At 66.8% G+C, this 57671-nt stretch carries 36 protein-coding genes and 7 pseudogenes (2 of these 43 running past the window's edge); 24 read left to right on the forward strand and 19 right to left on the reverse strand.

Annotation, left to right across the window (positions count from 1 at the left end):
- A protein-coding gene (locus tag OG948_RS00500; protein ID WP_406292835.1) for a LuxR C-terminal-related transcriptional regulator crosses the window boundary here: on the reverse strand, positions 1–386 show its start. 628 nt of this gene lie to the left of the window's left edge; 386 of the gene's 1014 nt are visible here — the first part of the coding sequence; the start codon lies at positions 384–386; the stop codon falls past the left edge of the window.
- Positions 387–751: 365 nt separating this feature from the next.
- Between OG948_RS00500 and OG948_RS00505 the strand changes: the two genes are divergently transcribed.
- Positions 752–1189 (forward strand): nuclear transport factor 2 family protein, encoded by a 438-nt coding sequence (locus tag OG948_RS00505; RefSeq protein WP_406292836.1) that lies wholly within the window; start codon positions 752–754, stop codon positions 1187–1189.
- 22 nt (positions 1190–1211) lie between these two features.
- Complete coding sequence (locus tag OG948_RS00510; RefSeq protein ID WP_406292837.1) at positions 1212–2342, forward strand: branched-chain amino acid aminotransferase; 1131 nt, start codon at positions 1212–1214, stop codon at positions 2340–2342.
- 123 nt (positions 2343–2465) lie between these two features.
- Here OG948_RS00510 and OG948_RS00515 read toward each other — a convergent pair whose 3' ends face one another.
- The 4 genes from OG948_RS00515 to OG948_RS00530 form a co-directional block, all read right to left on the reverse strand.
- Positions 2466–3710 carry a MalY/PatB family protein gene (locus OG948_RS00515; RefSeq protein ID WP_406292839.1) on the reverse strand — a complete coding sequence of 415 codons (1245 nt, stop codon included), beginning with the start codon at positions 3708–3710 and terminating at the stop codon, positions 2466–2468.
- Between the two features lie 3 nt (positions 3711–3713).
- Positions 3714–4970 carry an MFS transporter gene (locus tag OG948_RS00520; RefSeq protein WP_406292840.1) on the reverse strand — a complete coding sequence of 419 codons (1257 nt, stop codon included), beginning with the start codon at positions 4968–4970 and terminating at the stop codon, positions 3714–3716.
- Positions 4967–6115, reverse strand: coding sequence for an acetyl-CoA carboxylase biotin carboxylase subunit family protein (locus OG948_RS00525; RefSeq protein WP_406292842.1), 1149 nt, complete (start codon positions 6113–6115; stop codon positions 4967–4969). Before OG948_RS00525 ends, OG948_RS00520 begins: the two co-directional genes overlap by 4 nt.
- Positions 6116–6217: 102 nt before the next feature.
- The gene (locus tag OG948_RS00530; RefSeq protein WP_406292844.1) at positions 6218–6991 is read right to left on the reverse strand and encodes a class I SAM-dependent methyltransferase; all 774 of its coding nucleotides are present in this window, start codon (positions 6989–6991) and stop codon (positions 6218–6220) included.
- A gap of 578 nt (positions 6992–7569) precedes the next feature.
- Here OG948_RS00530 and OG948_RS00535 point away from each other — a divergent pair.
- The 3 genes and pseudogenes from OG948_RS00535 to OG948_RS00545 form a co-directional block, all read left to right on the forward strand.
- Entirely contained in the window at positions 7570–8781 is a 1212-nt protein-coding gene (locus OG948_RS00535) for a pyridoxal phosphate-dependent aminotransferase (RefSeq protein WP_406292846.1), read from the forward strand.
- A gap of 298 nt (positions 8782–9079) precedes the next feature.
- Positions 9080–9418, forward strand: coding sequence for a transposase (locus OG948_RS00540; protein WP_406292848.1), 339 nt, complete (start codon positions 9080–9082; stop codon positions 9416–9418).
- Between the two features lie 26 nt (positions 9419–9444).
- Positions 9445–10403 (forward strand): annotated as a pseudogene (locus OG948_RS00545) (ISAzo13 family transposase); the annotation flags it as partial.
- 17 nt (positions 10404–10420) lie between these two features.
- Here OG948_RS00545 and OG948_RS00550 read toward each other — a convergent pair.
- The 5 genes and pseudogenes from OG948_RS00550 to OG948_RS00570 all read right to left on the reverse strand — a co-directional run.
- Positions 10421–11299 carry a transposase gene (locus OG948_RS00550; protein ID WP_406292850.1) on the reverse strand — a complete coding sequence of 293 codons (879 nt, stop codon included), beginning with the start codon at positions 11297–11299 and terminating at the stop codon, positions 10421–10423.
- Positions 11300–11304: 5 nt separating this feature from the next.
- Complete coding sequence (locus OG948_RS00555; protein ID WP_406300395.1) at positions 11305–11481, reverse strand: hypothetical protein; 177 nt, start codon at positions 11479–11481, stop codon at positions 11305–11307.
- A gap of 26 nt (positions 11482–11507) precedes the next feature.
- Positions 11508–11780: pseudogene (locus OG948_RS00560) on the reverse strand (transposase domain-containing protein); the annotation flags it as partial.
- 66 nt (positions 11781–11846) lie between these two features.
- A pseudogene (locus OG948_RS00565) lies at positions 11847–12805 on the reverse strand (ISAzo13 family transposase); the annotation flags it as partial.
- Positions 12806–13246: 441 nt separating this feature from the next.
- Positions 13247–13569 (reverse strand): annotated as a pseudogene (locus OG948_RS00570) (IS5/IS1182 family transposase); the annotation flags it as partial.
- An 871-nt stretch (positions 13570–14440) separates the two neighbouring features.
- On the opposite strand from OG948_RS00570, the gene OG948_RS00575 reads away from it, so the two are divergent.
- Genes OG948_RS00575 through OG948_RS00590 form a run of 4 tightly spaced genes read left to right on the forward strand, consistent with a single transcriptional unit; the run spans position 14441 to position 17857 of the window.
- On the forward strand, positions 14441–15856 hold the full coding sequence (locus OG948_RS00575; protein ID WP_406292852.1) for a PLP-dependent aminotransferase family protein: 1416 nt from the start codon (positions 14441–14443) through the stop codon (positions 15854–15856).
- A complete protein-coding gene (locus OG948_RS00580) occupies positions 15853–16818 on the forward strand; it encodes a chlorinating enzyme (protein ID WP_406292854.1) in 966 nt (321 codons plus the stop codon). The genes OG948_RS00575 and OG948_RS00580 overlap by 4 nt, the downstream gene beginning before the upstream one ends.
- Positions 16815–17078, forward strand: coding sequence for a phosphopantetheine-binding protein (locus OG948_RS00585; protein WP_406292856.1), 264 nt, complete (start codon positions 16815–16817; stop codon positions 17076–17078). Before OG948_RS00580 ends, OG948_RS00585 begins: the two co-directional genes overlap by 4 nt.
- Positions 17079–17080: 2 nt before the next feature.
- Positions 17081–17857, forward strand: a complete 777-nt coding sequence (locus OG948_RS00590; protein ID WP_406292857.1) for a thioesterase II family protein — start codon at positions 17081–17083, stop codon at positions 17855–17857.
- Positions 17858–17876: 19 nt separating this feature from the next.
- Here the strand turns inward: OG948_RS00590 and OG948_RS00595 are convergent.
- Positions 17877–18880, reverse strand: a pseudogene (locus tag OG948_RS00595) (IS5 family transposase).
- Between the two features lie 30 nt (positions 18881–18910).
- Between OG948_RS00595 and OG948_RS00600 the strand changes: the two are divergent.
- From OG948_RS00600 to OG948_RS00655, 12 genes are all read left to right on the forward strand, one after another.
- Positions 18911–20536, forward strand: coding sequence for an amino acid adenylation domain-containing protein (locus OG948_RS00600; protein WP_406292859.1), 1626 nt, complete (start codon positions 18911–18913; stop codon positions 20534–20536).
- Positions 20537–20606: 70 nt separating this feature from the next.
- Positions 20607–21800 carry an MFS transporter gene (locus tag OG948_RS00605; protein ID WP_406300157.1) on the forward strand — a complete coding sequence of 398 codons (1194 nt, stop codon included), beginning with the start codon at positions 20607–20609 and terminating at the stop codon, positions 21798–21800.
- 30 nt (positions 21801–21830) lie between these two features.
- The gene (locus OG948_RS00610; RefSeq protein ID WP_406292861.1) at positions 21831–23156 is read left to right on the forward strand and encodes a cation:proton antiporter; all 1326 of its coding nucleotides are present in this window, start codon (positions 21831–21833) and stop codon (positions 23154–23156) included.
- Positions 23157–23167: 11 nt separating this feature from the next.
- Entirely contained in the window at positions 23168–24211 is a 1044-nt protein-coding gene (locus tag OG948_RS00615; protein ID WP_406292862.1) for a D-alanine--D-alanine ligase family protein, read from the forward strand.
- Between the two features lie 52 nt (positions 24212–24263).
- The gene (locus OG948_RS00620; RefSeq protein ID WP_406292864.1) at positions 24264–25511 is read left to right on the forward strand and encodes an acetyl-CoA carboxylase biotin carboxylase subunit family protein; all 1248 of its coding nucleotides are present in this window, start codon (positions 24264–24266) and stop codon (positions 25509–25511) included.
- A 607-nt stretch (positions 25512–26118) separates the two neighbouring features.
- Positions 26119–26862: a TylF/MycF family methyltransferase gene (locus OG948_RS00625; protein ID WP_406292866.1), complete on the forward strand. Its 744-nt coding sequence runs from the start codon at positions 26119–26121 to the stop codon at positions 26860–26862.
- Between the two features lie 85 nt (positions 26863–26947).
- Entirely contained in the window at positions 26948–31741 is a 4794-nt protein-coding gene (locus tag OG948_RS00630) for a MupA/Atu3671 family FMN-dependent luciferase-like monooxygenase (protein WP_406292868.1), read from the forward strand.
- Positions 31738–34842 carry a type I polyketide synthase gene (locus OG948_RS00635; protein WP_406292870.1) on the forward strand — a complete coding sequence of 1035 codons (3105 nt, stop codon included), beginning with the start codon at positions 31738–31740 and terminating at the stop codon, positions 34840–34842. Before OG948_RS00630 ends, OG948_RS00635 begins: the two co-directional genes overlap by 4 nt.
- Positions 34843–34852: 10 nt before the next feature.
- Positions 34853–35671, forward strand: a complete 819-nt coding sequence (locus OG948_RS00640) for a hypothetical protein (protein WP_406292872.1) — start codon at positions 34853–34855, stop codon at positions 35669–35671.
- 7 nt (positions 35672–35678) lie between these two features.
- Positions 35679–37508: a non-ribosomal peptide synthetase gene (locus tag OG948_RS00645; RefSeq protein WP_406292874.1), complete on the forward strand. Its 1830-nt coding sequence runs from the start codon at positions 35679–35681 to the stop codon at positions 37506–37508.
- The gene (locus OG948_RS00650) at positions 37505–38257 is read left to right on the forward strand and encodes a thioesterase II family protein (RefSeq protein WP_406292875.1); all 753 of its coding nucleotides are present in this window, start codon (positions 37505–37507) and stop codon (positions 38255–38257) included. Before OG948_RS00645 ends, OG948_RS00650 begins: the two co-directional genes overlap by 4 nt.
- Positions 38254–39429 (forward strand): MFS transporter, encoded by a 1176-nt coding sequence (locus tag OG948_RS00655; protein WP_406292877.1) that lies wholly within the window; start codon positions 38254–38256, stop codon positions 39427–39429. Before OG948_RS00650 ends, OG948_RS00655 begins: the two co-directional genes overlap by 4 nt.
- 827 nt (positions 39430–40256) lie before the next feature.
- Here the strand turns inward: OG948_RS00655 and OG948_RS00660 are convergent.
- Positions 40257–41353: pseudogene (locus OG948_RS00660) on the reverse strand (integrase core domain-containing protein).
- 510 nt (positions 41354–41863) lie between these two features.
- On the opposite strand from OG948_RS00660, the gene OG948_RS00665 reads away from it, so the two are divergent.
- Positions 41864–42445, forward strand: coding sequence for a DUF6262 family protein (locus OG948_RS00665; protein ID WP_406292878.1), 582 nt, complete (start codon positions 41864–41866; stop codon positions 42443–42445).
- Here the strand turns inward: OG948_RS00665 and OG948_RS00670 are convergent, their stop codons facing one another.
- The 7 genes and pseudogenes from OG948_RS00670 to OG948_RS00700 all read right to left on the reverse strand — a co-directional run.
- Complete coding sequence (locus OG948_RS00670; protein ID WP_406292880.1) at positions 42446–43141, reverse strand: IMP cyclohydrolase; 696 nt, start codon at positions 43139–43141, stop codon at positions 42446–42448.
- 345 nt (positions 43142–43486) lie between these two features.
- Positions 43487–44023 (reverse strand): GNAT family N-acetyltransferase, encoded by a 537-nt coding sequence (locus tag OG948_RS00675; protein ID WP_406292881.1) that lies wholly within the window; start codon positions 44021–44023, stop codon positions 43487–43489.
- Positions 44020–51195, reverse strand: coding sequence for a UvrD-helicase domain-containing protein (locus tag OG948_RS00680; protein ID WP_406292883.1), 7176 nt, complete (start codon positions 51193–51195; stop codon positions 44020–44022). Before OG948_RS00680 ends, OG948_RS00675 begins: the two co-directional genes overlap by 4 nt.
- 50 nt (positions 51196–51245) lie before the next feature.
- Complete coding sequence (locus OG948_RS00685; RefSeq protein ID WP_406292885.1) at positions 51246–51578, reverse strand: hypothetical protein; 333 nt, start codon at positions 51576–51578, stop codon at positions 51246–51248.
- Between the two features lie 818 nt (positions 51579–52396).
- On the reverse strand, positions 52397–53140 hold the full coding sequence (locus OG948_RS00690; RefSeq protein ID WP_406292887.1) for an MgtC/SapB family protein: 744 nt from the start codon (positions 53138–53140) through the stop codon (positions 52397–52399).
- Between the two features lie 265 nt (positions 53141–53405).
- Positions 53406–54764: a hypothetical protein gene (locus tag OG948_RS00695; RefSeq protein ID WP_406292889.1), complete on the reverse strand. Its 1359-nt coding sequence runs from the start codon at positions 54762–54764 to the stop codon at positions 53406–53408.
- A gap of 384 nt (positions 54765–55148) precedes the next feature.
- Positions 55149–55412, reverse strand: a pseudogene (locus OG948_RS00700) (transposase); the annotation flags it as partial.
- Positions 55413–56258: 846 nt separating this feature from the next.
- Here OG948_RS00700 and OG948_RS00705 point away from each other — a divergent pair.
- Together OG948_RS00705 and OG948_RS00710 are read left to right on the forward strand one after the other, a co-directional pair.
- A complete protein-coding gene (locus OG948_RS00705; RefSeq protein ID WP_406292890.1) occupies positions 56259–56564 on the forward strand; it encodes a helicase associated domain-containing protein in 306 nt (101 codons plus the stop codon).
- A 976-nt stretch (positions 56565–57540) separates the two neighbouring features.
- A protein-coding gene (locus tag OG948_RS00710) for a hypothetical protein (RefSeq protein WP_406292892.1) crosses the window boundary here: on the forward strand, positions 57541–57671 show its 5' portion. 76 nt of this gene lie beyond the right edge of the window; 131 of the gene's 207 nt are visible here — the first part of the coding sequence; the start codon lies at positions 57541–57543; its stop codon lies off the right edge, out of view.

Consider the following 57671-nt stretch of genomic DNA (forward strand, 5'->3'; position numbering starts at 1 on the left):
ATGACCTTTTCCCCTTGTAGCAGAGCTTGCGGAGCCTCTTGGGTCTCGCGGGTCCGGATGTACGTTGATTCGGCAGCTGCGTATGTCGCTCTGGTGGTGGCAATTGCGGACCGCAACATGGCCAGATCAAGTTCCATCTGATGCGTAGCAATGGTTTCGGCCGTAGCCGGTGCCACGGGTACCCACATCATCGGATCATCCGAAGAGCGTTGCAATAAACCGATGGCGCGTAGGCATGCCGGCGGCTCCCGGTCGGTGACGGCCCCAGACGAGACGGCTCGCCCGTAGAGCTCCAGGGCGCCTGGACAGGGGGCCGACCCGCCACATGACGTTTCGTCTTCTTTTGACATTTTTTGAGACTTCATGAACGTGCATTTCACGATCACGAAGCCTACCTTTTGCGAGGGAGGATCAACATAGCGTCACCATGGAATTTGGGCGGCTGGGATTGCCGCAGCAACGACCAGGAGGTCTTGTGAGTCGATCATCGTTTAAGGCCCGATTTCAGATGATTGCACCAATAGCTGTATTTCGTGTGTGTGCTGCTTGTCAGTGGATACCTGCCGAGGAAGGGGACTCCGGCTGGGGATGCAGAGTGACCCGTCCTGCTCAAGCCCGGCGGGCGGACACTCATCCCGCAGGTGCACTCGAACGCTGACCGGTGAGTCAGAAATACGCTGAACTTTGTGCGCGCGACCGTGTTGGTCCCCGCCGGCCAGGCAACGGCGTTCCTTTTCAATCAGGTCGGCTCATGAACTTTGGGAACACAAAGGAAGAAGGGGCGAATTTACACATGTCAGTTGAAGGAAGATCTACCACCCGTGATGGGCTTGAGACTCCATTGGTAAACAGCGTGATCTCCTATTACCGATTCGTGGATTCCGGAAGAACAGAAATGTTACTCGATCTGTTCGCCGAAGACGCAGTGTACCGTCGACCGGGCTACGAACCATTCTCAGGTAAGGCCGCCCTAAAGACCTTCTACTCAAGTGAGCGAATCATCGAAAGCGGCACTCACTCCATACGGGAAATGGTCACCGAAGGCTTGAACGTGGCCGTTTCCGGCGATTTTGTCGGAATATTGAAGGACGGATGCGAAATCCGCCTCGAATTCGCTGATTTCTTCACGGCGGACAAGGCAGGCTTGTTCAGCGAGCGCATCACCTTCTTCTTCGCAGCCCTGGTGTGACGAAATTTCGAGAGGCTAATCAATGTCATTCATTGGAGGCATCGACTTCCGGCCACTCCAGTCTAGAATTTCTGCGCAGGAGCGGGCCGCGCGGTGCGCTTCTCCAGCTTTCGGACACGTCTTCACGGAACACATGGTGTCCATGAGTTGGTCCCGTGAACTGGGCTGGAACAAGCCTGAGTTGGTACCGTATGGTCCGCTGGAGCTGGACCCGGCAACGGTCGGGCTGCACTACGGGCAGGTCGTCTTCGAAGGCCTCAAGGCGTTCCGCACGGACGACGACCGCATCTTCGTGTTTCGCCCCGAAGCCCATGCCCGCCGTTTCCGTCGCTCGGCGCAGCGCCTGATGATACCCGAGTTCCCGGACGAATTGTTCGTTCGGGCAGTCGACGCCCTCGTTTACGAAGATCGGGCCTGGATCCCAGACGATCCCAACGTCAGCCTGTATCTGCGGCCCATCCTCTTCGCAAGCGAGGCCGCGCTTGCCCTACGGCCGGCGCACGAGTACCGGTTTCTCTTGATGGCATTCGTCACCGAGGGGTTCTTCGGCCAAGTACCGCGGCCACTGACAGTATGGGCGACCACCGAATACTCCCGCGCGGCCACGGGCGGCACCGGTGAATCCAAGTGCGCAGGCAACTACGCAGGCACTTACCTCGCACAGGAACAAGCCGCGCGGGAGGGGTGCGATCAGGTGGTGTGGCTCGACTCCGTGGAGCGCCGTTGGGTCGAGGAACTCGGCGGAATGAACCTCTTCTTCGTCCACGGTCGTGGCGACCGAGCTCGCCTGACGACGCCGCCACTGACCGGTACCCTGCTGCCGGGGGTCACTCGTGACGCACTGCTCGTTCTCGCGGCCGACCTTGGGCTCGCCGTCACAGAGGAACCGATCACGCTGGACCAGTGGCGTAGAGGTTGCTTGGACGGGGAGATCTCGGAGGCATTCGCTTGCGGAACGGCGGCCGGAATCAGCTCGATCGGCACGGTGAGAACCGCTTCCGGTTCGTGGAACGTAGGCGATGGCGCAGAGGGTGCCGTCACGGCACAGCTGTCTCGCCTACTGCTTGGAATCCGGCGTGGCGAGCTTCCGGATCCACACCACTGGATGCATCCCGTCGGCCCCGCAGTCGCTGGAAGGCGTGAGCAGCGGTGACCAGGGGAGGCACCTTGAGGTTATCGGACAATCCCAGGACACGTCGATCTCCATCAAACGCATGAAGCAAAATCGGCCCCAGCGACACAGTGCGCCTGGGAGGCGCGTGCCTACATGAGGTCTTCAGTCCCGCCCCGCCAGTTCGATGCGCTCCTGACAGTCGATCAGTTCGCAATCGAATCCGGTTGCGAGTGCCATACGGTGAATCTTCTCCACCAGGATGTCGCGGGAAGTCGCGAGGTTCATCCGTAAGAAACCCGGCGCTCCGAATTCGTCTCCGTTGCTGAGAGCTACGCGTCCTCGTTCCAGAAACAGACCGCAAATATCGGCCCCGTGTATGTTCTCGGCAAGTTTCCTGCAGTCGAGCCACGCCAAGTACGTACCTTGTGGAGGCACATACCCTATTTTTCCCCCGAAACATCTGAGCAGCGCGGACACGTACCTCCTGTTTCCATCGAGATAGTTCAGAGTTTTTTGCAGCCATTCATGAGAGTTGGCGAAGGCTGCGATGCTGGCCGTAATGCCGAGGATCCCTACGCCGTCCCGAGCCCGGGGCGGCATGGACATGAGGTGTTCGTGCACGTGAGAAGAGTTGGAGATCGCAAATCCGCATTTCAAGCCGGCAATGTTCCAGCCTTTGGTAGCAGATATCGCTGTGACTATCCGAACGCCGTTGGCCTGGGGAAGGGACGCGACAGGAATATGTCGATGCGGCCTATAGACGAGTGGAGCGTGCACTTCGTCAGATATCACGAGCACCCGATATGCAGCCGCCAGAGCGAGTATCCGTTGCAGTTCCTGGGCCGTGAAAACCTTTCCCGTCGGGTTGTGCGGATTGCAGAGGATGTAGGCACTGGCACCGGCCCGAAAAGCGCGCTCCAACCCGGCCATGTCCGCGTGCCAGACACCGTTGCGCAGAATCATGGGATTGCGAATCAAGTGCCTACCCAACCCCGGGACAGCATCGAAGTATGCGGGGTACGCGGGAACGTCTATAACCACGGCGTCGCGTGGGCTCGTCAACTGAATCAATGTGACTTCAACGGCACGCATGACGTCCGGAAACAACACGATCTGCTCTGGTGGCACCATCCACGAGTAGTTTTTGTGCGCCCATTCGGCAAGCGTTCTGTGGACCGCCGTCTGTTCTGTATAGGAAAATGCATAGCCAAAATCACCTCCGCGCGCCAGATGGCCACCGATCGCCTCAACTATTGGTCGGGCAACCGGGAAATCCATTTCCGCGATGAAGGATGGTAGGACATCTGCTGGATGCCGCTGCCATTTTTCGCTCTGCCGTTCGACCAGTCGACCGATGTCCAACTCGTCGAAGGAGTCTCGAGGCTGTTGAGGCGAGAGAGGAACCACGATTTACTGCCCTTCATGGTCACGTCGCGAGAGGTTTCGCACATCCGGCACGAGAAGAGCCAGCAGGCATAGAATCGAAATGGACCCGGCAGCAATGCACAAAACGGGGCCAGGACCTACGCTCTCCATCGCCGGGCCGGCGATCACGGTTCCGAGTGGGACCAGCGAATAGGATCCCATCCAGTCGTACGAAGTGATGCGAGCCATTCGATCGCGCGGAATCTCCTGATTCATGACCATCATCCAGTTTACGCTAAAAACTTCCAGCCCGATTCCCGCGGCCAGCATCGCGCACGCGACCACGCTTGAGGAGGAAGAGAAGGCAAGAGCAGCACTGGGAAGGGCCAATAGGGCTGCCCCGCTCATTCCGGTGACGAGCATCCGCCGGGGTCTCCATACGTACATGAATAATGCGCCGGTCAAGGTACCTGCACCGAATGCTGCCAAAGCCAGACCCCAGGCGCCGGGGCCCCCCATGCTTCGCTCACTGACGATGGGCCCAACTACGGTCTGGACCCCGTTGACGATGCCGTTGATCACGCCGAAACTAATGACCACGACCCACAACCATCTCCGTGAACGGAACTCCGTCCAGCCTTCCTGCAGCTGTCGGGCCAACGTGGCGCCCCCTCTGCGGACCGCGACTTCCGGAGGAAGGAAGGCCCGCAGGGCTGCGGCTGCCACAAAGCACACAGCGTCGAAGACGAGTACCCACCCCGGTCCAGCCGCGACGACCAACAACCCGCCGATCGCGGCCCCCACGACCTGAGCACTATTGAGTACCGCTCGAAAGACGGCGAAGGCGCGCCCCGAGTCGGCGTAAGGCACACTCCCGAGAATCATCCCTTCAGACGCCGGGACGTAGAAGGCTTGGCAAATCCCGCCAACGCCGGAACAGACCACCATCTGCCAGAGTTGGGCCTCACCGAATATTACGAGCGCGCCAAAAGTCCCCTGCGAGAGTGCATTTACAGTATTGGCCCTCACCATGACTTTCGGCCGTGACATGCCGTCGGCAATGGCGCCCCCGTACAGGACGAAGATCATGGCCAGCAGTACGCGGCTTCCAGCGACGACGCCCGCGTCGGAGCCACTACCGCCCGTCGCCAATACTGCGAACGTTCCTGCCACGACGGCGCCGGCGTTCCCGACACCGGAGGTGAAGGCAGCCGAGGCCTGGACGCAATAGCTTCGGGTCGCCCAAGCCGGCACTCGTAGGTTCTGCAACGTTGCCCGGGGCTTTGGTCGGCTCTGTGTCACTGCGCCGGGACCGCGGATACCCGATAGTGGTCGATCGTGGCTCGTATGGCCTCATCGACGGCCGACGCCGAATGTCCCCGAAAGCGAAATTGTCCGCCGACGTGCTCGAAGAATGCCTCGGTGAGCGGCAGAACTTCCCCTGCCTCGGGTAAGACCTCCGCATACGGGCCGGGTACTGCGCCCGTCATCGAACGTACACCGGTGATCCTGCAGGGACGCTTCAACGGTGTCTGGACCAGGAGCCACCCGGCGCTTTCACCGGTGTGAAAAGCGGCCCGGCCGGTTGGAGGATCCTCACCCATCGCGATTGCGAACATATCCGCCATGAGGTCGTATCCGTGAACCTCGCGCCACACGAACGGGATACCGCCGCCGCCTACCCGGGCACCGATTTCCAGAAATTGAATTCCGGCGGACCGGCCCGTGCGCTCGACGAAAACCTCCAAGTGGAAGACGATGGATGTCCTGTCATAGGCAAGGCTTTCCACGACTCGGGTGGTAAAATCTCCAATGGCTTGGGTCAGGGCGGGGTCATCCTCTTCCGTCGACGCCAATGCTTTGCCGACTTGGAAATCGAGACACGTGTTCAAATATCGTGAACAACGCCAGGGGCCCAACTTTCCGCCTTGATACAATCCGTCCACGTGGAATACGGGATTCGAATTGAATGCCTGGACCAACATCGGAGTTTGGAGCGAGAATTCGATATTCGCAAGGTCCCCGGGCTTGGCAGCAAGAACAACACCAAGGCTCGAACTACCGATCCGAGGCTTGACGATCACCGGCCAGCCGTGCGTCTCGGCGAAGCAAATGACATCTTGTTCGCTCGCCGCGTCTGCAAAAGCCGGCAGAGCTATACCCGCCCCGGCCACCAATTCCGACATGGTCAATTTGTCACGGAAGCGCAGAGTCTGGTCGAGCTCAGGCCCCGGGCATCCCCACTCCTCGCGCAGTCGCGCCGCAACCAGGAGGTCGTCCTCGTAGAGGGCTACGATGCGGTCCATGGGGCCGTGGCGCTGAGCCAAGTCGCACGCTGCGGCTCGAACCACATCATAGTCTTCCGTGTTTGGGACCACGATAATTTCCGTGGCGCCCTCGGGAAGGTTCGACCCCGTTCCGAGTGCCGTGATGTAGGTCGCTTTCACGTTTCCATGGTCGATGTACTCATCATATCTGGCATATGGACCATGCCACCGATTTATGACGAGTATGTGCGATATTTCTGACATGGGCACGAATTCCTTTATCTAGTGGACAGTATAGACTGATACGTGCTTGGGGCTCGATTCGTCGAACGGAGATCGATCCCACCCGGAGTAGCGCTCAGCGAGCTTCAGCCCCGCTTCGCCTGCCAGGGCATCGAACTCTTCCGGCCGCAAGTAATGCAGAGTTGCCGGGACTATTTCGACGGGAGAACCGCTCCTGAGGACCACTTCCTGATATTCCCATACACTGCGTTCCGGATAATTCTGCGAGACTGCGAGAATTATGTGATCCGCGTCGAGTGTCTTCACGGTGACTGCACGATCCTTCGGGAAGAAGCCGGGATTCGGACCGTCGGGAAGGATTGTCTCCACTTTGGGGACGAAGGCCTCCAATACCAAGGACCCGAATGGTGCGAGCTTTTCCCTGACTATTTTGAGAAAATTCAGTTGCGCGTCCCGCCCCGGCAGGATGTAGAAGAAGTTGAAGATGCCGAAAATGAGAGTGGGAGGCTTCCCCGGGACCGTCTCACATATAGATGCATCGCCGATGATTCCCGTTACGGGCAGGTCACCGATCTTCGCTCGCAGAAGCTCGATCATACGCGGGGAGTTGTCGATCCCGATGACGGGAACCCCGTGCCGGGCCAACGGCAGAGCTATCCTTCCCGTCCCCACGCCCACTTCGATGGCGACTCCGGCGCCGGCCTTGTCTCGGAGAAACTCGATTTGACCTGGATAGGGATCGAAGCCGGCGTGCGCCTTGTCGTAGTACTCGGATGACTTCTCCCCATACGAGTTGGACACGAAGTTGTTCATCCGTCCTCCACTATTTGGATTGATCGGCCAGGGATCGTCGACGGTTTCCGGCGGCGGCGAGCATCGTGCCCAGCATGCATGCTTCGAGCTGTCCGCCGGATCTGCCAGACCCTTCCGGCCATGGCATTGCACGTTCATGAAGCGTGTCGTTGTGGAGATGAAACCACTAGATCATTTCAATAGCGGATGTTTCGGACTTCCGCCCGATGGTGAGATTGCGGGTTGATTCATGAGTATTTGGATCGACCGGCGACCGAGTTGTAAAAAATACCTCGGTATCATGCGAGGTCACTTGCCGAGCGCTGGCGAAGCGGGTGTATTCCGGCGTTCGAAGGTCCCGCCGCGTGCACGCCGGGAGTCGGGGACTACTGCGCCCGCATGGCCCACTGCTGCAAACGCGCGTGGGTGTCGACGAGCCCCGAGTAGATCCGGTGACATGGGCGCCGGGGAACGTGCCCAAGGGAGATTGTCCCTGGCCCTTGCCCACGGCCCTGATCCCCGAGACGGGGGGCATGTTCTGCGGCAGGATTGAGCGACTCCGTCGAAACCGCGACGGAGGACGAACCTGGAGGTGGGCCGTGGAGTTCAGGCAGTCGAGCAGGCTGAACGGTGTCTGTTACGAGATCCGGGGCCCGGTGATCGAGGAGGCCGACGCCCTGGAGAGAGCAGGGCACTCCGTTCTACGTCTCAACACAGGCAACCCCGCGCTCTTCGGATTCGAGGCGCCCGAGGGAATTCTGGCCGAGATGCTCAGGACGATGCCGCAGGCCCACGGCTACACGGACGCCCGCGGCATCCTCCCCGCTCGCCGCGCGATCGTCGACCACTACCGGGAGCGGGGAATCGCCGATGTCGACCTCGCCAACGTCTACCTGGGCAACGGCGCTTCCGAACTCATCTCGATGGCGATCCAGGCATTGGTGGATGACGGCGATGAAGTCCTCATCCCCAGCCCGGATTTCCCGCTGTGGACAGCGGTGACCGCCCTCGCCGGCGGCAAACCGGTCCACTACATGTGCGACGAATCCGCCGACTGGCTCCCGGACATCGACGACATGGCAGCCAAGATCACGGACCGCACGAAGGCCGTAGTCATCATCAATCCGAACAATCCCACCGGCGCGGTCTACCCGAGGGGGACCCTGGAAGCCATCCTGGACCTCGCACGCCGTCACCGGCTGATGGTCTTCGCTGACGAAATTTACGATCGAATCCTGTACGACGGAGCCGAGCACCACCATGCCGCCGCCCTCGCGCCGGACCTGGTCTGCCTCACCTTCAGCGGCCTGTCGAAGGCCTATCGCGTTGCCGGATACCGATCGGGGTGGCTCGTCATCTCCGGTCCCACCCAACACGCAAAGGACTACCTAGAGGGTCTGACCGTCCTGGCGTCGATGCGCCTGTGCCCCAATACTCCGGCCCAGTACGCAGTCCAAGCCGCACTCGGTGGTCCCCAATGCATCCAGGACCTCGTGCTTCCGGGCGGACGACTGCACGAACAGCGTGACCGCGCCTGGGAGAAACTCAACGAAATCCCCGGAGTGTCGTGCGTCAAACCGAAAGGCGCCCTCTATGCCTTCCCTCGACTGGATCCCTTGGTGTACAAGATCCACGACGACGAGCAGTTCGTGCTGGACCTGCTCCGCGCCGAGAAGATCCAGGTTGTCCAGGGGACCGGATTCAACTGGCCCAGGCACGATCACTTCCGCATCCTGACGCTTCCCCACGTTGCGGACCTAGAGGTGGCCATCACACGAATCGGCATGTTCCTGGATGGTTATGGACAATGAACGGATTCATGGGGCGACCTCAAACCGAGTCAAACCGCTGTGATCTTTTCGACCCGCGTTCGGACCGGGTGTTGGTCTTCCGCACGAGCTAGTACTCCAGCAGCAATTCGGTATATCCGCAGGTCAAGACCCATATTCGGCTCTTGATTGTACTCGCTTCGGCTCTGCTCCTGGGAGTCGGTTGCGTTTTCCGGGCCGTGATTCGTGACGTCGTCCCGTGTCTCGCGTTGGTCCGGGCATGACGGGGATCGAGGTCGTGGAGCCGTGGTCGGTCGAGTTGGAGTCGTTGCTCTAGCGGGTGGGACATCGTCTCGGTCGGCGGGAGCTGCGGATGCGGATGCGGGACTACGTTCGGGGCCTGTTGGGGCCGGTCGGGCGCAAGAACGGGTGGCAGCTCGCCGAGTACGCGGGTCACACGACGCCCGACGGGATCCAACGATTGTTGGCGTCGGCGTCGTGGGACCCGGACGAACTCCGCGACGATAGGAGGGAGTTCGTGGACGAACAGCTCGGCGAGCCGGACAGGGTCCTCATCGTCGACGACAAGGGCTTCATCAAGAAGGGCGTCACGTCCGCCGGCGTCGGACGGCAGTACACCGGCACGTCCGGGGCCTGTCCTTCAATAAGTGCACGGTAGAAGGGGAGTTGGTGGGAGCCTGAACGATGGCTCCGCTTCTGACTGACCGCGTCGATGTCCGCGTGCTGCGGGCCAAGTTCGATCAGATATTGCCGCACTTCGATGAGCGCCGGCGTCGGTTGTACCTGGCCAGCGAGGCCACCGCCCTCGGTCACGGCGGGATCGCCGTTGTCGCCGCGGTTTCCGGCACCAGTACTGCCACCGTCGCGCGTGGTATCGCCGAGTTGGCTGATGGCTCCGTCCCAACCCTCCGGATCCGGGCCCCAGGTGCCGGCGCAAGCGTCTGACGGACACCGATCCCGGCCTGGTGCCCGCACTTGAGTCGTTGATCGAGCCACACACCCGGGGCGACCCCGTTTCTCCACTGCGGTGGACCACGCTGTCGCTGCGGGTCCTGGCCTCGGCCCTCACGGCACGAGGCCATCCCGTCAGCGCGTCCACTGTCGGGCACCTGCTGCACACCTTGGGATACAGCCTGCAGGGCACCGCGAAGACGACGGAGGGCATCAGCCATCCGGACCGCGATGCCCAGTTCACCCACCTGAACACCACCGCCTCCGCCTTCCTCAACGACGCTCAGCCGGTGAGCAGCGTCGATACCAAGGCCAAGGAATGGCTCGGCAACCGCGACCGGCCCGGCCGCACCTGGCGGGTGGGCAAGGACGCGATCAAGGTGGCCTGCCACACCTTCACCACCACCGATCAGCCGATGGCGATTCCCTACGGGATCTACGACATCGCCCACAACACCGGATGGGTCAACGTCGGCACCGACCACGACACCGCCCAGTTCGCGGTGGAGTCCATCCGCCGCTGGTGGCAGCACCGCGGACAGGCCGACCATCCGCATGCCGGCCGGCTCCTGATCACCGCTGACTCCGGCGGTTCCAACGACCCTCGCCGCTGGACCTGGAAGAGCAGCCTGGCCGCTTTCGCCCGGGAAAGCGGGCTGGAGATCTCGGTCTGCCACCTGCCTCCCGGAACGCAATGCCATTGCTTGAGTCAGTGAACTATCACCGGTTGCAGGGTGATGGTCTTGGGTGCGACGCGTCGTGTCGGTTGCCGGTCCCGGGTGTTGATCCGGTAGGAGAACTTGGAGGAGTACCTCGAGTCCGGCCGCTTGAGATGCCGGTCCGCCTCGCGCAGGCGCCGGGTGCCGTTGTCGAGCTTGCGGCCCACCTTCTCCGCCAGCACGGCCAAGAACTCCTTGATCTTGGTGGGTGTGTCCGCGCACTGGCGCACCACGCCGCGCCGGGTGTGCTTGAGGACTTTGACGAAGGAGACCCGGTCTGGATCGATGCCGTTGTCCTCGGCCAGCGACATGATGACGCGCGTGAGGCAGTGGTGCACGACCAGGGGCGCCCAGACCTCCTGCCGCACCAGTTCCGGGTCCGCCGAGCGCAGGACTTCGGCGGGTCCGCGCTGGAAGGTCTTGATCTGCCGGAATGCCGACTCCGCCTCCCATCTGGCGTGGTAGAGCCGGGCCGGCTCCGCCGCCGGATAAGCAGTCGGGTCGAGCAGATCTGTCACCAGCCTGACCACCTCACCGCCGTCGACCCGGTACTCGATCACCCGCACGGTCACCCCGCCCGGATGTGAGGCCCGTTGGCCGGCCAGGCTCATCCTCGCCAGGTAGGTGCCGTCCGGCAGGTGCTCGACCGGGCGGGCCGCGACGCTCGAACGGGCCCGGATCAGCAGGTGCGCCCCGGCCCCGGTGTAGGCCTTCCACAGCGCCACCCCGGGAAAGCCGCGGTCCATGACGACCAGCATCCCGGCGGCGGCCGAGCCGGCCGTCTTGATCGCCGGCTCAGGCTCACCGCCGTTGAAGCCGCCCACCGCCGCGTCGATCTGGGCGTGCGTGCCGCACTCGGTCAGTGTCACCACCCTCACCTGGGGAATCCGGCCGCTTGGCCGTTCTTGGTCGGACCGCCGAACGCGGCCCTGTTCGCCTTCGTGTCCGGCGCGTCCAGTACGAACCCGTCCACTGCGGCCAGCCGCATCCCGCGGTAGAAAGAGCCCTCCAGGCCGGCTGAGGCCAGCGGGCCGGCCAACTCGCGGAACAAGGCCTCCAGGACCCGCGGCCCAGGCGGGTGCGTGCCCGAGTGAATGAGGACTTGTTCGGGATGCTGGCACTCAACTCCGGAATTGTACCCACCAGTTGCTCGGCGACATCGTCATAGGAATCCTGCTGGAACAACGCCAGCGCAAGGGTGAAATAGACCATGAACCCCGCAGGTAGAGCGCCGGGCTTCTTGTCCCGGACCCCGCACTTCTCCAGCACCTCGGCGACGAGCTCCGGAGTCACCCATCGGGTCACCACCCCCAGCCGTACCTGATCGGACAACCCCACCCACGGATGCATACCAGGCCCAACGACCGTGCTGCCCCGATGTCACGAACTGCTTGATGGGTTCAAGCAATGGCATTGCGTTCCGGGAGGCAGGTGGCAGACCGAGATCTCCAGCCCGCTTTCCCGGGCGAAAGCGGCCAGGCTGCTCTTCCAGGTCCAGCGGCGAGGGTCGTTGGAACCGCCGGAGTCAGCGGTGATCAGGAGCCGGCCGGCATGCGGATGGTCGGCCTGTCCGCGGTGCTGCCACCAGCGGCGGATGGACTCCACCGCGAACTGGGCGGTGTCGTGGTCGGTGCCGACGTTGACCCATCCGGTGTTGTGGGCGATGTCGTAGATCCCGTAGGGAATCGCCATCGGCTGATCGGTGGTGGTGAAGGTGTGGCAGGCCACCTTGATCGCGTCCTTGCCCACCCGCCAGGTGCGGCCGGGCCGGTCGCGGTTGCCGAGCCATTCCTTGGCCTTGGTATCGACGCTGCTCACCGGCTGAGCGTCGTTGAGGAAGGCGGAGGCGGTGGTGTTCAGGTGGGTGAACTGGGCATCGCGGTCCGGATGGCTGATGCCCTCCGTCGTCTTCGCGGTGCCCTGCAGGCTGTATCCCAAGGTGTGCAGCAGGTGCCCGACAGTGGACGCGCTGACGGGATGGCCTCGTGCCGTGAGGGCCGAGGCCAGGACCCGCAGCGACAGCGTGGTCCACCGCAGTGGAGAAACGGGGTCGCCCCGGGTGTGTGGCTCGATCAACGACTCAAGTGCGGGCACCAGGCCGGGATCGGTGTCCGTCAGACGCTTGCGCCGGCACCTGGGGCCCGGATCCGGAGGGTTGGGACGGAGCCATCAGCCAACTCGGCGATACCACGCGCGACGGTGGCAGTACTGGTGCCGGAAACCGCGGCGACAACGGCGATCCCGCCGTGACCGAGGGCGGTGGCCTCGCTGGCCAGGTACAACCGACGCCGGCGCTCATCGAAGTGCGGCAATATCTGATCGAACTTGGCCCGCAGCACGCGGACATCGACGCGGTCAGTCAGAAGCGGAGCCATCGTTCAGGCTCCCACCAACTCCCCTTCTACCGTGCACTTATTGAAGGACAGGCCCGCGGTGGGAGGCGGAATCGGCATTCCGGCAGATCAAGACCTTCCAGCGCGGGCTGGCCGAGGTCCTGCGCTCGGGCGACCCGGATCTGGTGCGTCAGGAGGTCTGGGCACATCTGGTCGTACAACCACTGCCTCACGCAGCTCATCATCGCTCTGGCCGACGACAACGGCATCGCCCCGGACCGGATCTCCTTCGTCAAGGTCCTCAAGCACGCACGACGCAGCGTGGTCCGCCAGTGCACGGACACGTCCACGAAGATCAAGGAGTTCTTGGTGGTGCTGGCGGCAAAGGTTCGCCGGAAACTCGACAACGGCGCCAAGCGCTTGCGGGAGGCGGACCGACATCTGAAGCGCCCGACTCGAATTGAAAGGGTGGAAGCTGTGGGCGCCCCCGCGACCCTTCCTCTTCCGGTTGGCCGCTTGGTTCGACTTCTTGGTAGAGACCGCCTTGATGTTGCGTTTGCGCGCAGATGGGCGCGGGAGAACGGGACGGGTGCGCGGCTGGCCCACCGGGCCGCGCACCCTGACCTTCCGCAGGAGGGGTACGAACTGCGGGCTGTCGGCGGCCTGTCCCGCGGTGACCGTGGAGGCCAGGGGCGGTAGCGCCGGTCGCACGCCAGGTGGACCTTGGAGGTCAACCCGCCGCGCGAACGGCCGAGTCCCGCGGCCGTCAGGCGCGCCCGTCGTCGGCGTCGGATCCGACGCCGGTCGGGGTGGGATCTCCGCCCCGCCAGACCACACCCTCCAACTGATCCCGCAACCGTTCCGGATACGGCCCGAACCCGCCTATCGGCAGGAACGGCTCGTCTCGGCGGTCGCCCTGTGGACATCGAGCGCGGCGGTGTGGGTGATACTGGACGTTACATAAAGCCCTCTGGTTGTTCGGAACGTGATCTTCGAAGACACGTTCCTACCAGGGGCTTCACTCATGTCCGGCATCAAGTCACCATCCCGCCCGCCCAGCATCATCACGCACCGCAACTGTCACGTTGCCGAGAAGACCTCACTGAGCTGAGCCGCGCGTTCACGGCGGAATCGCCTCCGGCGTGCTTTCGGTGGCTGAAAATTGCAGCATGCAAGACTATCCATGCTTGACATGATCCAGGGGTGCAGCCCTAGCCTCACTCAAGTGCTGCCTTCGGGGGCCAATCCAATCCCAGGTGATCTGCCGTTCTTTCAGAATGTTTCGCCGATCCTGCCCGGTTTGCCATTACAGGTTACGCGTGTCACACAATCACAGGATCAGTCGGTTCCGCTAGCGTTTTGGGCGCTTCGATGACCGGATGAATTCTGGTGTAGAAAGCAGAAGGAAACGGCTGCGCGGGTGCTGCAAGGCGCTCGTCTTAAGCATGCCATGAGAAGCCGGGAGCTTTGCCGTAGCCGGATAATTCAGACGACCGCTATTTGATGTCCAGGGCAGAATGGGGTTCAGTGGAATGGCAACCGGTCCCAGTTCGGATCGCCGACCGACATGAACAAGCGGCTTGAGCAACGCTTGACTCGATGACTACCATCGCGGATGAAGTATTTAGCATTGACTGTACGATCGGTGGCTCATGGCTAACGGGGGGATTCTAATAGATGCTGGACATCTGCCTCGAACAAGAAAACCCTTTATCCTGGCCCCTTCAAATCTACCGGCAGATCCGAATCGCCATTATCGGGGGCCATTTGCGGGACGGTGACTCTTTGCCGTCGGCCAAGGAGCTGGCGCGGCACCTGGCCGTCTCTGAGGACTCGGTCGGCGCGGCCTACGAGTGGATGAGCACTGAAGGACTCCTGGAATGCCGGATTAACGCGCCGGCGCGAATCCGCACTGGTGTGCGAGAAGTGCACCGAACCAGACAGCCGGTGGTGCCGCTCGGATTCTGGGCGGACCTTCCGAAGCCGCCATTACGTCTCAACGCGGCCCCTGAATATGACTTTCGAGCCGGGGTGCCGGACACGCGCATTTTCCCGATGGACACCTGGTTACGTCTGCTCGCCGAGCAGATGACTACGATGCCGCCGCAGCTTCTGATCTACGAGGACCCGCGCGGGCGCGCTGACCTGCGGAGGGAGATCGCGGTGCGGTTGCACCGATCCCGAGAGCTCCAGGTGAGGGCGACCGACGTCCTCGTTACCAACGGATCGCAACAGGCGGTGCACCTCGCGGCCCGAGTGCTGCTGCGGCCCGGCGACCGGGTCGCCGTGGAGAACCCCGGTTATCCGCCGCCGCGGCAGATGTTCACGAGCCTGGGCGCCGAACCCGTGGGGGTGCGGGTCGACTCGGAGGGTCTCGTCGTCGACGAGATTCCTGATGACTGCCGGCTCGTCTATGTCACTCCGGCGCACCAGTTCCCGCTGGGCATGCCTATGTCGCTGCGCCGCAAGCTGGACCTGCTGGCGTGGGCGCGACGGCGGAGCGCGGTGATCGTGGAGGACGATTACGACACCGAGCTGAAGTTCACCGAACGACCGCTGGAGCCGCTGCACAGCCTGTGTCCTGACGGCCAGGTGATCTACGTCGGGTCGTTCTCCAAGGTCCTGCTGCCGATGTTACGGCTTGGGTTTCTGGTCGCTCCCCCCGAGCTGATGCCCGCACTGGCGAAGGCCAAATACCTGACGGACGTCGGCACTCCGAGCGTCGAGCAGGCCGCGCTGGCGCGTTTCCTGGCCGAGGGCGGATTCGCCGATCATCTGCGCGGGCTGCACGAAGAATACGGAGCCAGGCGTGGGCTGCTGATCGACATCCTCGCACGCGACTTCGGTGACGTTCTGACCCTCGTTCCCTCGGAAGCGGGGCTGCATGTGACCGCCCGCGCCGAGTACGACATGTGGCCACTCGTGCAGGCTGCGCGCAGAGCGGGGATTTGGCTTTATTCACTTGGCGACTTCACTGACCCGCCGAACTTCGCACACGGGTTGTTGTTCGGCTACGGAGCGATGCGGGCCGAGGCTATCGAGTCGGGGCTTCGGAAACTGCGCGAGATCTTCCACCAGAAGGGCAGGAAATGATACAGCAGCAAACCAGCTTCTCCCTCAGTGCCGACGAGTTGGCGCAGTTCCATCGAAACGGCTACATCGGGCCGTTCGATCTCTACGCTCCGGACGAGATGGAGAGCAACCTTCGCGCCTTGCGCCCTAAACTGCTCAATACCAAAACCTCCATCTACGCTGATGACCAGGCGATCTCCGGCGGCACCAACCTCGCCAACTACGACCGCCACCTCGATGTCGATTTTCTTGGCGAGCACATCACGCAGCCCGGGATCGTGGATCGTGTCGCGAGCATCCTGGGCCCCGACGTGCTGTGCTGGCGCAGCGAGTTCTTCCCCAAATATCCGGGCGATGAGGGCACCGACTGGCATCAGGCCGACAACTTCTCCAACGTTGCGGGATCCAAGCATCCGCAGATCGTCTGGCCCGAGGACGCCGAGTTCGGCGGCACTATCACGGTCTGGACCGCCTTCACCGAGGCGAGCGTCGACATGGGCTGCCTGCAGTTCATACCGGGCTCACACAAAACGATGAACTACGACGAGTCCAGGTCCATGACGTACGACGCCGACGCCATCAACCGGGTTGAGAAGAACGGGATCCGGCGAGGGTTCTTCGGCTACGACTATCGGCAGTTGCAGAAGGACTCCGATTGGAGCCCGGATGAGGCGAACGCGGTCTCCCAGGTGATGCGCCAAGGGCAGTTCATCATCTTCTGGTCCACTCTCATGCACGCTTCCCACCCGCACAACGGGAAGACCAACGACATGCGGCTCGGTTACGCCGGCCGCTACCTGCCCACCTCCGTTCGTGTCTACCCCTACTCCGACCGACTCGAGGAGTTCGGCGGCTCGGCGAGCCTGGAGAAGTTCGGCAACGTGCTGGTGTCCGGGCAGGACTCGTACGAGCACAACAGGTTCGTGAGCGCCACTCGCTCGGGCAAGCCGTTCGAGGCCCGGCAGACGGGGGCACGCGCGTGAGCGAGCACGAGCGGTGGCTGCGCGAATGGGTGCTCAAAACGTGCCAGGACCTTGGGCTCTCCCTCCAGCACGACGAGGACGACTTCTTCGCGGCGGGCGGCACATCGCTGACGGCCGCGAGGCTGATCGGCCGGGCCGAGGAGGCGTTCGGTGAAGACGCCCTGCCGGCCGAGGATCTTTTCGTGGGCAGTACCGTCGGCGAACTCGTCGTCACCCTGACCAAGAACGTGCCTGTGAAGACCCGTGACCGAGAGAACTGACCATGGAGCCTGCTGACGGTAACCAGTGGTTGTTGCCGCTCAAGGAGGCGACGCGTGAGCCGGCCCTCACGTTGATCTGCCTCCCGTACGCGGGCGGGAATCCCACTCTGTTCCGCTCTTGGGCGGACGAGCTCGACGAAAATGTCGAGGCGGTGGCCGTCCGGCTGCCCGGCCGAGGCTCGCGGATCAACGAACCGTCGTGCACCGATTGGGCGACACTCCTCGAACGCGCTTCCGGCGCGCTGGGCCCACTCCTCCAGGCGCCGCACGCGTTCTTCGGACACAGTTTCGGCGGCAGGTTGGCTTACGAGCTGGCGCACCTCGCCGCGGCCAAGCACCCTGGCCGCACACGGCGGTTGTTTGTATCCGGTTGCCGAAGCCCGAACCAGGCTCGCACGCCCCGCCTCCACCACCTGCCCGACGCGGAGTTCCGGACGGCCCTGAAGGATATGGGCGGTATGCCTGGGGACCTGATGGCCAGTGAACCGCTGATGAGAATGCTCGTGCCTGCGGTGCGCAACGACATCCGGCTCGCCGAGCTCTGGGACGACCGGGCAGCGACGCCGCTGGATGTTCCGCTGACGGTGCTCTACGGCCGGGACGACCCAGTTGACCCGGCCGCCACGATGCGGAGCTGGCCCGTGTTCGCCAGCCGCGGGTGCGAGCTGGTCGAACTCCCGGGCGCCCACTTCTTCCTCGAGACCCACCGCGGGCTCGTCTTGGACGTCATCAATGAGAGATTGGGGACCTCAAGTGCGGAGGCTCGTAGTCGGCCCTAGGCCGCGTATCCAGTTGAGATCAACAGGTGCCCCGGCTGAGGGCGTTGACCCAGATCATCGCGGCGCGAAGGTGGAGGCCGGCGAGGTAGCTCTCGGGGGTCTTGTCGTAGCGGGTGGCGATGCCTCGCCAGGCCTTGAACCTGTTTATCAGGCGCTCGACGGTGTTCCGTTCCTTGTAGAGGTCTGCGTCGTGGCCGACGGGCCTGCCGCCCCCGGTGCCCTTCCTCTTGCGGTTGGCGGCCTGGTCCCTCTTTTCCGGGATGACTGCCTTGATGCGGCGTCTCCGCAGGTGGGCGCGGTTGCCACGGGACGAGTAGGCCTTGTCTCCGGCGACCGCGTCGGGCCGGGTGCGGGGACGCCCGACGGGCCCGCGGACCCGTACCTTCCCGAGGACGGGGACGAACTGCGGGCTGTCGGCGGCCTGTCCCGCAGTCAGGATCAGCGCCAAGGGCCGGCAGTTGCGGTCCGAGGCGAGATGGATCTTGGAGGTCTGTCCACCCCGCGAGCGTCCGAGCAGGCCGGCCCTCAGCCGGATCCGATGCCGGCGCCGGACACGTCGTCGTTCCTCCCGGTCCGGGTCGATTCCGGCTCCGTTCCCGCTTTGTTCCTCCGGATCGCCCCCTTTTGCCGGGCCTTCTCCTCCTCGGCGGCGGCCTTCTCCAGAGCGGTGAGCGTGTCCGGGTCGAGATGCATCCCGGCGGCGTCGTGGTGCGCCCGGACGGTGGTCGAGTCCACGCTCACCAGCGACATGTCCACCACGCCCCGCTTCGCGGCCTCCGCGATCAGGCCCTCCAACAGGGCCTCGAAGACACCGGCGTCCCGCCACTGCCGAAAGCGGTTGTGCACGGTCGGCCACGCACCGAACCGCTCCGGCATCTCACGCCACTGCGCACCCGTCCGAAACTTCCAGATCACGCCCTCGAACTGCTGCCGCAGCCGCTCGGGATACGGACCGAACCCACCGATCGGCAGATACGGCCCGATGAACTCCCACTCCACGTCCGTCAGTTGCTCTCGCGTCACAACAAGACCAATTACCAGACCAGGACCGGGTTGACGACGAATCCCACAGATCGATCACAACCCGATACACGCCCTAAAGCGCTGGTCATCCATGACCGGATCAACCTGACCGCAGAGAGCTATCCCGACGACCTCGGGGTCGCGACGCTGTTCGAGCGCCAGGCCGCGCGTGTCCCGGAAGCGCCCGCCGTAGTGCACAGGGAACGGACCCTGACCTACCAGGAACTCGACTCTCTCGCCAACGGCCTGGCCGCACGGCTGCACGAGATCGGGGCCGGCCGTGACGACGTCATCGGCGTATGCTGCGACCGCTCGCCGGAACTGATCGTCTCGCTGCTCGCGGTGCTCAAGTGCGGTGGCGCCTATCTTCCCTTCGACGCGAGCTGGCCGGACAACCGCCTGCACGCCGTTCTCGCCCAGGCTGGTTGCACCGTCGTCGTGACCGACCAGCCTTCGGCGCTGGACGCTCGTCTGCCCGACTGGCTAGTTGTGCCGGCCGACGGGACGGCGGGCGGCACCGCCCCTGAAACGCGAGCCGATCCCGACGACATCGCCTACATCAACTTCACCTCGGGTTCGACCGGGACGCCCAAGGGAGTCCCGATCCGCCACCGCAGCATTGCCCGGCTCGTCTACGGGGCCAGGTACACGCGGCTCGACGAGCGAACCCGGCTGCTCCAGTTGGCGCCGATCTCCTTCGACGCCGCCACGTTCGAGATCTGGGGCGCACTGCTGCACGGCGGTACGTGCGTCCTGTACCCGTCGAGCTTCTTGCGGTTCTCCGAACTGAGGAAGGTGCTCGAGACGCAGCGCGTCACCACAGCCTTCCTGACGACGGCGCTCTTCAACACGATCGTGGATGAGGCACCCGCGACGCTTGCGAGCGTCGAGACGATCCTCACAGGTGGCGAGGCGCATTCGTTGCGACATATGGCCTCCGCGCTGCGGTACTACGGCGATGACCGGATCGTGAACGTCTACGGGCCGACCGAGAGCACGACCTTCGCCACGTGCTATCCGGTGCGCACGCTGGGCCCTTCCGGCTCCCCGCTGCCCATCGGTGTGCCGATCCAGAACACGCGGCTCTACCTCGTCGACGGCGGTCGTTTGTGCGCGGCGGGGGAGGTCGGTGAGATCTGCCTCGCCGGACCAGGCCTCTCCCCGGGTTACCTCGCCAACCCCGAAGCGACGCGCAAGCGGTTCGTCGAGTACGACATCGGCGGGCGGCGGGAGCGCTTATACCACACCGGCGACCGAGGACGCTTTCGGGACGATGGGGCCGTCGTCTTCCTGGGGCGGCTGGACGACCAGGTGAAGATTAACGGTCACCGGATCGAACCAGGCGAAGTTCTCCACCACCTCGACCGGCATCCGCACATCAAACAGAGCTACGTGACGGTCGCCGAGACGGCGGCCGGGGAGAAGACACTGATCGCCTTCGTCGTCCCCAAGGACGTGGGGTGCACACCGGCGGCGATTCGCGAATATTTGGGCGCGGAACTTCCGGCCTTCATGGTCCCCTCGGCGATCCGCCTCTGCACCGCGCTGCCCTTCTCCCCGACCGGGAAGGTCGACCGGAGTGCCCTGCTCGCCCTCCACGAAGCCGCGCATGCTGTGACGGAACTCGTACAGGTGGGTGATTCCGTTGGCTCCTGACGCCGATGATGCCGATGGCGACGCCGTGAGGAGTCGGCCTGGGGCACGAAGGTCGGATCTCGCCATCCTTGTGGCGACCTTGGGTCTCAGCATGGCCGGCGCCTATATGGTGATTCCCTTTCTGGCGATATATCTGACCACCGAACGTCATCTTTCGATAGCCTCCGCCGGAGCCGTCCTGACAACGATAATTGTTTTGGAGCGAGGCGGTACATTCGCCACCGGAATCCTGAGCGATCGGCATTCTCCAAAAGCACTAATGGTGGCCGGAATGGTGACAGGCGGTGCCGGATTCCTTCTTCTCGCCTCCGCTCGCCAGATGGTTCTCATAGTGGCCAGTGCGATACTCCTCGGAGCGGGAAACGCATTTTTCGTTCCAGCATGCAAAGCGGTTCTGGCTATCGCCGCCGAGGTGTACGGACCGCGCGTCTTCGCATTGCGTTCCACTGCGGCGAACGTCGGCTCCGCGCTTGGGCCACTGATCGGAGGAGTGTTCTACGATCATTTCACCACGCTGCTGGTCGCAGCCTCGATACTGCATCTGGCATGCATATTCCCACTCGGCCGCCTCCGAGCGCCGAGTTCCTCCGGTGGTGAACCGGTCATGGGTGTCTTTAAGAGAGCCCGGAGCATTCTCACCGATCCCGCGGCGGTGTGGCTGATGGTGGCCAGCATCGGGTTTTGGACCTGCTTCAGCCAGTTCACCCTTTCTTTCCCGCTGCACGCGAAGAATGTTCTCGATTCGGTGGGCGCCGTCGGCGTCTTCGTGGCTTTGAACGCGATCATCATTATTTCCGCTCAGATATTTCTGGTTCGGATCTTTCTCAAGAGATCAGATCAGGCCCTCAGTGTCATCATCCATGGAATGATTCTGATGACGGTCGCCTTCGGTGCCCTGATGGCGGGAAATGGCGTCGTCCAACTCGTCACATTCATCATTTTCTTCTCTCTGTCCGAGCTGCTTCTCGGCCCGTCGCTCGACGCCGCAGCACACGCCATATCGCCGCGTGGGCAGGAAGCCGCGTACCTCGGGTTCGTCTCGGTCGGCTGGGCCATCGGCGCCGTTCTCGGCAACTATCTCGCAGTGCTGACTTTCGACCGGAATCCAGACTCCGACTCACATTTCGTGACGTGGGGTTCCTGCGCCTTGATCGCCATCGGCACGGCGGCTGCGTTTCATCTGTTTCAAACCACGTTCCGGAAGAGGTCCTCAGTCCTTGCGGCAGAACCACGTGGAGCAGGCGGCGACAAGTCCGCCGCGTAGACCGGCGACAATTGAAAGGGGGAGCTCCTCGTGTTCGATTCGATGGCCACGGCAGCTGAGACGAAACTGGCGATCATGTTCGCCGGTATCGCGGTGGTGCTGTTGACCGGTGTCGTCTTCGGCCGGATCGCCAGATCTCTCCGCCAGCCCATCGTGATCGGCGAGATCACGGCGGGCATTGTCCTCGGTCCGAGTCTGTTGGGTTTGTTCCCCGGCGATCTGAGCCAGCGCCTGTTCCCTGCTGACGTCAGGCCGCTCCTCTCGGCAGTGTCGCAGGTCGGTCTGATTCTTTTCATGTTCATGGTCGGCTGGGAGTTTGAGAAGCGCCTGATCAGGCCGCACGTGGGCTTGGCGGCCGCAGTCTCGCTGACCTCGGTGGCCCTCTCGTTCGGGCTGGGCGCGCTGTCGGCCGTCGTGCTCTATCAGAACCATGACGTAGTCGACGGAAGACACATCTCTTTCACCGCGTTCGCGACCTTCATGGGAGCGGCGATGTCTGTGACCGCCTTCCCCGTGCTCGCACGGATCTTGTCGGACAACAAGCTCACCGACACCCGGGTCGGCACGCTCGCGCTGGCCAGCGCCGCCATCGACGACGTCCTGGCCTGGTGCATGCTCGCCTACGTCTCGGCGCTGGTCACCTCGGGTGGAGACACCGGCGACCTGATCGTCATCATGGTGCGCAGCGTCGTCTACGTGGCGCTGATGTTCGTGGTGGTCAGGCCGCTCTTGGCCGCGGTTACCTGGCGGTTCGCCGGCAGGGAGCACTGGCGGACACTGCTGCTCATTCTGAGCGCGGGGGCACTGCTGTCAGCGTGGGCGACGACCTGGATCGGCATACACGCGATCTTCGGGGCGTTTCTGTTCGGGTTCGTCACCCCGCGCGAGCCCTCCCATCTGCTGGTCGAGCACGTCCGCAAGCCACTGGAGCAGATCAGCCTGGTGCTGCTGCCGGTGTTCTTCATCGTCACCGGTCTCGGCGTCGACATCGGCGGCCTGGCCGGGACCCAGTATCTCGAGCTTGGCCTCATCCTGCTGGTCGCCTGTGCGGGCAAACTGCTGGGCGCGGTCGTCCCCGCCCGCGTCTCGGGGATGGCGTGGCGTGAGGCGGTAACCCTCGGTCTGTTGATGAACACCCGCGGCCTCACCGAACTGATCATCCTCAACGCCGCCGTCAGTCTGGGCGTCCTCGACGGGCAGATATTCACGATGATGGTGATCATGGCGCTGTTCACCACCGCGCTGGCCGGCCCGCTCTTGCCCCGCGGCCAGGCCGTCGAGGCGTTGCGGCCCGAACCCCGGCCCGTCGCATCCGGGAGTCAGACGACTCGCCCGGCCGACCGCACCCTCGGATGAGGAGAACCACGGTGAACGAGGAAAGACTCGGCTGCATTCGCGTCGCCGTCATCGGCGGTGGTACCAGTCCGGAACACGACATCAGCTGTGCCAGCGCAGACAGCGTCGCATCCGCCTTGGACACACAGAAGTACACGGCGGTTCCGTTCACCATCACCCGAGACGGCGGGTGGCTGGACGCCAGAGGTGATCGGTACCCTTCGTTCGCCGCCGCCGTCAAGGACTTGGAGACCTGTGATGTGGTCTTCCCTGCGGTGCATGGAGCTCCGGGTGAGGACGGTACTCTCGCGGCGCTCTGCGAGGTGGTGCGAATTCCCTTCGTGGGCTGTTCCCTGGCCGTGGGTGCGATGGCGATGAACAAGCAGATAACCAAGCTGGTTGCCGACTCGCTGGGAGTCCGCACTGCGCCGGGCGTCGTCTTGCGTTCGAGGACGGACCCGGTAGAGGTGGAACCGCCTGTTGTGGTGAAGCCGGCCACGGCGGGCTCCAGTTTGGGGGTCTCCTTCGTGCTGGAGCGGGACGAGTTGGAATCCGCCATCCACGCGGCGTTCCAGATGTCGTCGGAAGTGCTGGTGGAGTCGGTCATTACCGGACGGGAAATCAACATCGCGATCCTCGAGACCGCCGACGGTAGGCTCCACCTGGGTGCGCCTCTCGAGGTCGTGTTGGGCAGCAAGCTGTTCTTCGACCACGCGACCAAGTACAGCGGCACCGCGCGATCCCTCTGCCCCGCGCCGTTGACCGGTGAGGAACGAGACCAGCTTTTCGGAGCCGCCAAGCGAATTTTCCGGGGCATGGGCTGCACGGGGCTGGCCCGGATCGATTTCTTCCTCACTGACTCCGGGCCCGTTCTCATCGAGTGCAACACGATGCCGGGGTTCACCGAACGTTCCCACTACGCGTCCATGTTCGGAGCGCGGGGGATCACCTTCAGCCGACTGCTCGACACGCTCGTCATGACGGCGTTGCGGCGCTGCACGGCGGTGCCCGAGGCCCTCTCAGCAGGAGGGGAATACGGCGAAGCTCCGCTGCGGGCCAACGCCCTTCAGTCCTGAAACGATTCTCGGAAATTGAGGCGTGTTTATGCGAACGAAAACGAAAGAGTATGTGCTGCTGCTCGGAGCCGAGCGGTTTCTTCGAGAACGGGCCTTCTCCGGAGCGAAGGAAGCCACTGATCTTCCGGTCTGGGCGGCTGCGAAGGATGCGGTGCGCGACCGGAACCGAACGTTCGATGATATGTTGTCGGCCGATCCCCGGGACCCGCATTCCCTGCTAACGGCCATCCGCGCGCGTTCCACCCACGGCTGGCACCCTCGGGTCATCGTTCCGTTCGACGACTGGACGGTGGCTTCGGCCAACCCCGTGAACTGCGCCCTGGGCCTGACGGGGCTGGACGCTACGACAGTGACCAACACGCGGGACAAGTACGCGATGAAGCGAGCTCTTCTGGCGGCTGGTGTCCAGACTCCTCGTTCCGAACTGGTGCAGTCCGATGAGGAGCTTCTCACCGCCGTCGATACGATCGGGCTGCCAGTGGTCATCAAGCCCTACGATTTTGGTGGCAGCGTCGGGGTCGTCCTGGCTGCCACCCGCGAGGAGGCGCTCACTGGTCTCGCGGAATCGAAGGCGATGGTCGCGCGCCACGGGGCGACTTACGGGATTCTCGGTGACAAGTACCTTGTCGAGCAGTATGTCGACTCCGACAACGAGGTGTCCGTCGAGGTCCTCTGCGGGGCGGGCCGTGCGCAGGCCCTCGCCGTCACCGAGAAATACCTGTCTCCTCCTCCCTGGTTCGCCGAGGTCGCGCAACTGGTGCCGAGCCACCGCGCCGGGGACCGTACTCTGACCGACCTCGCCGAGCAGACCTGTGTCGCGCTGGGCATCGACCGGGGAATCGCCCATGTGGAGATCAAATTTGCGGCGGACGGAACGGCCTGGGTGATCGAGGCGGCTGCCCGGCCGGCCGGAGGTCTGGTCATGGATCAGGTCGAGCGTGCCTACTCGGTCAGCCCCTATCGGCTACACGTCGGCTCCTATCTAGGATCTGACCTGCTTGACGTGGCTCTCGGCGCGGTTCCAGGCAAGTCCTCGGCGGTCGCGTGCCTTAACGCGCCGCCCGGACAGATTCAGGACATCCAGGCCGGGAAGCCGCTTCCGCCAGAGGTGCGGAGCCTCAGCATCAACGCGAAGCGCGGCGACTTCTCCCAGGTGACCAGGGACAACCTCACCCTCGGAGAGGGCTTCATCGAACTCGAATGGGACGAGCTCTTCACGGAGAAGACCAAACTACCGATCGAGGTGGCGAGACAGGTGGCTGACCAGATCTTCGTGGTCGGTGATGCCGTCGGCGGGTGAGACGGAGGACGATTCCTTGGAGCGGACACCCCGACAATGGATCTTGATGGTCCAGGGAGGGATGATCCCAGGTGCGACGCAAGTCTCCGTATCTGGAGGAGTTCTGGAGGGATGTCGTGGCGCTCTACCGCGCCACGGCATGGGGTCCGACCAACTGGTGCGCAACGCGCGCGTAGTCATCACCGCCGTGCTGGCCGCGAGGCGGTGAGCGACTGGCGGGTCCGGTTCGGGGTCGAGGACCGGACGCGTTCCGGCGGGTCGCCGTCATCCGGAATCTGCACCCGGGTCCGGGACTAGCCCTGGCCGGTGCGCAGGTACGCCCGGAACCTCCGCCGCCCGCCGGCGGCGCATACACGCTGACCGTGGAGGTCCGGCCCAGGCCGGGCGGCGGCTGGGACGCCTCGCTCCAGACGCGGCGCATCGTCGTCCCGGCCCCATGGCGGCAGCGTTCCTGGCCGCCTTCCAGGCAGCCCTGCCGGGCCGCGACGACGCCCCCTGAGTCGGGTGCTCGCAGGCGGGCCGACCGGGTAGGACACCGAGCCGCCGCACGCACGCCCACCGAGTCCATCCATACCTTCGGCAGCACAGGACGGTCATCGTGCAACCCGTGGCGCAGCTCTATCTCGACCTGATCAAGAACGTCCTGGCCAACACCATCTACGAGGACCCGCCCATCCCGGCGAGCTGGGCACCGAGCGAGCACTACGACGCGCTCAATCGCAGCCTGGGCGTGGACTGGCCCAGCGTCGCGCACACGATGATCGGGATGCGTCGTTTCGAGAACGTCGAGAGCTGCGTCAAGCAGGTGCTGGCCGACGGGGTCCCGGGGGACTTGATCGAGACCGGGGTGTGGCGCGGCGGGACCTGCATCTTCATGCGGGCGATCCTGAAGGCGCACGACGTGACCGACCGAAAGGTGTGGGTCGCGGATTCCTTCCAGGGGATGCCGCGGCCCGACGCCACCGGTCACCAGGGCGACCGTGAACTCGCCTCGCACCGCTACAACACGTTCATGGCGACCGATATCGCCACCGTCCGGCGCAACTTCGAGCGCTACGAACTCCTGGACGACCGGGTCGAGCTCCTGCCGGGATGGTTCCGGGACACCCTGCCGACCGCCCCGATCGAGCGGCTCGCCGTGCTGCGCCTGGACAGCGATCTGTACGAGTCGACGATGGACACCCTGGTCCACCTGTATCCGAAGCTCTCCCCCGGAGGCTTCGTGATCATCGACGACTACCACATTCCGGTGTGCCGCGAGGCGGTGAGCGACTGGCGGGTCCGGTTCGGGGTCGAGGACCCGATCGAGGACATCGACGGACTCGGCGCCTTCTGGCGACGCACCGGTTGAACCGTGACGTTCGTGTTCCGCGCGGCGGCGGCGATCCGCCCGGCCGGGCCATCCGCAGACGGCAGGCCTAGGAGAGGACCACGAAGTGGCAGGCAAGCAAGAGGCTGTGTTCGCCTTGGTCGCGGAACAACTCGGCCAGACGACCGACGAACTCGACGTCGACAGGTCGTTCGTGGCATCGGGCGCGGACTCCCTGTGCCTGATGGCGATGTCGAGGATCCTGCGCACGCGTTTCGGCGTGGGGGTATCGGTCCGGGAGTTGTTCACGGTCACGGACACCCCGCGCGAACTCGCGCGGGTGGTGGTGGGATCGCTCGATTCCGGCACGGTACCGGCGGCCCGCGCCGACGCAGCCGAGCCGCGGCCCGCAGCCGATCCGGAGCCGCCGTCGGACCCGGACTCCCTCGACCCCGCAGCCGCCGATCCGGTTCTCGCGGTGCTCGACGCCCAACTGCGCGTCACCGAGAAGATGATCACGAAGGTCACCGAGCTGGCCGCCGAACAGCTTCGGATGCTCGACCGAATGCCTCCGGCGCACCGGAGTTCCGCCCGCACCCCGGCCCCCGTCGCTCACCGGCGCACGAACGACGAGGTCGATCCGTGGACCGAAGACGCACCCGTGGAGCTCTCTCCGGTCGGCATGGAGACACCCGATCCGTCGTCTCCTGAGGAGCACCCGGTCCAGACGCCACCGGTAAGCGGGCAAACGGACTTCAGTCTCTACTTCTTCGGTGACTATCCGGAGCAGGACTCGACCCTGGGCTACCGACATCTGCTCGACGCGGCCACGTTCGCCGACCGCAACGGATTCCACGCGCTGTGGATCCCCGAGCGGCACTTCCACTCGTTCGGCGGGCTCTTCCCCAGCCCTTCGGTGCTGGCGGCCGCAATTGCCGCCCGTACCTCGCGGATCCGCCTGCACGCGGGGTCGGTGGTACTCCCCCTGCACGACCCCATCCGAGTGGCCGAGGAATGGTCCGTCGTGGACAACCTGTCCGGCGGTCGGGTGGGCCTCGGATTCGCCGCCGGCTGGCAGGCCGACGATTTCGTGCTGGCCCCGGAGAACTTCGGACGCCACCGCGAGATCATGTACGAGCACCTGCAGACCTTTCGGCGGCTGTGGGCCGGCGAGGCCGTCCAGGCGACCTCGGGCAGCGGGGCACTGGTGGACGTGCGGCTGCATCCGCGGCCGGTTCAGTCCGAACCTCCCCTCTTCGCGGCCGTGTTATCGAACCCGGAGAGCTACGAGAAGGCCGCCCGATCCGGTCTGGGCATCGTCACCAACCTGATGGCGCAGAGCGTCGACGACCTTCGGGAAAACATCGCGCTGTACCGCCGCACCCGGGCGCAACACGGCTTGGACCCGGCGACCGGCCGGGTCGTCGTTCTCGTGCACACCTGTCTCGGCGCAGACTCGGAACGCGTCCGGGAACAGGCCCGAGTCCCGTTCTGCGGCTACCTGCGCTCCTCCCTCTCGCTCTTCGACAACGTCGCGAACAGCCTCGGCATGGACGTCGATCTGGCCGCGACCCCGGCCGAGGATCTGGACTTCGTGATCGAACAGGCGTACCGCCGCTACTGTGCGACCCGAGCGTTGATCGGGAGCGTCGACACTTGTCGTCCGGTCCTCGACGCCATCCGGGCGGCCGGCGCGGACGAGATAGCCTGCTTCGTCGACTTCGGTGTCCCGCCCGACCTGATGCTCGCGGGTCTGGTCCCGCTCGCCGCCTTGCGCGGCGAGTACGCCTCCCGTCGCGCCGTCGCGCCCGCGGCCCCCGTGTCGAGCGCACCGGCCACACCGCTACAGCGCAGGATGTGGCTGTTGGAGGAGATGCACCCCGGCCGGCGCACGTACCACGAGCCCAAGGCCATCCTGCTCGAGGGGTATCTGGACGTCGACGCCCTCCGGGCGGCTCTGGGCCGCGTCGTGGACCGACACCGGCAACTGCGCACGGTATTCCGGGAGATCGACGGCGAGCTCCGGCAGGTGGTGCTGCCCACCGGGTCGGTCGATTGCCCGCTGGTCGACCTGAGCGGATGCGGTGACGAGGAAGCCGTACTCGAACTCCGGGACAGCACCGCCGAGGCCGGCATCGACCTCGGCACGGGGCCGCTGCTGCGCTGCCGGATCGGCAGGCTCGGCGAGGACCGACACCTGCTGTACGTGGTGGCGCACCACATCGTCTTCGACTCGCTGTCCACGCTGATCTTCTGCCGCGACCTCGCGGCGTTCTACCGCGCCGGAGCACGCGAACCGGTCGACCTGGTCGACCTGGGCACCTGGTGGGACGAGGTCCCGGCGGAGTCTGCGGACGCCGCGGCGGGCCTCGACTTCTGGAAGCGGGAGCTTGCGGGAACCTCCCCGCTGCAACTGCCCCTGGACCACCCGCGATCCGCCACCCCGACGTCCGACGGGGCGACTCAGGTACACCACCTGGACGCCGAACTGGCCGGTCGATTACGCGACTTCGCCAGAGAACGCGGCTGCACACTCTTCATGGCCCTGCTGGGCGCGGTGGGCTCGGTCCTGGGCCGCTTCGGCGCTCAGCAGGACATCGTCCTGGGTGCGGCCGTCACCCATCGGCCGGCCGGGGCCGAGGACCTGATCGGCATGTTCGTCGAGACCGTGGCCGTGCGGTTCGACCTGTCCGGGGACCCGGGCTTCGACGAACTGACCCGGCGCGTGCGGGCGAGTGTCATCCGCGCCATGGAACACCGGGACGTCCCCTTCGACCGGGTGGTCGACGCGGTGAATCCGCAGCGCCGACCGGGCGTGAACCCGCTGTTCCAGGTGATGGTGGAATTCGAGCAGGAGGCCGCCCCCGCCTTCGCCGGCACCGGGCTGACCGCCGAACTCCTCGACGTGCCCAGGACCCAGGCCCCGTTCGATCTGACCTTCTACCTCGCCGATCGGGCAGACGGGATCCGCTGCACCGTCGAGTACGACGCGAGCCTCTTCGAACGGGACACCGTGCTCCGCGTGCTGGAGTACGTCGAGGAGCTGCTGCGCAAGGCCACCCGGACTCCCGACGCCGGCCTGTCCGAACTGCCCGCCCTCACCCCCCGCGACGCGTCGGCACTAGAACGGTGGCAGGGCGAGCAGACGCCCGCATCCCCCGCCTGCCTGCACCAGCTCGTCGAGGCGCAGGCCCGGACGACCCCCGACGTGATCGCGCTCACCGGTCTCGGGGACCCGGTGACGTATCGCCGACTCGACGCGTCGGCGAACAGGCTCGCCCACTCCCTGTCGGGTCTGGGCGTCGCGCGGGGCAGCCGGGTCGGGGTGTGCCTGTCCCGCGGCGTGCCGCTGATCACGGCGCTGTTGGCGGTGCTCAAGTGCGGCGCCGCGTACGTCCCGCTGGATCCGACGCTGCCGGCCGAGCGGCGGGCGTTCATGCTCCTGGACAGCGGTACGGGGTTGCTGCTCGCGGACCACACGACCGGTCCGGACGACCATGCCGGCGTGTCCTGCCCTGTTCAGTGGATCGAGGACATCGACGACGACGGTCCGGACACCGCGCCGCCCACCGGAACGGATCCGGAGGATCTCGCCTACTGCATCTACACCTCCGGTTCGGGCGGACGGCCGAAGGCGGTGGCGGTTCCGCATCGCGGGCCGGTGAACCTGGTCGGCTGGCAACTCCGCCGGCACGAACCCATGTGCACGGTGCAGTGGGCCTCCGCCAGCTTCGACGCCAGCGTCCAGGAGATCTTCACCACCCTCGCCTCCGGTGCCACGCTGGTCCTACTGGACGATCGCACCCGTCGCGATCCCGGCGCGGTGGCCGAACACCTGCGCCGACACGGGGTGCAGCGGATCAGCCTGCCGGCGACCCCGCTGCGCTACCTCGCCGGCGAGCTGATCGACGTCCCCTCCCTGCGCGAGGTGCTCATCGGCGGGGAAAAGCTCACCCTCACCCAGGAGTTGCGGCGACTGGCCCGGGAGTGTCCCGAGGTGGCGCTCTACAACCAGTACGGTCCGACCGAGACCTCGGTGCTGGTCACGTCGCATCGCATCGATCCGGCCACCGAACCGATCCCACCCATCGGTCGACCCGTCGACAACGTGCGCCTGCGCGTGGTGGACGAGCACGGGCGGCCGGTCCCGATCGGCGTGGTCGGTGAGTTGCTGATCGGCGGAGCGGCGGTCGCCCAAGGCTACTTCGGCGACCCCGAACGCACCGCGGAGCGCTTCGTCGACGACGGGTCCGGCGCGCGAAGCTACCGGTCGGGCGATCTGGTGTGCTGGCGGCCGGACGGCTGCCTGCGGTACATCGACCGCGTCGACAACCAGGTCAAGATTCGCGGATTCCGGGTGGAGCCGGAAGAGGCCGAGCGAGTCCTGAGCCGGCTGGACACGGTGACCGAAGCCGCGGTCCTGGCCCGCCCGGACCAGCGGGGCGAGCACCAGTTGGTCGCGTACGTCGTGCTGGATCCGGCGGCGCGGAACGGGGATTGGAGCACCCGACTACGCAAGCGGCTGGAGACCACGCTGCCCGACTATCTGATTCCCCAGGCGTGGGTGCCGGTGGATCGGCTGCCGATGGGCGCCAACGGCAAACTCGACCGGAGCGCACTGCTCACCACGCCGGTGACCCGACCCGACGAGCCGGCCGAGGCCGCTGCGGAGCCACTGACCGACGTGGAGCGATCCGTGCAGAAACTGTGGTCCGTCGAACTGGGCAGCGCCGCGATCCCGGCGGACCGGTCCTTCTTCGACGTGGGCGGGAACTCGCTGTCCGCCGTGCGACTGCTTGAGCGCATCCGGGCGGAACTGGGCCGCAAGATCCCCATGGTCGACTTCCTCGGCTCGCCGACCATCCGCAGCCTGGCCCAACGGCTGACCGAGCGGGCCGACGCTGCGGGGAGCTCGGCGTGAGCGGCCTCGGCGGCGCCACTCCCGAGGGCTCATCGAGGCGGGACATCGGGGCGCGGATCCGACAGGTCGTCGAGGCGATCCTGGGCCGGGCCGCGGACGAGCACACCTCGTTTCTCGATCTCGGGCTCACCTCGTTGGCCCTGGGCCGAGTCCGGGTCCGGCTGGAGCGCGAACACGGTCTGACCCTCTCCGACACCGACCTGTTCGAGCATCCGACCATCGCCGCCCTCACCGGACACCTCGCCTCGGACGCCGACGAGGCGGGCGCCCCGGCGCGGGCCCGCGGGCGGGACGCGGGCGATCTCCCGGACGACGCGCAGCGGGTCGCCGTCATCGGCATGGCCGTTCGCTTCCCCGGGGCGGACGACGTGGACCGGTTCTGGGCCAACCTGCGCACCGGGGTGTGCAGCGTGAGCACCTTTCCCGACGCCCGGCCACCGGTGGATCCCGACCATCGTCCGGTCGCCGGGGTGTTGCGTGACGTCGACTGCTTCGACGCCGACTACTTCGGGATGAACGCGCGGGAGGCCGAACTCACCGACCCCGCACACCGAATCTTCCTGGAGTGTGCCGAACACGCCCTGGAACACGCCGGATACGCCGATACCGGGCGAGCCCGAAACGTCGGCGTCTTCGCGGGCGGAGGGATGAACCTGTACGGCCCCCGGCCGGCGTTCCACGCCCGCTTCGCTCCCGCCGACGGGTCGGGCGCGGGCGGGATCGCCGAAGAGATGCAGGCGTTGATCGGCGGTCAATACGACTTCCTCGCGTCCCGGGTCGCCTATCGGCTCGGCCTGACCGGCGCCGCCGTCGGCGTCCAGACGGCGTGCTCGACCGGGTTGGTGGCGGTACACCTGGCCGTGCAGTCCCTGCTGTCCGGGGATGTCGATCTCGCGCTGGCCGGGGCCGCCGCGGTGCACCTGCCGCAGGAGGCGGGGTACCGCCATCAGCCGGAGTTCATCATGTCGCCGACCGGCCGCTGCCGGGCCTTCGACGCCGCCTCCGACGGCACCGTCGGCGGCAACGGGGTGGCCGCGGTGGTGCTCAAGCGACTCGACCGGGCCCGGGCCGACGGCGACACCGTGCACGCGGTGGTCATCGGCTCCGCGGTCAACAACGACGGGAGCGCGAAGGCGGGCTTCACCGCTCCCGGTCTGGCCGGCCACACGGACGTGGTGCGCCGGGCCCTGGCCCGAGCCGGCGTCGCGCCCGGCTCGATCTCCTATGTCGAGGCCCACGGCACCGGTACGCCGTTGGGCGACCCGGTCGAGTTCGAGGCGCTGAGCCGCGCCTACCGATCCGAAGGGGCGCGGGCCGGCTCGTGTGCCCTGGGCGCGGTTAAGCCCAACATCGGCCACCTGGACACCTGTGCCGGGATGGCCGGGCTGATCAAGACCGTCCTGATGCTGCGTCACCGGGAGATCGTCCCCACCGTCAACGTGACCCGGCCCAGTCCCCGGCTGCCCTGGGCCGACAGCCCGTTTCACCTGGCCACCGCCGGTCGCCCGTGGACCGGCGACGGCGCCCCGCTGCGGGCCAGCGTCAGCGCCTTGGGATTCGGCGGCACCAACGCCCATGTGGTGCTGGAGGAGGCCGCCGCCGTGGACCCCTCTCCGGCACCGGAGAGCGCCGTCCGGATGCCGTTGAGTGCCCGGGACGCGGACTCGCTGCGCGCCCTGGCCACCCGCCTGCGCGACCATCTGTCCGAGCACCGGGACCTGTCCGCCGCCGACGTACAGACCACCTTGGGTCTCGGGAGGGCCCAACTTCCCTACCGGGCAGTGATTTCGGGGCGCTCGCCCGGTGAACTCGCCGATGCGCTGGACCGGGTGCGGCAGGACCGGGGGCACGTTTCGGCCGCCCCGGCCGCGCCGGTGGCCTTCGCGTTCGCGGGACAGGGCAGCTCCGCGCCGGGTATGGCGCGTCGCCTCCACGCCGAGTTCCCCGTCGTGCGCGACACGCTCGACGAGTGTGCCGCCCTCCTCGGGCCGGAGCAGGGTCGAGGACTGCTGAACGTCCTGCTTCACCCGTCCGCGGGCGATCCGCCGCCCGGTGTGGCGCAACCGGCGCTCTTCGCCCTCCAGTCGGCCCTGGCCCGGCAGTGGCGATCGTTCGGCGTCGAGCCCGATTACACGATCGGGCACAGCCTCGGGGAGATCGCCGCGTTGTGCGATGCGGGGGGATTGACCCTCGCGGACGGACTCGGCTTCACCGCCGCCCGCGGCCGGCTGATGGGCGAAGGGGTGGCAACGGGCGCCATGTTGGCGATCGTTGCCGACGAGGACACCGCTCGCCGAATCGGCGGGATGGCCGGCGTCGACCTGGCGGCGGCCAACGGACCACGTGCCCAGGTGCTTTCCGGCTCCGCCGAGAACATCCGAGCCGCGCAGGCGATCTGCGGACGAGAAGGCGTCGCCTGCCGACAACTGGCCGCGGACCTGCCCTTCCACTCGGCTCGGATCGATCCGATCCTGGACGCGTTGCGCGACGAGGCCGAGAAGCTGACCTTCCTGCCGCTGCACACACCGTGGGCTGGCGGCGCGAACGGCGAACTGCTGGCTGTCGGGACGGTCCTGGACGCCGACTTCCTCACCCGTCAGGCTCGTCGTCCGGTCCTCTTCCACCGGGCGTTGGGCGCACTGGACGCCGTGGGCTGTCACGACTTCCTCGAAATCGGCCCGGGCGACGTGTTGACCGGGATCGCCCGATCCGGCTTCTCGCACACGCGGTGGACGGGAGGCCGCACCGCCGACGAGACCGTGGTGTGGGACGCGTTGGCGTCGCTGTACCGTCGCGGCATCCCGGTGGCCTGGGAGCGGATCGCGACCACCGGGCACCGCATCCCGTTACCCGGATACCCGTTCCGCCGCCGCTCCTTCCCGATTCCCGAGCCCGCCGGTGTCGCGGCGAACGGACCGTCGGCCCGCACCCGGACCGATCCCCCCGAGCAGCCAGCCGCGGACCACCCGCAGTCGCGGGTCCTCGATCTGGCCGGCCGGCAACTCGACCTGGTCGACACGATGATCGACGAGGTGACGGGTCTGCTCTCGGCGCAATTGTCCGTGCTCTCGGATCGCGACGAGGAGTTCGACCGACGATGAGGACGATCTCGTGAACCGCCTCGTCGAGCACGGAGCGCCACTCCTGCTCGTACTGGACTTCCCCGGCTACCGGACGGAGGCACGGGTGCGCGACCTGCGCCTGGACGAACACGGGTTGCGGGTGCACGAATTGCTGCGCCATCCGCTGCCCCGGGAGACGACCGGGGCGGCGTACATCCGGCGACTGCTGTCGGCGCACCCGGTCCCGGCCGTGCCGGTGGCTGCGGTCCTCGCGTACTGCGCCTCGGCGCCGTTGGCCCTGGAGTTGGCCGAGGCGACCGCCGGGCGACAGCGACACCTGCCGCAGGTGATCCTCTTCGACGCCGTGGCCAGCACCCGGGACGCCGTGCGGGCCGCCCATCGGGACGCGCTGGCTCGGCTGGGGCCCGTGCGCGCCGGAGAGGAGACCGCCGACCCCGCGTTCCTGTCCGCCGATCCGGACTACTTCGTCGAGGCGGCCGTGCGCGACGTCGAACGCAAGGCCGTCGACCTGCTCCGTGCCGACGGTGCCACCGCCCACGAAGCCACCGAAAGCGCCGCGCACATGGCGGGCGGCTATGCGGACTGGCTCACCCATCTCGTCGCCGCTCCCCGTTCGCGGGCCTCCTCCTGGTCGGGGAACATCCTGCGGATCGCCTCGGCCGACCACCCCCGGGACGCGTTTCCGGTCACGGCCCACCGCGTCGAGGACGTGCAGGTGGACTGCGCGCGCGAGCACCTGCTGCGCGACGAGGGGACCCGAACCGCCGTTCTCTCCTTCCTTGCCGCAACCGCCCCACCCGCCCCGGTCCGGTCCGGTACGGACGGCGACGAATATCCGAGGAGCTGAGCCGATCGTGCCGAGCCACGTTCTCGAACTGATCGCACTACAGGTCCGCGACCGCCCGGATGCCCTCGCCTTGGTCGCCTCGGACGGCAGTCTCGGCTACGCCGACCTGAGCCGGCATGCGGACGAGCTCGCGCACCGACTGCTGCGCGCCGGGATCCGACCGGGCCAGGTGGTCGCGGTGTTCGCGCCACGCGGGCTCGACCTGGGCGTGGCCCTGCTCGCCGTCCTCCGCGCGGGCGCCTCCTTCTGCGTGATCGATCCGCAGTACCCACCGGACCGGGTCCGGTATCTGTGGCGAAACAGCGGCGCCCGCGCCGTGATCACCACACCCGACCAGGCGCCCGCCTTGGCCGGCATCGTTACGGAAGCCGGCGACGAGCCGGTCCGGGTCGTCCTCACGCACGGCGATCGGCCGGCCGCCCACCCACGCGAGGCCCTCCCGGTGCCGGACGGCGAGGACGCCGCCTACACGGTGTTCACCTCCGGCTCGACCGGCGGCCCCAAGGCCGTGGCCATGCCGCACCGGAGTCTGGACAACCTCGTCCGGTGGACCCTGGACAGCACGTCGACCGAGCCCCTGCGGACGCTCCTCTTCGCGCCCCTGGGGTTCGACGTGTTCATCCAGGAAGTCTTCACGGCCTGGTGCAGCGGCGGCTGTCTGTACGCCCCGGAAGACGAGGAACGCGGCGATCTGGTCAGAGTTCTGGGCCTGTTGGAGGAATGGGGGATCCAACGGCTCTTCCTGCCGCCCGTCGCGCTGAGCCGTCTCGCCGACCTCGCGGTCGACTTCGACCGCTGTCCGCTGTCCCTGCGCGAGGTCGCCGCGGCCGGCGAGGCGCTGCGCATCACGCCGCGGATCCGCGCCCTGTTCGAGCGACTCGAAGGCTGCCGCCTGCACAACCACTACGGGCCGGCCGAAACCCACGTGGCCGTCGCGCACACCCTCACCGGAGCCCCGCGCCGGTGGCCGGACCGTCCCCCCATCGGCCGGCCGATCCCCGGGATGGCGGCGCACGTCCTCGACGCCCAAGTCCCCGGTGCCAGCGGCGAGTTGTGGCTGGCCGGAGTGGGCTTGGCGCACGGTTACGGCAACGACCCTCGGCTCACCGCGGAGCGGTTTCGGCCGGTGCCGTTCGGCGACCGGCGGGTACCCGCGTACCGCACCGGTGACCTGGTCCGTCGACTGGCTGACGGAATCCTCGTGTTCGAGGGCCGCGCCGACGACCAGGTGAAGATCCGCGGCTACCGAGTGGAGCCGGCGGAGATCGAACTCGTCCTGGGTCGACACCCGGCGGTGCGCGAATGCGTGGTGGCGATGTGGGAGCCACCCGGTGGTGAGGCGGGGCAACTGGTCGCCTACGTCGTGCCGATGCCCGGCCACGACGTGGGTCACCGGGATCTGCGAACCCACGTGTCCCGGACCCTGCCTGCGTATATGGTTCCGCAACATGTCGTGTCGCTCGATGTGCTCCCGTTGTCGGTGAACGGCAAGATCGACCGCCGCCGGCTGCCCCCACCAGTGGTGGACCGGGCGGTTCGCGCCGATCCCCGAGGGAGCGAGCTGGAGCGGTCCGTCGCGCTGGTCTGGGCAGGCGTACTCGGCGTCGACGAGGTGCCGTTCCGGGTGCCGTTCCAGGACGTCGGCGGCACCTCGCTCTCCGCCGCCCTGGTCATCGCCAGGCTGTACGCGCGCTTCGGCGTGCGGATCGCGCTGTACGAATTCCTGGACGCGCAGACCGTCACCGCCCTGAGTGCGCTGCTGGCCGAACGCATCGATGCCGGGCGGGGATCGGAACGGGTCCCCGCCGACTCACCGAAGGGACGAGCGAGACCATGACGTACTCCCGCGACGACGCGACGTGGATACGCGCCTTCCATCCGGGGCCGCCCGCGGCACGTCGTCTGGTGTGTTTCCCGCACGCGGGAGGAGCCGCGAGCTTTTACTTTCCGTTGTCCGCGGTGCTGAAGCCCGACGTGCAGGTACTGGCGGTGCAGTACCCGGGACGCGAGGATCGCTTCGGGGAATCGGTGATCGAGGACCTGGGCCTGCTGGCCGAGGAGGTCGCCGCCGTTCTCGACGCGGCGGCCCATCCGCGGTTGGTCCTGTTCGGGCACAGCATGGGGGCTCTGCTCGCCTTCGAGGTGACCAGGCAACTGGAACGGCTCGGCCGGACACCGGCCAGGTTGGTCGTGTCGGGCATGGAGGCCCCGTCTCGTCGACGGTGGGCCGACCAACCCGGTGACGACCGGTCGATCCTGGACGAGGTACGGCTGCTGCACGGCCTGTCCCCGTCGGCGTTGGACAACGACGAACTCCGCGAGATCCATCTGCCGATCCTGCGCGGCGACTACCGGGCGGTGGACGCGTATCGGGTGGACCCGAAAGCAACGGTTTCCTGCCCGATTACCGCATTCGTCGGCGATGCCGACCCGCTGGTCGGTGTCCGAAACGTGGCCGCCTGGGCGGATCACACGTCTTCCTCGTTCGAAATCAGCTCGTTCCCCGGCGGCCATTTCTATCTCCATGAATTTCCGCCGAGATTCACGGCCGCGGTTGCCCTCCAGTGCGAATCGAGTGCGCGTTGATCGACAAGGAGGACACCGGCCTGCCCCCGTTGCTCTACCTGCTTGCGGCGGGCGCGTTCTTTGTCGGGACGGATGTGTTTGTCGTCGTCGGACTCCTTCCCGAAATGGCAAAATCTTGGGAAGTCTCTGTCGCCGCGGCCGGCCAGTTGATGACCGTGTTCTCGATCACCTATGCGGTGCTCGGGCCGGTGATTTCGGGGGTCACCGCGGGTATATCGCGGTGTACGTCCCTGGTGTTCGCACTCGGCGCCATGGCTCTGGGAAATGTGGTCTGCGCCGAAGCCGATTCGCTCGCGGCGGCGATGGGCGGGCGGGTGCTGGTGGCAATCGGCGCCTGTCAATTCACTCCGCAGGTGGCTGCCCTCGCGGCCGGACTCGTGTCCGAGGGGCGACGCGGGAAGGCCCTGTCGATAATCACCGGCGGTCTGGTGGCGGGCTCGGTGATCGGCGTTCCGGCCGGCGTCTGGATCGCCGACCTGTTCGACTGGCAGATCACCCTGTGGGTCCTGGCCGTCGGCTCGGCGGGTGTGGCGGGCGGACTCGGCATGTATCTGCAGGTTCCCTCGGCGCAGGGCCGAAGCAGTACCCGCGAACGTTTGGCGTCACTGGGCGAGCGAGATATCCGCCTGGTGCTGACCGTCACCCTGTTGGCGGTGATCGCCGAATACGGCGTCTATACCTATGCCGGCGCCGTGTTCGAGCGGGCGACCCACGGCGACGGGGCCCTGTTGGGAGTACTCCTCCTGGCCTTCGGGATCGGTGGCATGGTGGGCAATGCCATCGCCGGAGCGCTCATGGATCGTCCGGCCGGTCGCCACCTGGTGCTGGTATCGGTCGGGGGAATGGCGCTCAATTTCGCTTTTCTACCGTTCACCAGCCGGACCTTTGTCACCGCGCTCCTCGCCATGTCGGTGTGGGGCGTCGTCGGGTGGATGTACGCGGCTCCCCAACAGCACAGACTCCTGCGGCTGGCTGGCTCGGCCGGCCCGGTGGCCGTTTCCATGAACAGTTCGATCATCTACGTGGGAGCCGCCTTCGGCGGGGCCGCGGGTGGCGGGATCCTGGGTCGTCTCGACGCGCGCTGGATCGCTTTCCCGGCAACCGTCGTGTGTGTTCTGGCCGTCGTGGCCGAATTGCGCTTTCGCCGGGAAGATTTCAGCCGAAAGACATAACGGCACCCGAAACCGCCACCACTCGGCTGGCAGGTACGAGCCGTTGTGGGGTCCTGCGGCGCCCGCCGCCGCAAGGACCACGGCCGTCGACGCGTCGCACTGGCGCTTTCCGGCTCAAATTCGTCATTTTCGCCCATGCGCCTCACCACGTCCCGTCTCGGCTCCGCAATCGCGCCCGAGATCTTCATACGGCGGCTGATTCTTCACGAGTCACCCGGACGAATCCGCGAAAAGATCATGCGCAGGGCACTCAACGTTTCGGGTCGCCGCCCGAAACCCGGCGCCCTTTCTCGACATTAGGCATCTCCCGCGCCTCTGTCGGGGGCGGAGTCGACGGCCGATCGTGGCCATCGGGCCTCGGTGGATGTTTCATCCGTCGCGTTCGAGCCTGGGCCGGGCAGGAGCATGGATCCCGACCCGGAGTTGCGGCGGGCGCACCAGACGGCGGTGTGTGTGCTGGCCCGGTTCGGGGGTGCGCGGGCGCTGCCGTCTCTGCTGGTGGCGTTGGACGGCGGCGTCGATGCCTGGCGGGCGTTCCAGGTCGCGGGCCGGCTGCCGCAGGAGTCCCCCGTCCTGGTGCCCCGGTTGTGCGGGCATCTGCGCGACGCCGATCTCACGCGGTCGTGGTTCGAGGGCACCGCGCCTGCCCTGCTGGACGCCCTGTCTCGACTCGGGGACGCGAGCGCCGTGCCCGCGATCAGCGACACGCTGGCCGTCGCCGCACGCGACCAGCACCGGGACAGCACCGTCGCGGCCCTGAAGGCCCTGGCACCGTTCGGGCCGGCCGCCGTGGACGCTGTGGGTGCCGAAAATTCCATCCGCCCAGGTCAGGCCGCATGTCGGTATTCGTGGATGGTGCCGCCGAGTCGGTCGCGTCTGCGTATGTTCAGACGCTGGATCCGGACCGGATCGGTGATCGCCTCGGGTAGGGGCCGTAGCGGCGCCGCCTGGTCGAGTGTCCGGTGTGGGCGGTGGGTGTTGTAGTGCCGTTCGTACTCGCGGAGCGCGTGGAGCAGGTGGCGCCGGTGCCGGATCGGCGTGCGGTCGAGGAGTTCGTGGCGGCAGGTGCGGACCCGGCGTTCCATGACCGCGTTCATCCGCGGGGTGCACACCGCCGTCGGCACGGTGCGGATCCCGGCATCGGCGAGGATCTCGTCGAAGAGCCTCGGGAACTTCGCATCCCGGTCGCGGATCAGGAACGCGGCCCGGGTGCCCGCGTCGTCGAGGTCCATGACCGGGTTGCGGGCGGTTTGGACCACCCAAGCGCCGGTGGGGTGGGGTGTGGCGCCGAGGATACGGACGCGGCGGGTGGCGTGCTCGATGACGGCGAGGATGTACCGGCGCTGCCCGTTCAGGGTGACGGTCTCGATGAAGTCGCAGGCCGGGACGGCTTCTGCCTGGGACCGCAGGAAGGCGGCCCAGGTCGTGGCTCCACGTCCGGGCGCGGGTTCGATGCCTGCGGTCTTGAGAATCTCCCAGACCGTGGGGCGGCGATGCGGATGCCGAGCGCGGCGAGTTCGCCGTGGATGCGGCGGTGGCCCCAGGTGGGATTCTCGCGCGCGAGACGCACCACCAGGACACTGATGGAGCGGACCGTGGGAGGTCGTCCGGGGCGTTTCGGGCGGGATGCGACTGCGTGGCGTCGGCGGACGAGGTCGCGGTGCCGGCGCAGGACGGTGTCCGGGTGCACGGTCAGCCGCAGCCGGCGCAGCACGTCGCGCGGCAGCGGGTGCAGCAGCGCGGCGAGCAGGGCCCGGTCGGGCGGGGTGAACCGTGGCCGCCGGTTCCCGAGTTGCCGTTCGAGGACGGTGACCTGGTGACGCAGGGCCAGGATCTCGGCGTCTTTGTCGCGGTCGGTCATGGGAAGCAACCGCAGCGCGGCGAGCGCATTTGTGACGGCGAGGTAGGCGAGTCGGAGCAGCACGGACATCATGCTGCCGCGGCCGTGACCACGCCCACGAGGCGGGCCGGCTGGATCAGTCGCGCGTAGTCCCGCAGGGCCTCCCACCTGCACGGATAGAATTTTCGGCACCCACAGGGTTCTGCACCTTCCAGCCCGTCGTCGAGGGCGGCGCCTGCCCGTGGAACCTGGACTGCCACAACTGCGACAAGTTCGTGCTGTCCGGCGCAGACCTCCTCTACTGGCGGCGCAAGCGCGAACAGTGGCGGCTCTTGGCTGAAGGTGCCCCCGATAACGCCACCGCCGACTACCTCCACCGCTACTTCGAACCCACCGCCCGCGCCATCGACGGCCTGGAGAGCGCCCTGGCCGGACTCGGCCTCCTAAACGACGCCCTCGCCCTGGACCTGCGCAAACCCCAGGACTACTTCCACCGCGTGTGGTCCACCGCTTCCGCGCCGCCGACCTCGCCCAGGCCGCCGGCGACGAGCAGGACCGGGCCGACGACACCACCGACGAACAGGAGCAATGCGCGTGACCACCACCGTCCCCGACCAGCGCACGGCTGCGGCCCTGGCCGCCCGCCACCGCAGCACCAACGCCGCCCTTGGACGGGTCCGCGACGCCGTCACCCGGCTCCGCCGCGAGAAGACCCAGGTCAGCGTCGCCGCCGTCGCCCGCCGCGCGAACGTCTCCCGCACCTTCCTCTACGACCACCCCGACGCGAGAGCCGCGGTCGCCGCCGCGATGGTCGAAGCCGGCGAACGACGGACCCAGATGGTCACCGACCAAGACGAGGCACGCGAGGCGACCTGGCGCGAGCGGGCCCTGAACGCCGAGGACGCCCTCAAGGCCGCCCACGCCGAGATCCTCACCCAGCGCACCCGCATCGGCGAACTCCTCGGCCAGGTCCGCGACCTGGAAGCCGAGTGGACCCAGGAGGCCATCCAACGGATCACCACCGAGAACACCAACCTTAAGCAACGCGTCCGCCAGCTCACCGCCGACAACCGGTCCTTCGACGAACGCCTCAAGGCCGCCCGCTCCAATCTCCGCTTCCAGGATCGGCGCGTCGCCGACCTCGAAGCCCGGATCGCTGAACCAGCGGGCGGGTGATCACACCCGCGCAGCCGCCTCGTGGCGGATGGCGGCATCGGCCAGCTGTCCAGGCTTGAAGACCGTCACCGCCACGCGGAACTCCGGGGCCAGCGCGGCCCACACCTCCTCCAGGAGCTCGCCCTGATCGGCTGCCCCAGTCCGGGCTTCGAGAAACGGCTCGCCGGTGGCGACCTGCTGCCCGTCGGATCGGTAGGTCGTCATCAGCACGGCATCTCCGGGCCCCAGATCGCGGACGGCGAGCGTCAGCACGTCAGCCGCCGACCTGCCGCCGGCGCTTCGACGGGCGGCACCGAACCAGGCGTCCTGCCCCGAGCGCAGATCCGCCGCCACGGTGACGCGGGGCGTAAAGATCGGCGGATCGGGTTCGTACTCCAAGCCGGCCATCGCCTCGGTCGGCGTTCGCCCTTCCTGAAGCCGGTCCGACACCACAGCGACCTGCTCTCCGTTGCCGAAGACCAGCCAGCCGCCCCGCTCACGAGCCGCGACATAGTGCCGGAGCGGATCGCGAGCCGATTCGCCGGTCGGCGCGACGATCAACTCTCCGTCCCCCGGGCGCAGGACACGGGCCTTGGAGGCGGCGCTACGTCCGGTGAGGAAGTAGCCGCCGCACAACGCGCCGCCCAGGGTCCTCGCCCACAGCACGCCCCGCCCCGGATAGCGATTTCCTGCCACTACCTCATGCACCTGGTCCACAGGGACGCACACTCCTCTGCCGGTCGCCTCAAGAACGCGGATCTCCACGCACCACCAGCTGTCGGCGTGCGAGTGAACGTGCACACCCAAGTACAGCTGAACGTGCACAGCGTCGTGCGGATCGACGATGAGACGAGCGGAGGCAGGTCCGACGCTTCAACCGACCGCGATCCGACCACCGGACTCAGCGAGACCCATAAGAACGGTCCGGCGGCCGCCGTGATGTTCCGTCCCCAGCGCCCCGGCATCGAGCGTGTGCCGCATCCGCTTCTGCCGACGGAATGGGGACATTTGCCGCCTGCCAGCACTGCACGGAGCCGTCTGCAAGGCCAAACATCGAGTGTGTCAGAGCCGTCTCGTGGTGAACAGGGTGGTCCCGTACACCGCGTCCACTTCCTTCCGCTCGGTCTCGGTGAACCCGACCTTGGCCAGCACACGGCGAGAAGCGGTGTTCCAGTCCCAGACCGTGGCCCACAGACGTTCACACCCAGACGATCTCGCCCATTCCAGAACCGCCAACGAGGCCTCGGTCGCGTATCCCTGACGCCAAACTCGGCGTAGCAGCTCGAATGCCAGTTCCGGTTCCCCTACCGATCCTCGCCCGCTGTCGACCAGCCCGCAGTAGCCGATGACGTCACGAGAGGCCTTCCGCTCGACCGCCAGCAACCCGCTCGACCACAGCTGGTTGGTGCGGATCGAATCCTCGAGCTCCACGACCGTGGGGTGTCCGCCCGCGTCGATTCGGCGGTGCGGCGGCACTCGTGGATCACGTTCGGTCCACAGCTCACGCTGGACGACAGCCTCGGCTACCCGCCAAGGTCTGAGCAGCAGGCGACTCGTCTCGAGTACAACCTCGCTGCCCGGAGTCGCGCCAACTTTCATGACAGCAACCATCTCACGGGCGAACTCGCTGTCGTGCCACGGGGCGCGCGGTCGGTCCTGCCGATCGTGGACGCTCGATATGCGGCACAACCGAGATCAATCCCTGAGCGTCGTCTTGGACCTGTGCACGTTCGGCTGTCCCCGGTTGGACACGTTGACCCGTACGCCGACACGCGACGAATTGGTGCGCCGGCGCGGGTCTCCTCGCCGTCGTGATCCGCGGTGTCGATGTCGTCTCCCGAGGCGAGGTGATGGGCGGGGCCGGCGTCGTGGACGTCGGGTGGCGCGTCGGCGTGGGTGCCGGGGGCGTCGGTGGCGGAAATCTCCTCTTCGCTGAGGGTGATTTGTCGGCGTATCTCTTCGTCCAGGGCCTGGGTTCGGGCAATGGCGTCGCTGTTGGTCGCGGACTTCCCCCGTTCCCGGTCGAATTCGGCGCGCTTGAGGGTCAGTGTCCAGTCGAGTTCGTGGCCGTCGGCGGAACGCCAGGTGTTCAGGTCTTCGTAGGTCGAGGGGCGGGACCAGTCGATTCGTGTCCCGTCCTCGCCCGTCAGGTCCGCAAGGCGATCCGCGAAGTCGTGGGCGTCGTTCCGTGCGGTGAAGACCGCGGGGCCGGTGTCCCGGCCGAAGGAGTGGCCCGTGGCGGTCGTGGTGAGCACGTAGGTGTCGAGGATCTTGTGGACGGCGATCTGGCCGCTGGTGGTGATCGTCAGGGATGGGTCGTTAGCGAGGCGTGGCAGTGGGGTGTCATCGGCTGTGTGTGGGAGTCGGGTGACGTCGCCACCGCGGTGGAAGTGTCGGCGCAGTTGCGCGGTGGTGGTGAAGCGGGTGCCGGCTCGGGTGGGGGGTGCCAGGTGTTCGCGGTAGTCCTGGTTGGCGATGACGGCTTTGTCTATGCCCTCGTCGGCGGCGCGTTCGCAGGCCGCGCGTGCGTCCGCGTTTCGGTGGGCTGTGGTGGGCGCGTCGGGGGCGTGCCAGTCGAAGAGCCGGCCGTCGACGAGCATCGTCTCCAGCGCCGCTGCGTGGGCACGGGCAAGGGCTTTGGTGGGTTGACCGTCGTAGGGGGGTCTTTCGCCGGTGGTGGTGTGGTGCAGGTGCCATTCGTTGCCGGCCTTGGTGATCAGGAACGCGCGGCCCTCGCTGAGTTCGACACCGATTGCGTTCGCGGCTTGTGAGGAGAGCCCGCCCAGGGTGGCCCAGTGCGCGAGAACGGCGCTCACCCTTTCGAAGGGTGCCGGCGTGTGCGGGGCCGGGGTTCCCTCGACGAGCAGGGTGACCGATCGTCCTTGTCGTCGGAGTTCGGTGGCCAACTGCTGGGAGAGGGCTTGTCGGGTGTGTGGCGGGGTTGCGGGTGGTTGGCCCCACATGACGGCCGAGGGGCTGGTGGCGTGTGGGGCGAATCCGTACCTGGTGAGGAGTTCCACCGTGCCTTGATCGTTCGGGTCGAATCCGGTGATGGACGTGGCCAGGGACTCCTCGGGCGGGTCGGCTCGATGGGAGATCTCGATCGGGGCGGTGAGGGTCGGTGGCGTGGTCGCGGGGTCGTGGGGCGGTGTCGGGTGGGTTCCTTCCGCCGTGGCCTCGATCGCGGCGGCGGGGTCGCGGGGGGTCGGCGTGACCGAAGTCTCGGGGTCGCGGGAGGGCGGGGCGGCGGATTCGGCACTGGTCGGGGGCTCGACCTCGGCCGTGTCGATCTCGTCTCTGGGGGCGGGTGTCGGCTCGGAGTTGAGTGCGGGGCCCGGGTGGCCGGCGGCGTCGTGGATCCATTGGAGACTGCCGGGATCGAGTCGGCGCACGGCACGGGTAAGGGCCACGTAGCACAGGCGCAGTCTTTCCCGGCTTTGCTCCGGAAGGAGTCGGCCTTCGGGGTCGAGTTTCGGTTGGGGGCCGTCGGCCGCGATGAGAACGTTGTCCCATTCGAGTCCCTTGGCCTTGTGCACGGTCGTGATGACGAGGTTGGGGTTGTCCTTCTCGTCGACGATCACTCCCTCGCCCGGTTTCGTGGGAGCGCTCGGTGCCAGGTAGGCGTGCAGGGCGGCTGTGGCGTCGTCGAGTGAGCCCGTGTTTCCGGGCGATTGTGGGTCGTATGTCCATCGGGTGCCGTCGAAGGAGAACTTGCCGACGCCGTTCTCCTGAGCATCCAGCATCCAGGCTCGCAGAGGGGCTTCCGTGTTCTTGCCCGTTGTCTGGACGTGCAGGGTGCCGGTGCCGGTGGAGACGACGACGTGGTCGAGACCGCGTCCGACGGAAGCGAGAAGTCGGTCCAGGTGGCCTTCTTCGTCCTCGTCGATCAGGCGGACGAGGGTGCCCATGGATCCGGCCGCTCGCTCGTGTCGTCCGACGTATTCCCGGACTGCCTTCCAGTTGGGGAAGGCCGCGAGGTCTTTGTGTTTGGTGGGGCGCTCGGCTTGGAGTTCGCGTGCCGCCAGGACGAACTCGCGAACGTCGCGCATGCCGCCGATGACCGCGACTCGTCGACCCTGATCGAGGCCGTCGACAAGGGCTTTGAGTACGCCGGTGTTGGTGAACGCGAGTACGGCGTCGGCGTCTTGGAAGGTGACCGGGCCGATCGTCGATGCCAGATGGGGGTTGCCTTGAAGGCGGTCTCGACTGCCGGAGACCGTCAGGGCTGCGTTTCCCGCGTCGGCGATGGCAGGGCCGAAGCGCCAGCTTTGGGTGAGGGGAAGTCGGATGTCCACCGGGAAGTTTTCGAGGGCGTCCTCGGCGCCGCGGAAGCCGTAGATGGACTGGTTGCTGTCGCCGACCACGACGACTTGGGATCCGGCGGCGACGGCGGCCCGGACGGCCTGGTCCTGAACGGGTGAGACGTCTTGGGCTTCGTCGAAGAAGATGATTTTCGTGCCGATGGATGCCGACAGGGACCAGATCTTGACGATGTAGTCCTGTTCGAACGTCAGCCGTCCGTTCGGATCGAGGATGTCGTCCCACATCTTCTCGGCCCAGGGCAGCAGGGCGTCGAACAACCCTTGCCGGTGCGATTCCTGGAGTTTGCGCATCTTTCTGGGAATGTGCACGTGTTCCGGGAGCATGGTCGGGCTCGCGGACAGGCACCATTTCCCCACCATGGCCAGGGCCATCGTCGCGGCGTCGGTGGAGTAGAGCGACCCGGCACCATAGGGCACGGCCCGGCGTAGGCCGATGAGTCGGGCGATGTCCTCTGGGGATTGGCGCTGGTAGGTCTCGCCTTTGTGCCCGTCCTCGGGGAGGCGGTGGGCGTAAGGTTCCCCGACGGTGCGCATCGCCAGAGCGTTGATGGTCATGGGGGTGAGGTTGGCCGGGAATTCGCCCGCTGCCTTGGCGCGTTCGGCTTCGGCCCGGGTGCTGCGGTTGAACGCGAGATAGACGATGTCGTCGTCCGTCATGCGGTTGGCGAGCATCTTCAGGACGCTCGTCTTGCCTGTCCCTGCGAGGGCGAACACGCCGGTGTTCAGGCGCCGACGTGCCGCGGCCTCGATGATGTCCCGTTGCTGGGGAGTGGGCGGGTACTGTTCTTTGGCTGCGGCGGCGGCCTCGATTTCGCCCCAGCGTTTGTCGTCGGGTGCGCCCGGCCGCGCGGCGGGCATCGCGGTTGTGTTCGGGGCGGATGGTGGCGCCGATACGGGTGCGGGGGTTGCGCCGGGCTCGGCGTGGGTTGCGGACGCGGGCGGTGGGTGTTCCTTGTCGTTGGCGCGCGGCTCCGTCGTCGGGAGATGGCGTTCGCTGGGTGTGGCTTCGTGGGCCGCGCCGGCCGTGGCGGGCTTCGGTGTGATCCCGTCGCGTTCCCATGCGCGTTGCTGTCGCCAGCGTTCGAGGTCTCGCTGGAGGCGATGGCGCCAGGCTTCGGCGCCTGCGGCATCGAAGTGTGGGTCGAGCCACCGTTCGTGAGGACTGGCTTCGTACTCGGGAGCCAGTCGGCGCCGCAGCCACGGCAGGATGGTTGCGAAGGCTGGGTCCGATGCCGCCTTGCTCAGCTGTGGGTCGATGTCGATCTCGTGGCACAGCGTCCTGAGGAGACGGTTGCGGCGCAGTTCGCGAGGCAGGGCGACGCCCGGGGGCAGCGGAAAGGCCAAGACGTGGCCGTCGCGCCAGGGAATGTGGATGCCCTCGCCTTCGCGGCGGATCTGCTGATCGACGCGGTGGTTGCGGGTGATGAAGTTGAGGATCTCGGCGGCGTGGAGGGGTTCTTCGTTGTCCAGGGCCTCGTCGTGTGTGTAGCGGCGGTCCGGGAACAGGGCGCGTGCGGCCTCGACTATTGGGGCGACGGGGGCCCACCACGGTTGCGGAACAAGGCGGTCGGGGTCGGGGGCGCCGTCGGGGGTGAAGGCCGCGATGGTGGCTCGCGTACGGGAGATGTGAGTGCGCAGCGCGCTGTGCAGGGCGGAGGGCGTGGCGTTGTCGGGCCTGTGGAATGAGGTCTCCACGATCTTCAGGAGGCCCTGGAACATCGTGATTTGGAGCTCTAATGCACTCACCGGAGGATGCTTGGTTCGGGCGTCTTGCCACCAGGTGAGCTGTTGTGCGTGCAGCGGGTCCAGTCCGGCCCGGTAGTCGCCCAGGTCGATGTGGTGGTGTGCCGTGGTTGTGAAGATGTCCGAGGCGACCGCTTGTCCTTCGGCGAATGCGAGTGCGTCCAGGTAGGGCGTCGCGTCGAACGCCTGATGGGACTCCGGTTCGATGTGTTTCGGTGTGTTCGTCAGTGGCGCCGGTGTGCTGGTGTCGCCGTCGACGGGTTGTTGGGCGTTCGTGGGGTTGGCGGGGTCGGCCGGCTCGGGACTGTTCGGGTTCGCGGTGGGAGTCGGGGGTTGATCCTCCCCGTCTGCGGGAGCAGCGGGGGCGGATGCGGGGCCGGAGGCTTCGCTTGCGTCGCCGACGGCGGAGTTCAGCGCCGCGTAACGGGCGGATGCCCGTTGGCGGATCGCTTCCTGGGCGGGGTCGGCGGCGTCCGGATTGTTGTGGAGCCAGCGCCGCAGGTGTTCGCGTTCGTTCGCGATGTGGGCGCCTCGCATGTGTTGCGGGTCGTCCTCGCCGATGGTGGGGGTGGCGGGCACCATGGCGTCGAGGGGAGTGACGACCTGGCCGCGGGCGCGGGCCAGCACGTTGGGTATGAACACTCCCTCGGGCGAGAGGTCGCTCTGCAGTGTGGCGGGACCGATCTTCTCCACGGTGTGCCAGGCGCCGTCCTTGGTGAGCACCTGGTCGCCGAGTGCGAAGTCCTGCGGGGTCCAGCGCTCCATGGTCTCCGCGAGAGGCAGCGTGGTCAGGCGCTCGATCTCCGCGTCCGGTACGTCGGGACGGGGTGGTCGCTGGTATTCGTAGGCCAGCCCGGCGTCTTCCAGATCCGCGATCAGGGCTTCCACCCGGGCGCGGCGAGCAGCCATCCCCCACCGGGGCTGGAGTGCGAAGGAGTCGTCGCCTCGTGTCGTGAATTTGTGGGTACGTGCCAGATTCGCCCATGCGTCGGTGCGCGCCAGCGGGATCAGGCGGGTGGCTTCAGGACCGTGTTCGACGCGCAGGACAGGGCTTTCGCCGGTTGCGTGATGCGCCGCGTCCGATCCGGTTTCAGTGTCGGGGACGGCGGTGGTCTCGTGGTCGGAGCCGGCATCGGCATCCGTGCTTGTCGATGTCGGTCGCGCGGGGACGGTTTCGGGGTTCACGTCGTCGCGTCCTCTTGTGTCCGCGCCCACTGGTTTCGGTGTGGTGTCTGGGGTCGGTTTCTCCGACCGGATCTGCACGGTGCGGGTGAACCGTGCCGAGACGGTGTCGAGTGCGGCGATCAGGGCGCGGAGGGGGCCTGCCACCTGTTCGCGGGTGTAGTGGGACTCCTCGACCAGGCGAGACAGCAGAACGGCTGCGGCGTCGCGCGCGGTTGCGGTCGTATCTGCCATCTGCACCGCTGGTCCGAGCCCGTGCTCCCATCGGCGGAGGGGTTCGAGGAAGCCGGTCCAGGGCGCTCGGCCGCTGTCGTACAGCCAGCTCGCGTGGACCGCTTCCCGGACGGCTCGGACGCGGGCGAATACGGCGGCCATGTCCGCCACTGCCTCGGCCCCTCCGCGTGGGAACGGCTCGACCGGTGCGTTCGAGGGGGTGACGGGGCTCGTGTCCGCGGGAGGTGCGAGGTCCGCGGGGTCGCGGCGCTCGGCGCGGATGACACGGAAGGTGTCGTAGGTGTTCGGATTCCAGTGGTCGATTCCGCCGGTCGCAAGGTCGAGGAACATCACCGACCGGGCGTCGATGTGGACCCCCAGAACCTCGAGTCCGCTGTCGCTCAGGTCGAGGACGAGGTCGCCCCGGGCGAGCTTGTCGAAGGTGACCTGCTCTCGGGGTATCCACCGTTGGTCCCCGTCGGTGGATCGTGGCAGTGCTGCGTCGAGACGGACGACGACGTCGGGCAGGTGGTGCCGCATGTCCAGCGCTCGGCCGATCTCGTGGCCGCCGATTTCGGGCAGGACCACGATGTCGATCAGGTGCGTACCGGACGGGGCGTCCGGTTCCTGGTCGTCCGCGAGTGTTGCGCGGATGGTGACGCGGCGCGGGAAATGGGGCAGGGACCCGATGTGCCGTTCGACGGCACCGGTCACCGAGTTGTAGGCGTCGACCTGGGCTTCGATGGCGTCGCCGGGGCGAAGGCTTCGGCTGAGGACCCGGTGGCCGACGACGGCGCCGGTTGCGTCGCGGACGCTGGTGTCGATCGTGTCCCCGAGGTCGAGTTTGGCGTCACCTTCGTGACTCAGCGTCGTCCCGTCGGACGTGGTCACCCAGTGGAGGCCGTCGCGTTCCTCGATCGCTTCGACGCGGGCCGGCAGGCCGTGCGCGCCGGTCACGATCCGTCCGATCTCGAGGTCTCGGACGTAGACCTTGCCGCGGCCGGCGCCGTTGTTCTCGTGGGCGATCACCCATGCCTGGTGCACGCGGGCAAGGTCGGGGTCGGCCTTGCCCATCGAGGTGGCGTTGAAGTCCACCCTGGTTCTGCGGACGGCGGGCAACAAGGGCTCGCCACGGTCGGATACCCAATCGGGCACGGCGAGTTGGGGGTCGGACCAGTCGATCGCGCGGCCGTGTGAGTCGCGAAGGTTGTCGACGATGAACTCGGTGTACGCCCGTGCGGCGCGGCGGCTGCTGAAGTGCCACAGCGAGGACAGACGGTTGTCGATGGTGGCGCCGGTCCCGGATGCCATGACGTACCAGCCGGTGTACGACCGGGTGAGGGCGAATTGGCCGTTGGGACTCAGTTCGAGGCTTTCGTCGTTCGCGAGGCGACTCGTGGGGCGGGTGCGTTGCAGGTGTGGTTCGCCGGGTCGTTGACGTCTCCCGACCCGGTCCACGAGCCCTGCGCACCGTGCCAGTTGGCCGACTTGAGCTTGAAGCGGTTGCCGTCGGCATCGACGATGTAGCGCCCGCGCGTGCTCAGCGGGCCCTGCCACGTGTCGGCTGGCGGTACTGCGGCCGACGCAGCCCCGGTCGCGCGCTGACTCGGCGTCGCGGCAGCGTTCACGGGCGCGGCAAGCGCGACGATCGGCAGGATGGCGGCTAACAGCACGCGGAGCGTACGTATCTTCACGAGTTCGCTCGTCCTTCGGGTCTCCGGGGCGGTGAGGCAGCCCCTGGGCACGCCGCACATCCACCCGACTTGACAGTTACCGACAGGTAACCGTGGTCGGTTCGGTGGCAATGTACGCCACCAAGGCTCAAAAACCCAGCCCCGCGTACCACGCAACGGGACACCTCGCGACACCCCCGAACGGTCTCCTCTGCCTTCGACCACATCTTTGGGATGCCCTCTTGGAGCACTTCGCCCGAGACGAGGAATTCGCCGTCGGCCACGCGGGCGCGGCCTCGATGCCGGCGCGGCCGCAGGGAGCGGCACCGGTATGAGGGTTACGGGCCGCCGGAGCGGAGTCCTGCACCATACCGGGTTTCAGGGTGCGTTCCCGTCTCCGCCCCAGTCTCGCAGTCGGCGCAGTGAATGTCCGGTAGCCGTTTCGCACAGGAACTCGGCGCGCTCGTAGGACAGTCGGCCTCGGCCGGTCTGCGGTGTGCGCCCACGCCCCGAACGCCCGTACGGCGGACCGGTGTCGGTTCCATGTGGCCGGCGCCGCGCCGCCCCACGACACGAGGAAGGCCCCGGCGATCTGAGGTGTTCAGCGAGATCGCCGGCGTCCTCCCGCCGCGTCTGTGGGCCATAGCGATGGTCATGCGCGGTATCGCCGCGCATTCCATGGAACTCGCCCACGCCGGATCGGACCTCATCGAGACGATCCGGGCAACCCCTGCCGCACGCCGTGGCGTCCACCGCACGTCCGGGGTCGGCGCCGGCGGAGAGCCCAACTCCTCGTCGCCCCGGAGAAGTGGCGGGTGAATTGCGCGGCCGGAGGCGGGTCAGTCGTCGCCTTCTGCCGGCCACCACCGGCTGGATGTGACCTTCGGGTCCAGACCGATCCGTTGAACAGCAACCTCCAGGCCCGCCGTATCACCGACGTGCTGCGCGGACACACCCGCCAGGACCTTCGTCTGCGAACTCTTCCCGGGCCGTATGTCCAGCGACCGCAAGGTGTACTCCGGCCGGTCGACCGCCTGCAGAACCAGCGCCCTGACGCGTGGCTCGCTCTTGTCGCTGGTGACGACCTCGAGCATGAAGTCGGTCGGGACGTCCTCGTCGTCCGTCTGCTGCGGCAACGCTCCGGCGTGCCGCCGGCGTCCGCTGACGAATCGGCCCAGGGGCCTCAGCAGCGTGTTGGTTGCGATGATCGCGACGCAGCCGATGAGGGCCATGGCCTCCATCCCGGCTCCGGCCAGAGAGCCGACCGCGGCCGCACACCACAGGGTCGCGGCCGTGGTCAGCCCTCTGATGTCGAACCCGTCCCGCAGGATCACGCCGGCCCCGAGGAATCCGATCCCGGACACGACCTGGGCCGCCACGCGCGTGGGATCCGCCCCGGGATTCTCGCCGTGCCCCACGGCCCCCATGACCACGAACAGGCAAGCGCCGACGGAGACCAGGGCGTTGGTGCGAATGCCGGCGGTACGCAGGCGCCACTGCCGCTCCAGCCCGATCGCCGCGCCCAGCACCATGGCAACGAGGATTCTGAACGCGAGCCCGAAGAGGACGGCGGGGTCTGTCACGGACACTCCTGTACTGGTCACTGCCCGCCGGGGCACCCGTGCACTCGCGAGCGAGTCCCGGCTTGGCGGTGTCTGCGGCATGGGATTCCCCGCGCCCGAGGACCCGGTGCCTCCGGCGGCTACCGGCTCTGCCGGTAGCCGCCGGACTTCGGATCGGATCAGGACAGGGACAGGCCGGTGGCATCGCTGGTAATCGTGTGTTCGGCACCGTTGAAGAGGACTCCCGACAGCGTGGCGGTGATTCCCCGCGGAACCGTGGCGTCCGTCAGGCGAGGGCCGGTGCCGTCCGGGGTGTAGCCGAACAGACACTGATGATGATGTCGGCGAACTTGCCACCGCACAGGTTGTTGAAGACCTGCAGGCTGTCGGCTCGCGCCGTGACGGCGCGGGAGCTGTCGTGGGACGCTCCGTCGTCGGTCCGGAGCTGGTGGGACTGGCCGAAGGGACCTCGGCTGGTCACCCCGGAGAACCTCCGCAGCAGCGCGAGGAACGCGGGATAGTCGCCGAAGCGCGCGAAGGTCTGGGCGGTCAGCGCGGGCCATGAGCCGAACGCGCCTTCGGTGCCGTGATCCACACGGTCGACCGGCGCGAGCGCGTCGTCTCGGGACAGCGCCCGCATCCAGTCCCCGGCCAGGAGCTCGGTGGCCACGAAATTCTTCATGGCGGTCTTCTGCTCGACGGTCAGCGACGGGGCGAGCAGATTCCCGGCGATCGCGAAGTCAACGACGGTCCGCACCGGCACGAGGGAACCGTCGGCGTGCCGGCAACTCCACACGCCGCCGTTCCGGCTGTCGTAGAGGTCGAGGACGTCGGCGAGGAGGGCGTCCGCCTCGCCGGTGAGGACGTCCGCGGCCTCGGGGTCGCCGGCCCGGCCGCACAGCTCCGCGACCTGCCGCATCATCCACACGTTGGCCGCGTTGAACGACGACACCTGGTGGACGTAGTTCGGCAGGACTTCCAGAAGGTTCTCGTCCTCCCCGTAGTCGGCCAGGGGCTGCCCCGCCTGCACGAGCTTCCGCCAGTGCGTGGCGATGGCCTTCAGCTGGTGCAGAACGGTGCCGGTCTCTCCGTCTGCGCCGATTGTGGCGTCCAGTGCGGAACGGTCGCCGCTGTAGTCGACGTAGTTGAGGATCGTGGTGAAGACGGAGATGTCGTTGGCGCTGTACCACGGGCCGACCGGTCCGCCCTGGATGCAGTCCACGGCGTATCCGTTGTCGAGCCCTTGGGTGAGCCAGTACATCGTCTGGGCCGACATCATCGTGGGATCGAGCAGGGCCAGGACGACTGAGCAATAGGAAGTGTCCCAGAAGTAGGTGACCGAGTTCGCCCACTCGGGGGCACCGGTGACGTAGACGCGGTCGAAGCCGCTGAAGCCACCCCGCACTCGGCCCAGGACATCGTTGAAGTCGGCGCCGAGATTGGTGCGCTCGTTGGTCAGGACGGACAGGACGCTCATGTAGTACAGGCGGCTGACGGCGGCGTCGTCCGTGGTCAGGACCGGCAGGGATCCCGAGTAGTGGGTGTTGCCGGGCGTGAAGGCGTCCTGCCAGCGCTTCTCCCACCCGTCGTGGACAGCGTTGAACGCCTGCTGGAACGACCCGGCGTCGGCGTCGGCAGTAGCCATACGTCACCGTTCGACCCTCGGGTTCGGTGTGGGTAGCACCCGTGTCCTCCCCGTGTCCTCGCCGAACCCGAAGGTCGCGTGGCGTGCGCGATGTGCTGATGCCGGTCTGCGATGGGCTGTCCGCGCTGCCCGAAGCGGTCGACGCCGTCTGGCCCAGACCGTAGCCCGGCTCTGCATCGGCCACTTGATCAGAAATGGTCCTCACTACGCCCCCCGGCGCGACTGGACCGACATTGCCCGCGACCTCAAGCCCGTCAGCACGGTCATCAACGAGGAACAAGCCCGGGGGCCGTCGGGAATCCACGGGTAGCTTCCGTGTCTGGTGCCCGTTGATGTGCCACCGACGTCTACTTTGTGATGTCGGTGGTTGGATTTCACTTCCCTGGGTCGCATGGTGAGGCCGGTTTCGGCGAGGCAGCGGTCGACGAGACGGGGTCGTCGTTGGATGTGGTGGAGGCCGTGTCTGATCGTGCGGACCAGGTGGTCGGAGTCGGTGAACGCGACGTTGCCGGTGAAGCCGCGACGGACCAAGGACCAGATCCCCTCCACCGGGTTCAGGTCCGGCGCGTAACCCGGCAACTCTCGGATCGTCAGCCAGTCGTGTCCCGCGGCGTACTTCCGCAGATCCGCCGCACGGTGGGTGTTGAGTTATCCCAGATTCATGGATCCCAAGCTGAGAATGATCGAGATCTTCCAGGCCATCGGGAGGGTCCTGCGCCAGGAACCCCACGAGGGTCGAATCGCGACGATCGCCGTGCCCGTCGTCCTCGCCGCAAGCGAGAAGCCGGACGACATGTTCGTCTCCGACTCCTACCACTTCCTCGTCCGCGTCCTGCACGCGTTGGCCGCACACGACCGCCGCGTCCTGGAAATGCTCGCCACACACGCACCCAGCGGCGGCGTCCGGCTCCCGGCCCCGACGGATACCGACGCCGAGGGCGACGAGGTCTCGGAGGCGGAAACGGCGAAAGTGAGCCGGCCGAAGAGGACTCCGCTGGAGGCCATCGACTCCGACGTCGCCACCGGCACCAGCCATCCCGTGGGGGCGTTGATCAGCGAGCAGCGGCGGGCGTGGTCGGTGGGGGCGATCAGTGTGCGGCGGATCGAGTTGCTCGAGGCGTTGGGGATGGCGTGGAGCCCGGACGACGCCGCGTTCGAGGACGGACTCGCCATGTGCCGGCCGTACCACGCCGTCCACGGACACCTCGCCGCACCCAAGACCGCCGCCGTCAACAACTACCCCGTCGGACATTCCTCGCCAACTGCCGTCGACGGCTGGCATCCCGCAAGAACCCCGCCCGCTGGGCGCAGCGGTGGGAGCGCCTGGCCGCGATCGATCCCGGCTGGAATCCCACCGGGCGCGAGGACCCCGCCCGGCGGTGGTCCCCGGAGTGGCAACGCATACTCACGGCGGTACCGCTGCACATCGAGTCGGGGGAGAAATCTCGAGGAGCTCGTGCCCGGACGTACCATCGGCGGCGAGGACGTCGGAGCATGGCTGGAACGGCAACGGCGCAGCGGGAGGCGCTGGCCGGGATGGGCGTGCACGTGGGTGTCAAGGTGGTGCGGCGTGCGGCGTCCGTGGACCGGTGGGCGCTGACCCTCGCCGCAGCGGTCGCGTTCCGCGAGCGGGAGGGGCATCTGATCGTGCCGCGCAAACACATCGCAATCGTCGACGTCGACGGTGAGGCGCACGCGGTGAAACTGGGTGTCGCACTCGCCAACGCACGCCAACGACAGGCTTCTTGGGCGGTTGAACGCATCGAGGCCCTCACCGCGCTCGGGATGCGGTGGGCGTAGGGGGAGGTTGCGCCGGCGGGGGTTCGTGAGTTCTCGTGGGTGGCCCGCGGCCGCCCTCGGCGACATCCTCGACTGAACCGGCCACACCACCGCGCAGCTGCCGATCGATCGATGTGAGGATCGCGGCGAAGGCCTCCGTCCGACGACGGCGTTCGTCTCGTTCCGGACGACCGCCCGCGTCGGGGGCCGCGTTGGTGTAAGGGTGGGCGGGTGCCCTGTACGGGGTCCACACATACTCGCCTCGTGGCGTGCCGTGCGGGCTGTGCCCCGCGCAGGTCGACGGGGAAGGGCTCCGGCCGGGGCAACGCGCGGTCGGAGCCTTTCTCGTTTCGTTGCGCGGACGACCCGGTGGAGGGGAGTGCCGGTCGCCCGTGGACGGGTTCATGCCGACTCGCCGCGCCGGATCCGGTCCGCGATGGGCTCGATCCGCCGGTCGAACAACAGGTTCATGGTCGCCGGGAGTTGCGGGTCGATGTCCGGGCGCAGCAGGCCCGGGACCATGTACCAGTCAACGCCCGTCGTCTCGCCGGTGTTTCGTCCGGTTCACCGTTCGCCGCGCAAGCTCGTGAACTCGCCGTACATCAGATCCCGGAAGGAACGGTAGCGGGCGGCACCGGGAAGCCGCTGAGCGAGGTACCAGGCATCCCACTTGCCTTCGGGTGACGACGCAGGCATTGAGGAGGTAGAGGTCGGGCGCCTTCGGCGTGTGGCTGATCTTCAGGGGATGCGGCAGATGCGCACGTCGGAGCCCGACAGTGTCCTGGGCCTCGCGGTGGACGAAGTACTCGTCGGAGGGGCGTACGACGTCGCCACGGATCGCGCGGTTCGAGTGCTCCACAGCCTGCATCCGAGCAGGGCCTCTGCCGTTGGCCTCATGCCGGAGAAATTCGCACAACGCTGGTGGCGCCCCGACCCGAACGACGGCACGTCGAGCTGACCGCTGCCCGCCCCGGATCCCAAAGAGCACCGAAACCACATGCGGTACGACTGGCGCTTCGAGGTACCGCCAGTGGGCTGTCCGATCGCCAATCGTCAGCGTGAGGAAGTCACGCGGCGGCCACTCGCCGAAGTTCGACGACGACAAGCGGCACGCCGTGGACTGCGGCA

Source organism: Embleya sp. NBC_00888 (genome assembly GCF_045207655.1).
Classification (GTDB): Bacteria; Actinomycetota; Actinomycetes; order Streptomycetales; family Streptomycetaceae; genus Embleya.

What these genes read in the sequence shown, in the direction of transcription:
- OG948_RS00505 (WP_406292836.1), top strand. Translation starts at nt 752, where the DNA reads ATGAACTTTGGGAACACAAAGGAAGAAGGGGCGAATTTACACATGTCA.
- OG948_RS00510 (WP_406292837.1), top strand. Translation starts at nt 1,212, where the DNA reads ATGTCATTCATTGGAGGCATCGACTTCCGGCCACTCCAGTCTAGAATT.
- OG948_RS00530 (WP_406292844.1), bottom strand. Translation starts at nt 6,991, where the DNA reads ATGAACAACTTCGTGTCCAACTCGTATGGGGAGAAGTCATCCGAGTAC.
- OG948_RS00575 (WP_406292852.1), top strand. Translation starts at nt 14,441, where the DNA reads ATGCTGGACATCTGCCTCGAACAAGAAAACCCTTTATCCTGGCCCCTT.
- OG948_RS00580 (WP_406292854.1), top strand. Translation starts at nt 15,853, where the DNA reads ATGATACAGCAGCAAACCAGCTTCTCCCTCAGTGCCGACGAGTTGGCG.
- OG948_RS00590 (WP_406292857.1), top strand. Translation starts at nt 17,081, where the DNA reads ATGGAGCCTGCTGACGGTAACCAGTGGTTGTTGCCGCTCAAGGAGGCG.
- OG948_RS00650 (WP_406292875.1), top strand. Translation starts at nt 37,505, where the DNA reads ATGACGTACTCCCGCGACGACGCGACGTGGATACGCGCCTTCCATCCG.
- OG948_RS00675 (WP_406292881.1), bottom strand. Translation starts at nt 44,023, where the DNA reads ATGAAAGTTGGCGCGACTCCGGGCAGCGAGGTTGTACTCGAGACGAGT.
- OG948_RS00680 (WP_406292883.1), bottom strand. Translation starts at nt 51,195, where the DNA reads ATGGCATCCGGGACCGGCGCCACCATCGACAACCGTCTGTCCTCGCTG.
- OG948_RS00695 (WP_406292889.1), bottom strand. Translation starts at nt 54,764, where the DNA reads ATGGCTACTGCCGACGCCGACGCCGGGTCGTTCCAGCAGGCGTTCAAC.
- OG948_RS00705 (WP_406292890.1), top strand. Translation starts at nt 56,259, where the DNA reads ATGGCTGGAACGGCAACGGCGCAGCGGGAGGCGCTGGCCGGGATGGGC.